The sequence below is a fragment of the Mesorhizobium sp. WSM4844 genome (assembly GCF_055811775.1).
The window spans coordinates 1-56,819 of record NZ_JBVVQB010000006.1; the positions used below are offsets into that span (position 1 = coordinate 1).

The 56,819-nt window shown below is 62.0% G+C and carries 53 protein-coding genes and 1 pseudogene (1 of these 54 running past the window's edge); 18 read left to right on the top strand and 36 right to left on the bottom strand.

All coding sequences use genetic code 11. The features are described from left to right. Positions 1–139 precede the first annotated feature (139 nt). The 12 genes from AC0L2A_RS07315 to AC0L2A_RS07370 form a co-directional block, all read right to left on the bottom strand. The gene (locus AC0L2A_RS07315) at positions 140–424 is read right to left on the bottom strand and encodes a copper-binding protein (RefSeq protein WP_091593895.1); all 285 of its coding nucleotides are present in this window, start codon (positions 422–424) and stop codon (positions 140–142) included. Between the two features lie 25 nt (positions 425–449). Then, on the bottom strand, positions 450–938 hold the full coding sequence (locus AC0L2A_RS07320) for a cupredoxin domain-containing protein (RefSeq protein WP_473608142.1): 489 nt from the start codon (positions 936–938) through the stop codon (positions 450–452). Positions 939–980: 42 nt separating this feature from the next. Continuing rightward, positions 981–2,339 (bottom strand): multicopper oxidase family protein, encoded by a 1,359-nt coding sequence (locus tag AC0L2A_RS07325; protein WP_473608143.1) that lies wholly within the window; start codon positions 2,337–2,339, stop codon positions 981–983. A 17-nt stretch (positions 2,340–2,356) separates the two neighbouring features. Continuing rightward, complete coding sequence (locus tag AC0L2A_RS07330) at positions 2,357–3,814, bottom strand: TolC family protein (protein WP_473608145.1); 1,458 nt, start codon at positions 3,812–3,814, stop codon at positions 2,357–2,359. Then, a complete protein-coding gene (locus AC0L2A_RS07335; RefSeq protein WP_473608146.1) occupies positions 3,811–4,044 on the bottom strand; it encodes a hypothetical protein in 234 nt (77 codons plus the stop codon). The genes AC0L2A_RS07330 and AC0L2A_RS07335 overlap by 4 nt, the downstream gene beginning before the upstream one ends. Before the next feature lie 81 nt (positions 4,045–4,125). Beyond that, positions 4,126–4,497, bottom strand: coding sequence for a hypothetical protein (locus AC0L2A_RS07340; RefSeq protein WP_473608147.1), 372 nt, complete (start codon positions 4,495–4,497; stop codon positions 4,126–4,128). 165 nt (positions 4,498–4,662) lie between these two features. Beyond that, the gene (locus AC0L2A_RS07345) at positions 4,663–5,100 is read right to left on the bottom strand and encodes a YqaA family protein (RefSeq protein ID WP_091593883.1); all 438 of its coding nucleotides are present in this window, start codon (positions 5,098–5,100) and stop codon (positions 4,663–4,665) included. A 26-nt stretch (positions 5,101–5,126) separates the two neighbouring features. Beyond that, a complete protein-coding gene (locus tag AC0L2A_RS07350) occupies positions 5,127–7,130 on the bottom strand; it encodes a multicopper oxidase domain-containing protein (protein ID WP_473608149.1) in 2,004 nt (667 codons plus the stop codon). 66 nt (positions 7,131–7,196) lie between these two features. After that, positions 7,197–7,757, bottom strand: coding sequence for a cytochrome c (locus tag AC0L2A_RS07355; protein WP_473608150.1), 561 nt, complete (start codon positions 7,755–7,757; stop codon positions 7,197–7,199). Next, a complete protein-coding gene (gene cueR, locus AC0L2A_RS07360; RefSeq protein ID WP_236373914.1) occupies positions 7,754–8,152 on the bottom strand; it encodes a Cu(I)-responsive transcriptional regulator in 399 nt (132 codons plus the stop codon). Before cueR ends, AC0L2A_RS07355 begins: the two co-directional genes overlap by 4 nt. A gap of 9 nt (positions 8,153–8,161) precedes the next feature. Further along, entirely contained in the window at positions 8,162–10,672 is a 2,511-nt protein-coding gene (locus AC0L2A_RS07365) for a heavy metal translocating P-type ATPase (protein ID WP_473608152.1), read from the bottom strand. Between the two features lie 228 nt (positions 10,673–10,900). Further along, positions 10,901–12,067 carry an FAD-dependent monooxygenase gene (locus AC0L2A_RS07370; RefSeq protein ID WP_473608153.1) on the bottom strand — a complete coding sequence of 389 codons (1,167 nt, stop codon included), beginning with the start codon at positions 12,065–12,067 and terminating at the stop codon, positions 10,901–10,903. Positions 12,068–12,275: 208 nt separating this feature from the next. Here AC0L2A_RS07370 and AC0L2A_RS07375 point away from each other — a divergent pair, with 208 nt between their 5' ends. Then, complete coding sequence (locus tag AC0L2A_RS07375; protein WP_473608154.1) at positions 12,276–12,938, top strand: adenylate/guanylate cyclase domain-containing protein; 663 nt, start codon at positions 12,276–12,278, stop codon at positions 12,936–12,938. A gap of 90 nt (positions 12,939–13,028) precedes the next feature. Here the strand turns inward: AC0L2A_RS07375 and AC0L2A_RS07380 are convergent, their stop codons facing one another. Together AC0L2A_RS07380 and AC0L2A_RS07385 are read right to left on the bottom strand one after the other, a co-directional pair. Next, complete coding sequence (locus tag AC0L2A_RS07380) at positions 13,029–13,160, bottom strand: hypothetical protein (protein ID WP_473608156.1); 132 nt, start codon at positions 13,158–13,160, stop codon at positions 13,029–13,031. A 312-nt stretch (positions 13,161–13,472) separates the two neighbouring features. Beyond that, positions 13,473–14,207 (bottom strand): hypothetical protein, encoded by a 735-nt coding sequence (locus tag AC0L2A_RS07385; RefSeq protein ID WP_473608157.1) that lies wholly within the window; start codon positions 14,205–14,207, stop codon positions 13,473–13,475. 169 nt (positions 14,208–14,376) lie between these two features. Between AC0L2A_RS07385 and gntF the strand changes: the two genes are divergently transcribed. The 6 genes from gntF to AC0L2A_RS07415 all read left to right on the top strand — a co-directional run bounded on the left by gntF (position 14,377) and on the right by AC0L2A_RS07415 (position 20,760). Continuing rightward, positions 14,377–15,735, top strand: a complete 1,359-nt coding sequence (gene gntF / locus AC0L2A_RS07390) for a guanitoxin biosynthesis pre-guanitoxin forming N-methyltransferase GntF (RefSeq protein WP_473608158.1) — start codon at positions 14,377–14,379, stop codon at positions 15,733–15,735. Positions 15,736–15,897: 162 nt separating this feature from the next. After that, positions 15,898–16,617 (top strand): FadR/GntR family transcriptional regulator, encoded by a 720-nt coding sequence (locus tag AC0L2A_RS07395; RefSeq protein WP_473608159.1) that lies wholly within the window; start codon positions 15,898–15,900, stop codon positions 16,615–16,617. Between the two features lie 60 nt (positions 16,618–16,677). Then, positions 16,678–17,652 carry a sialic acid TRAP transporter substrate-binding protein SiaP gene (locus tag AC0L2A_RS07400; protein ID WP_027151856.1) on the top strand — a complete coding sequence of 325 codons (975 nt, stop codon included), beginning with the start codon at positions 16,678–16,680 and terminating at the stop codon, positions 17,650–17,652. Positions 17,653–17,731: 79 nt separating this feature from the next. Continuing rightward, positions 17,732–18,304 carry a TRAP transporter small permease gene (locus tag AC0L2A_RS07405; RefSeq protein WP_023798555.1) on the top strand — a complete coding sequence of 191 codons (573 nt, stop codon included), beginning with the start codon at positions 17,732–17,734 and terminating at the stop codon, positions 18,302–18,304. Positions 18,305–18,307: 3 nt separating this feature from the next. Next, positions 18,308–19,714 carry a TRAP transporter large permease gene (locus AC0L2A_RS07410; protein ID WP_473490153.1) on the top strand — a complete coding sequence of 469 codons (1,407 nt, stop codon included), beginning with the start codon at positions 18,308–18,310 and terminating at the stop codon, positions 19,712–19,714. Further along, positions 19,711–20,760, top strand: a complete 1,050-nt coding sequence (locus AC0L2A_RS07415; RefSeq protein WP_473608160.1) for an L-idonate 5-dehydrogenase — start codon at positions 19,711–19,713, stop codon at positions 20,758–20,760. Before AC0L2A_RS07410 ends, AC0L2A_RS07415 begins: the two co-directional genes overlap by 4 nt. Before the next feature lie 242 nt (positions 20,761–21,002). Here the strand turns inward: AC0L2A_RS07415 and AC0L2A_RS07420 are convergent, their stop codons facing one another. The 3 genes from AC0L2A_RS07420 to AC0L2A_RS07430 all read right to left on the bottom strand — a co-directional run bounded on the left by AC0L2A_RS07420 (position 21,003) and on the right by AC0L2A_RS07430 (position 25,263). After that, complete coding sequence (locus tag AC0L2A_RS07420) at positions 21,003–21,299, bottom strand: hypothetical protein (RefSeq protein WP_473608161.1); 297 nt, start codon at positions 21,297–21,299, stop codon at positions 21,003–21,005. Between the two features lie 304 nt (positions 21,300–21,603). Continuing rightward, on the bottom strand, positions 21,604–24,207 hold the full coding sequence (locus tag AC0L2A_RS07425; RefSeq protein ID WP_473608163.1) for a TRAP transporter permease: 2,604 nt from the start codon (positions 24,205–24,207) through the stop codon (positions 21,604–21,606). Between the two features lie 72 nt (positions 24,208–24,279). Continuing rightward, positions 24,280–25,263 carry a TAXI family TRAP transporter solute-binding subunit gene (locus AC0L2A_RS07430; protein WP_473608164.1) on the bottom strand — a complete coding sequence of 328 codons (984 nt, stop codon included), beginning with the start codon at positions 25,261–25,263 and terminating at the stop codon, positions 24,280–24,282. Positions 25,264–25,380: 117 nt separating this feature from the next. Here AC0L2A_RS07430 and AC0L2A_RS07435 point away from each other — a divergent pair, with 117 nt between their 5' ends. Beyond that, positions 25,381–26,253 carry a MurR/RpiR family transcriptional regulator gene (locus AC0L2A_RS07435; protein ID WP_198032801.1) on the top strand — a complete coding sequence of 291 codons (873 nt, stop codon included), beginning with the start codon at positions 25,381–25,383 and terminating at the stop codon, positions 26,251–26,253. A gap of 12 nt (positions 26,254–26,265) precedes the next feature. Here the strand turns inward: AC0L2A_RS07435 and AC0L2A_RS07440 are convergent, their stop codons facing one another. Beyond that, complete coding sequence (locus tag AC0L2A_RS07440) at positions 26,266–27,588, bottom strand: aspartate aminotransferase family protein (RefSeq protein WP_473608166.1); 1,323 nt, start codon at positions 27,586–27,588, stop codon at positions 26,266–26,268. Between the two features lie 94 nt (positions 27,589–27,682). Between AC0L2A_RS07440 and AC0L2A_RS07445 the strand changes: the two genes are divergently transcribed. Together AC0L2A_RS07445 and AC0L2A_RS07450 are read left to right on the top strand one after the other, a co-directional pair. After that, positions 27,683–28,540, top strand: a complete 858-nt coding sequence (locus AC0L2A_RS07445; RefSeq protein WP_473608167.1) for a beta-keto acid cleavage family enzyme — start codon at positions 27,683–27,685, stop codon at positions 28,538–28,540. A gap of 112 nt (positions 28,541–28,652) precedes the next feature. Beyond that, positions 28,653–28,928: a hypothetical protein gene (locus AC0L2A_RS07450; RefSeq protein WP_198032602.1), complete on the top strand. Its 276-nt coding sequence runs from the start codon at positions 28,653–28,655 to the stop codon at positions 28,926–28,928. A gap of 84 nt (positions 28,929–29,012) precedes the next feature. On the opposite strand, the gene AC0L2A_RS07455 is transcribed toward AC0L2A_RS07450, so the two are convergent. Further along, positions 29,013–29,699: a N5-glutamine methyltransferase family protein gene (locus tag AC0L2A_RS07455; RefSeq protein ID WP_473608168.1), complete on the bottom strand. Its 687-nt coding sequence runs from the start codon at positions 29,697–29,699 to the stop codon at positions 29,013–29,015. A 371-nt stretch (positions 29,700–30,070) separates the two neighbouring features. Here AC0L2A_RS07455 and AC0L2A_RS07460 point away from each other — a divergent pair, with 371 nt between their 5' ends. Next, positions 30,071–30,745: a LuxR C-terminal-related transcriptional regulator gene (locus AC0L2A_RS07460; RefSeq protein ID WP_091593852.1), complete on the top strand. Its 675-nt coding sequence runs from the start codon at positions 30,071–30,073 to the stop codon at positions 30,743–30,745. A 67-nt stretch (positions 30,746–30,812) separates the two neighbouring features. Here AC0L2A_RS07460 and AC0L2A_RS07465 read toward each other — a convergent pair whose 3' ends face one another. Continuing rightward, positions 30,813–32,564: a PAS domain S-box protein gene (locus AC0L2A_RS07465; RefSeq protein ID WP_473608169.1), complete on the bottom strand. Its 1,752-nt coding sequence runs from the start codon at positions 32,562–32,564 to the stop codon at positions 30,813–30,815. A 246-nt stretch (positions 32,565–32,810) separates the two neighbouring features. Here AC0L2A_RS07465 and AC0L2A_RS07470 point away from each other — a divergent pair, with 246 nt between their 5' ends. Next, complete coding sequence (locus tag AC0L2A_RS07470) at positions 32,811–33,551, top strand: helix-turn-helix transcriptional regulator (RefSeq protein WP_473508436.1); 741 nt, start codon at positions 32,811–32,813, stop codon at positions 33,549–33,551. 119 nt (positions 33,552–33,670) lie between these two features. On the opposite strand, the gene AC0L2A_RS07475 is transcribed toward AC0L2A_RS07470, so the two are convergent. Further along, the gene (locus AC0L2A_RS07475; protein WP_473608171.1) at positions 33,671–33,973 is read right to left on the bottom strand and encodes a DUF982 domain-containing protein; all 303 of its coding nucleotides are present in this window, start codon (positions 33,971–33,973) and stop codon (positions 33,671–33,673) included. 216 nt (positions 33,974–34,189) lie between these two features. Here AC0L2A_RS07475 and AC0L2A_RS07480 point away from each other — a divergent pair, with 216 nt between their 5' ends. The 4 genes from AC0L2A_RS07480 to otsB all read left to right on the top strand — a co-directional run bounded on the left by AC0L2A_RS07480 (position 34,190) and on the right by otsB (position 40,127). Further along, the gene (locus AC0L2A_RS07480) at positions 34,190–35,251 is read left to right on the top strand and encodes a glycosyltransferase family 4 protein (protein ID WP_473608172.1); all 1,062 of its coding nucleotides are present in this window, start codon (positions 34,190–34,192) and stop codon (positions 35,249–35,251) included. A 42-nt stretch (positions 35,252–35,293) separates the two neighbouring features. Further along, positions 35,294–37,456 carry an amylo-alpha-1,6-glucosidase gene (locus tag AC0L2A_RS07485; protein ID WP_473608173.1) on the top strand — a complete coding sequence of 721 codons (2,163 nt, stop codon included), beginning with the start codon at positions 35,294–35,296 and terminating at the stop codon, positions 37,454–37,456. Between the two features lie 152 nt (positions 37,457–37,608). Continuing rightward, on the top strand, positions 37,609–39,369 hold the full coding sequence (locus AC0L2A_RS07490) for an alpha,alpha-trehalose-phosphate synthase (UDP-forming) (protein ID WP_473608174.1): 1,761 nt from the start codon (positions 37,609–37,611) through the stop codon (positions 39,367–39,369). After that, on the top strand, positions 39,366–40,127 hold the full coding sequence (gene otsB, locus AC0L2A_RS07495; protein WP_473608175.1) for a trehalose-phosphatase: 762 nt from the start codon (positions 39,366–39,368) through the stop codon (positions 40,125–40,127). The genes AC0L2A_RS07490 and otsB overlap by 4 nt, the downstream gene beginning before the upstream one ends. 69 nt (positions 40,128–40,196) lie before the next feature. Here otsB and AC0L2A_RS07500 read toward each other — a convergent pair whose 3' ends face one another. The 3 genes and pseudogenes from AC0L2A_RS07500 to AC0L2A_RS07510 form a co-directional block, all read right to left on the bottom strand. Continuing rightward, the gene (locus AC0L2A_RS07500) at positions 40,197–40,868 is read right to left on the bottom strand and encodes an ABC transporter ATP-binding protein (RefSeq protein WP_473608177.1); all 672 of its coding nucleotides are present in this window, start codon (positions 40,866–40,868) and stop codon (positions 40,197–40,199) included. Further along, entirely contained in the window at positions 40,865–42,106 is a 1,242-nt protein-coding gene (locus tag AC0L2A_RS07505; protein WP_473608178.1) for an ABC transporter permease, read from the bottom strand. The genes AC0L2A_RS07500 and AC0L2A_RS07505 overlap by 4 nt, the downstream gene beginning before the upstream one ends. Positions 42,107–42,112: 6 nt before the next feature. Beyond that, a pseudogene (locus AC0L2A_RS07510) lies at positions 42,113–43,136 on the bottom strand (efflux RND transporter periplasmic adaptor subunit). Between the two features lie 130 nt (positions 43,137–43,266). On the opposite strand from AC0L2A_RS07510, the gene AC0L2A_RS07515 reads away from it, so the two are divergent. After that, positions 43,267–43,950 (top strand): TetR/AcrR family transcriptional regulator, encoded by a 684-nt coding sequence (locus tag AC0L2A_RS07515; RefSeq protein ID WP_473608313.1) that lies wholly within the window; start codon positions 43,267–43,269, stop codon positions 43,948–43,950. A gap of 32 nt (positions 43,951–43,982) precedes the next feature. Here the strand turns inward: AC0L2A_RS07515 and AC0L2A_RS07520 are convergent, their stop codons facing one another. From AC0L2A_RS07520 to AC0L2A_RS07535, 4 genes are all read right to left on the bottom strand, one after another. Next, positions 43,983–44,858, bottom strand: a complete 876-nt coding sequence (locus AC0L2A_RS07520; RefSeq protein WP_473608179.1) for a class I SAM-dependent methyltransferase — start codon at positions 44,856–44,858, stop codon at positions 43,983–43,985. A gap of 231 nt (positions 44,859–45,089) precedes the next feature. After that, positions 45,090–45,596 (bottom strand): c-type cytochrome, encoded by a 507-nt coding sequence (locus tag AC0L2A_RS07525; RefSeq protein ID WP_473608181.1) that lies wholly within the window; start codon positions 45,594–45,596, stop codon positions 45,090–45,092. A gap of 148 nt (positions 45,597–45,744) precedes the next feature. Continuing rightward, positions 45,745–48,267 carry a two-component system VirA-like sensor kinase gene (locus AC0L2A_RS07530; RefSeq protein WP_473608182.1) on the bottom strand — a complete coding sequence of 841 codons (2,523 nt, stop codon included), beginning with the start codon at positions 48,265–48,267 and terminating at the stop codon, positions 45,745–45,747. After that, positions 48,264–49,286: a cytochrome-c peroxidase gene (locus AC0L2A_RS07535; protein ID WP_473608183.1), complete on the bottom strand. Its 1,023-nt coding sequence runs from the start codon at positions 49,284–49,286 to the stop codon at positions 48,264–48,266. Before AC0L2A_RS07535 ends, AC0L2A_RS07530 begins: the two co-directional genes overlap by 4 nt. A 125-nt stretch (positions 49,287–49,411) precedes the next feature. On the opposite strand from AC0L2A_RS07535, the gene AC0L2A_RS07540 reads away from it, so the two are divergent. Beyond that, positions 49,412–50,194, top strand: coding sequence for a response regulator (locus AC0L2A_RS07540; protein ID WP_473608185.1), 783 nt, complete (start codon positions 49,412–49,414; stop codon positions 50,192–50,194). Positions 50,195–50,252: 58 nt separating this feature from the next. Here the strand turns inward: AC0L2A_RS07540 and AC0L2A_RS07545 are convergent, their stop codons facing one another. From AC0L2A_RS07545 to tpiA, 8 genes are all read right to left on the bottom strand, one after another. After that, a complete protein-coding gene (locus AC0L2A_RS07545; protein ID WP_473608186.1) occupies positions 50,253–50,717 on the bottom strand; it encodes a DUF982 domain-containing protein in 465 nt (154 codons plus the stop codon). A 94-nt stretch (positions 50,718–50,811) separates the two neighbouring features. Then, complete coding sequence (locus AC0L2A_RS07550; protein WP_473608187.1) at positions 50,812–51,246, bottom strand: PIN domain-containing protein; 435 nt, start codon at positions 51,244–51,246, stop codon at positions 50,812–50,814. Further along, the gene (locus tag AC0L2A_RS07555; protein ID WP_473608189.1) at positions 51,243–51,494 is read right to left on the bottom strand and encodes a type II toxin-antitoxin system Phd/YefM family antitoxin; all 252 of its coding nucleotides are present in this window, start codon (positions 51,492–51,494) and stop codon (positions 51,243–51,245) included. The genes AC0L2A_RS07550 and AC0L2A_RS07555 overlap by 4 nt, the downstream gene beginning before the upstream one ends. Before the next feature lie 383 nt (positions 51,495–51,877). Then, complete coding sequence (locus AC0L2A_RS07560; protein ID WP_473608190.1) at positions 51,878–52,417, bottom strand: DUF1697 domain-containing protein; 540 nt, start codon at positions 52,415–52,417, stop codon at positions 51,878–51,880. Positions 52,418–52,450: 33 nt separating this feature from the next. After that, a complete protein-coding gene (locus AC0L2A_RS07565) occupies positions 52,451–54,088 on the bottom strand; it encodes a CTP synthase (protein WP_084833810.1) in 1,638 nt (545 codons plus the stop codon). Between the two features lie 136 nt (positions 54,089–54,224). Continuing rightward, positions 54,225–55,343, bottom strand: a complete 1,119-nt coding sequence (locus tag AC0L2A_RS07570; RefSeq protein ID WP_473608315.1) for a L,D-transpeptidase — start codon at positions 55,341–55,343, stop codon at positions 54,225–54,227. Between the two features lie 211 nt (positions 55,344–55,554). Beyond that, entirely contained in the window at positions 55,555–56,013 is a 459-nt protein-coding gene (secG, locus tag AC0L2A_RS07575; RefSeq protein WP_023801242.1) for a preprotein translocase subunit SecG, read from the bottom strand. 318 nt (positions 56,014–56,331) lie between these two features. Continuing rightward, a protein-coding gene (gene tpiA / locus AC0L2A_RS07580; protein ID WP_473608191.1) for a triose-phosphate isomerase crosses the window boundary here: on the bottom strand, positions 56,332–56,819 show its 3' portion. The gene runs 280 nt beyond the window's last position; 488 of the gene's 768 nt are visible here — the last part of the coding sequence; its start codon lies off the right edge, out of view — the gene reads right to left on this strand; the stop codon is at positions 56,332–56,334.

Consider the following 56,819-nt stretch of genomic DNA (forward strand, 5'->3'; position numbering starts at 1 on the left):
TATACGCGGTTCCGCTGCTGACTTTTGTAATGTCAATCTGTGTATAACATTCTGCGCGGCCCCCTCGAAATCACGCTAATTTTTGCCTTTTCGGTGGGCGGCGGGGGGTTTTTTTCCACCCCGGGGCGCTAGTCGTGGATCACTTGATATCGGTGACCGTGATGCGCCCGTTGACGCGGTCGGCTGCAAACTCGATTGCCTGACCCGCCTTGACCTTCTCGATCATGCCGTCCTCCGCGACGACGAACACCATCGTCATCGCTGGCATGTCGAGATTGGTCAGCGGCTCATGCTTGATCGTCAGCTTTTTCTGCTTGGCGTCGACTTTGACGACTTCGCCTTTCACGTATTCCTGTGCGAACGCGCTCCCGCCGATGGCGAGCGCGAGCGCGAGGGTCGAGAATGCTCTTATCAATATCTTCATGACTGCTTCCTTTGCGATTTGGGGGTTAGTGGGCGACGGTGATATCGCCCTTCATGCCGGAATCGTAGTGACCCGGGATCAGGCAGGCGAAGCCGAATTCGCCGGCGTTGGCGAACGTCCAGATGATCTCGCCTCTGGCGCCGGGCGCCAGCCGGATCGAATTGGGATCGGCGTGCTCCATCTCGGGGAATTTCTCCATCAGCGCCTTGTGCTCCATGATCCCGTCATGGACGTCCATGACGAATTCGTGGTCGACTTGGCCCTTGTTGACGAACTCCAGGCGAACGGTCTCGCCCTTCTTCACCTTGAGCACGGCCGGCTGGAACAACATTTTTCCGTCGTCCTTCTCCGACATTGAGATGTTGATGGTCCGCTTTGCCTTGCCAGCCTCGCCAAGGCTGCCGATCGGCATCGTGGCGGCTTTGTCGCCATGGCCTCCAGCGTGGGTTCCACCGGCAAGAGCTGCTCCCGAACTGACCGCCATCAAAACGGTCGCTGCGATTATATGTTTCATGCTGCACTTTCTCTCATGGTTGAGGTTGAGGGGTTTCGGTTCTCATCCCTGTTTGCCGTGACCGCCGTGCGCTGCCGGGGCCATCGTTTTTGCGTCGCCTGATTTCGTCGGAGCGGGGACATCCCCCTTCCACTCATAAGCCACGGTTCCCTCCGGGTGCTGGTACCAGCCCGGATCGGCATAATCGTTCGAGGCGAGGCCCTCGCGAACCTTCACGACCGAGAACATGCCGCCCATCTCGATGGCGCCGAATTGGCCCCAGCCGGTCATCATCGGGATCGTGTTGTCGGGAAGCGGCATCTCCATCTCGCCCATGTCGGCCATGCCGCGGTCACCCATGGCCATGTAATCGGGCTGGACCCGGCGGATTTTGTCGGTGACTTTTGAGTTGTCGACGCCGATGTACGTGGGCACGTCGTGGCCCATCGCGTTCATTGTGTGGTGCGACTTATGGCAATGGATTGCCCAGTCGCCCTCATATTTGGCTTCGAACTCATATGCCCGCATGGCGCCGACGGGGATGTCGATCGACACCTCCGGCCACCGCGCCTCCGGCCGGACCCAGCCGCCATCGGTGCAGGTCACCTCGAAATCGTAGCCATGCATGTGGATCGGATGATTGGTCATGGTCAGGTTGCCCACCCGGACCCTGACCCGGTCGTTTTTCGCCACTGGAAGATGGCTGATCCCCGGAAAGACGCGGCTGTTCCATGCCCAGAGGTTGAAATCCGTCATCTCCATGATGCGCGGGACGTACGACCCCGGTTCGATGTCGAAGGCGTTCAGCAGGAACACGAAATCGCGGTCCACGCGCATGAATTTCGGATCTTTGGGATGAATGACGAAGAAGCCCATCATGCCCATGGCCATCTGGACCATTTCGTCGGCGTGCGGGTGATACATGAATGTGCCGCTCTTCACGAGGTCGAACTCGTAGACGAAGGTCTTGCCGGGCGGGATGCCGGGCTGGGTAAGACCTGTCACGCCGTCCATGCCGTTGGGCAGGATCATGCCGTGCCAGTGGATCGTCGTGTGCTCCGGCAGGTTGTTTGTTACAAAGATACGGACTCGATCGCCCTCGACCGCCTCTATGGTCGGGCCGGGAGATTGGCCGTTGTAGCCCCAGAGATAGGCAGTCATGCCGGGCGACATCTCGCGCTCGACCGGCTCGGCCACGAGATGGAACTCCTTCACGCCGTTGTTCATGCGATGCGGAAGGGTCCAGCCGTTGAGCGTCACGACCGGCTGGTAGTCCGGTCCGCTCGTCGGGAAGATCGGAGGCTGCATGTCGGGGGACTCCATGATTGGAGCGTCGGGCAGCCCCATCGCCGACGTTTTGGTCCATGCGGTGGCGCCGGCGAGCAGGGCTCCCGCGCCTAGCAACTGACGTCTTGAAAGCATTTTCTTCTCCTTGAGGTTCAGTGGCCTTCGGCGCCCGCTTCGGCTGCTGCCGGTGCGTCGCCGCCGCCGGGCGAGCCTGCGCCGCCACCGTGGATGGCGGTCCCGAGATTGACGTCGGCCAGCCAGAAGTTGCGCTTGGCGTTGAGGGAAAGCATGATCGAGCTGATTTTCGCGCGTGTGTCCGCCAGCAGCTCGAACGTGTTGGTGATCATACCGTTGTAGGTGAGGAGCGACTCCGCCTCGATCTTTGTTCGCAGCGGCACGACATTGTTCCGATAGTGCCGGGCAATGTCATAAGTCGAACGGTAGGCGTCATAGGCGGATCTGGCCTCCGACCGGATGTTGACCGCCTTTTCGGCCATCCGATTTGCGGCTTGCATGTAACCAAGCTCGGCCTTGCGCATGCGTGCCTCGCCGGTGTCAAAAATCGGAATGACGAACTCGAGCTCGAGAGTGGGTGAGACACTCGTTTCCGTCACACCCTCCTCCGACTCCTCGCGTTCCACCTCCACACCGGAAAGTAACTCCAGATCGCTGACGTAGCGCGTCGCCTCGGTCAGACCGTAGGATTTCGCCAGCGCTTCCAGCTCTAGTTTCGCGATCTCAAGGTCGACGCGATTTCTTAGCGCCTCCGCCTCGATTGCGCGTTTGGCCTTGGCGCCTTTGGGCAAGGCTGGAAGCATGTTGGGGACTGAGTAATCGACGTCCGGTCCCCATAGACCCATCAGCCGGGTGAGCTCTTCCTTGGCGGTGCGGGCGGCGAGCCGCGCCTCCGCCGCCTGACCGGTGATCTCGGCATAGAAGACGTGTTCGCGGGCTTGGCCGGTCTTTGTGAAGGCGCCCGTCTCTCCAAGTTTTTGAGCGAGTTCGGAGGCAGAATCGGCGGCGGCTTGCGCCTTGATCAGATAGGAAACGCTCTCCCAGGCCGAGACGGCGTTGATCCAGGCCCGCCGCGTGTCCGCGGCCAGTCGTAACGTTTCTTCGGCGGCGCGGAGCTGGGCCTGACGAAAACGTGCATCCGCGACTGCGATGCGCCGCCTGTGAGTCGCCAGCGCAAGGATGTTGCTGACCACCGCTCCTTCAATCGTCCGCACAGGATCGACGCCGATCATGCCGATCGAGATCGTCGGATTGACGAGCATCGATTCCTGCCACATGTCGGCCGCCGACAGGCCGATCTCGGCGTAGGCGGCCTGCAGGCCCTTGTTGTTGAGCAAGGCGACCTGCACCGCGGTGTCTGGACCGATTGTTTTCTTCTGGACGAGGCTTTTCACGCGCTCTGAAACCGTCCGCGCTTCCTCGCTGGATTGCACCCAGACGGTTTTCTTGCCGGTCACGGATTCGGCACGTGCCGCGACTGTCGTGAAACCAGCCATGGGGGCTGAGATGCCATCAAGGGGCCCGCTTGTCGTGCATCCGGCAGCGATCAGCGGGATGGTTACCACCGCAGCCATGGTGAGGAGCCGGCGCTTCATGATCCGGCTCCCGGGTTCGCAGGGGAGCGTTTTTCATTGAGACGCCGCCAATTCTGCGGATCCACTGGCTCCCGGTGGCGATAGTCGACGACGACCGGATGGTAGTGCGCATCACGGACGCCCATTGCCGGATCGGCCGGATTGAAGGCGGGAAGGATGTCCGGGGGCGTGGTCGCCGCACATCCGGCAACTAACAGCGATGCGAGCATCGCGGAGCTTGCGATTTTCATTGTAGACCTGAAGCATGACGTATGCGTTTGGCCGCGCGGGAACGGATTCCCGACGCTGCGCGAACACCCCGAAAGGGCGCGTCAGTTCAGATGTTTGGGGGGCCTTATGAGCGCAGTGTATTCGCCAAGCGGTAAGGTGACGTCAACGCCGGGCGCAAAGCAGCGGGAGACAACATGCTCCAAGTCAGGGCAGTCGACCGGCACCGCATTTGCCGGCGCGCAATGGACTTCACAGCTCTTGTCGGTGGATTGCTTGGCGCCGTCGTGATGATGGTCCGACGTATCCGCGTCGTCCGCCGTGGCGCCGTGATGGCCCATGTCGTGTGCAGATGTCTCGTCTTGGAGATGCATCCCGGGCTGAAGATCCGTCCCAGCGTGAAAACCCGTGGCGTTGGCGGTGGCAAACAGACCAGGCTGAAGAGCCGACATGACCAGGAATACGACCGCCAGCATTGCTCGGAGCGGTATGTTTCCCAAGATCGAGATTCGACCAACATTCGTCATCGTGCCCTTGGGACAATCGTTCGTCTGATTTGTCAAGTTCGCGTGCGTAAGGTTTGTTGCAACGCAACCAAAAGTGAACGCCACTGCCTGCTGCGACGCGTCTGCATTTCGATTTCACATCAGACTCAGCACCGTTCCGGCGACAACCAGATAACGCGAAACCTTCGCCAGGGCGACGATCGCGACGAAGCTCCATAGCGGCTCGCGCAAAGCTCCAGCGACCACGGTCAGTGGGTCACCGACGATCGGCATCCAGCTTAACAAGAGCGACCATCTTCCATAGCGGTGATACCAGTTCGTGGCGCGGTTGAGCGTCGCGGGACGCAGCGGAAACCAGGGCCTGTCCCGGAAGCGTTCGATCCCTCGACCAAGACCCCAGTTCACCACAGAGCCCAGGACGTTGCCCAGGCTGGCGACAAGAACCAGCATTGCGGGCGAGAAGGAATCCATGGCGAGGAGCCCTGCAAGGGCGGCCTCCGACTGCGCCGGGAGGATGGTCGCCGCAGCGAAGGCAATAGCAAACAGGCCGCCGTAGATGGCAAGGATATCCATCTACGTTTCGCCTTGCGGAGCGGGCTTCAGGGTTGCACATCGATTACGACCATCAGTCCGCCACCGCCCTTCTCTTCGACATTGTTGTTGGTCGTATGATGCCCGATATGGCAATGGATCAGCCATTTGCCGGGCCGACGTGCCTGCCAGACGACATCGTAGCGTTGCCCTGGTCCGACGTTGACTGTGTCGGCAAGGAATCGTGCCGACTCCGGGATAGTCTCGCCGTCGCGGGCGACAATTTCGAATGGACCGCCGTGAATGTGCATCGGGTGGATAAACCCATTATTGGTGCCGATGAAGCGCACTTTCAGAGTTTCGCCGACCTTCATCCTGATCGTGTCCGTCGAAGGATAGGAGCGGCCGTTGATGGTGAAATAATTCGGCTGCCCGCCGTCCATCGGCATCGACGGAAAAGTCAGGCCCTCCCGCATCAGCCATTCCTGAAGCTGGATAACATAGTCGTAGTCTGCCCCAATCTCGTCCTGGGGATTGGCGGGATCGATGATGAGTGCGCCGTAGAGTCCGAGCGCCTGCTGGCGATCGACATGGTCATGCGAGTGATAGAAGTGGGTTCCCGATTGGCCTGCCGTAAATTCGTATCGGTAGCTGCCGCCGGGCGGGATCGGCTCCTGCGTGATCTCGGCCGGGCCGTCCATTTCGTTCGGCAGGATCAACCCGTGCCAATGGATGGTCGTACTCTCCGGCAGCCGGTTCGTCACATTGATGCGCACCCGGTCGCCTTGCCGGATATGCAGCCGCGGGCCGGGGACCTGCCCGTTGATCGCATAGGCGTCGACTTTCACGTCCGCCAGGATCGCCCAGCGGATGACCGAGGTTTCCAGGTCGAACACCTTTACCCCGTTCTCCATCCTGGCTTCCAGTTCCCGGTCGCCGCGAACTTCCAGGCCATGGCTGGCCGTGATCAGGCGAGGATGCACGGCGGCCATGTCCAGCATCGCTGCAGCCGGCGTGTCGCGGTCCATGATCATGCCGGGCGGCATAATGGCGCCGCCTACGTCTCGCGCGCTGAGGGCGAGGTTCACCCAATTGGCTGGAGCGATCATACCGAGCGCCAGCGCGAGTACGGACACGCCGCCGAAGGCCGCGAGTTGCGGCACAGTTGCATCCGGTTCCATACCGTCGTGACCGCCATGCGAACCACGCGACCCTCCTCCCCCATCGCCATGGGAGGAGCCATGGCCGGATCCATGATGGCCAGGCCCGGGATTGCCGCCTGGGTTGGCATGTCTGGGCTTGGCATGTTCATCGAGGCGCGCGTAAGCGTGGTGCCCCACCATCCCGGCTTTCGCGCCGCTATGTGCGTGCTCGCGCCTGCCTTCCCTTGCCTTGTCGAACTCCGGTTCGCGTTCGGTCATCAGCCCGTGCTTCAGTCCACGGGCCACCATCCATACGTTGGCGGGATATGCGGTGACGAATCCAACGATCACGCCGAACGACATCACGCCCCAGAACAGGAGCTCGGTCGGTTCCATGGCCCGCATGTCGCTGCCCATCATCAGGAAGCTCATGATCGGCGCCATGCCCGCCATCATGAAATTCATGCTGATGAATTCCGGCATGAAGCTCTTGCGGACATTCTCCCAGTAGGTGCCGCCCATCATCGATTTCATGAACAGCGACTGGAAGATGAATAGGCCGAATGCGAAACCGGCAACGTACTCGACAACAAGATCGATCCACATCGGCAGCCCGAGAGCGGCGGTGATTGCCGCAGCAAGGATGATGCCGGTGGCGTCTCCGGCGACGCAGTGGATCGTCGAGCCGACGCCTTGCTTCCAGAGCGGTTTGGTGAACGCCTCATGTTCGCCTGGCCGAGGCTCCTTGTCGGCCAGCACGTAGATCAGCATCCCCAGCGGCCCCATATAAAGCGTGACCAGGATGAAACCCCATTTCATCACCACGGGTTCGGGGTTGTTGCTGAACTGGTCCCACGCAACATAGGCCGTGCTCAGGCCCGCCAGAACGAACCAGACTGCGAGGAAGTAGTCGACGGGCTGTACGAACATTGCAGGATTCCTGTCGATTGTCGTCAATGTCACCTAGTCCGGCATCGGGTGAAGTCGATGCCTTGCCTACTGCCGTTTCTCCCTGAACTTGGCGTGGCAGTTCGTGCAGTTCTGCAGCATCAGATGGAATACGTGTTCGGCTGGGATCTTCGAAGCATCGGAATCGGCCGCGCCGCCAGCCCGTTTTCCGAGCAGGGTGCTGCCCATTGCCATTCCGGGTTTCATCCTCATGGCTTCCGTAATGCCTTCGGGCGCATCGTCAGCCGCATCTGACAGCGCCGCAGCCAGGCTTTCGAGATGACGAGCGAGCGCGGCGAATTCTTCTTGGGACTGACCGATATCCGCCTTAGCGGCCGAGGGTTCACCAAGCGAGTCCGCTGGAAATGCGTCTACCATGGCACTTCCGGACCGGCGGCGAATGGTTTCGGTTGCCGCCTTGAAGGCTGCGGCATCGTAGGCCACCTTGCCGGCAAAAATCTCGGAGATGGTCTTGGCGGCGCTCGCCATCGCCTTCATCGACGCTTGGCGCTCGGCGACGACTGGGGCGACGGCTGTCTTCGGGAGCGCCGTCCCGGCGGCGATCCCGGCGATGACAAGGACTGCTGCAATGATGGGGACGCGCCTCACTGAACCGTGCCGCGTCCAGCAAGCCCGTCGATGATCGGGCAATCAGGTCGGTCATCGCCGTTGCAATGGTCGGCCAGATGCCGAAGCATGTCCCGCAGCCCGGCGAGTTCCGCAAGTTTCCGGTCGATTTCGGCGAGCTTGGCTTCTGCTATGGCCTTCACATCCGCGCTTTCGCGCTCCTTGTCGCCGTAGAGCGAAAGGAGCTGCCGGCATTCCTCGACCGAGAAGCCTAGGCTGCGTGATCGCTGCAGGAAGCGCAGGCGATGCACGTCGGCCATCGAATAGTCCCTGTACCCGTTGTCGGCGCGATCAGGCCTGAGAAGACCGATGTCTTCGTAGTATCGGATGGTCTTTGGCGGCAGGCCGGACTGTTCTGCAGCAGTTCCTATGTTCATGGTCTGACCTCAAAGCTTCAAAGAACGAAGTCGCAGCGCGTTTCCGATCACGGAAACGGACGAAAGGCTCATTGCCGCTGCCGCGATCATCGGTGACAGCAGGGTGCCGAAGATCGGGTAGAGGATGCCCGCCGCTACCGGCACGCCGAGTGCGTTGTAGACGAAGGCGAAGAACAGGTTCTGCTTGATGTTACGGATCGTCGCCTGCGACAGCCGCCGCGCCCGGACGATGCCGTTGAGGTCGCCCTTGACCAGCGTGATGCCGGCGCTCTCGACCGCCACGTCGGCGCCGGTTCCCATGGCGATGCCGACATCTGCCGCCGCCAGCGCCGGTGCGTCGTTGACGCCGTCGCCGGCCATCGCGACGCCCGCGCCCTTCGCATGCAGTTCGTCGATCAGCGCCTTCTTGCTCTCCGGCAGCATGTCGGCGCGCACCTCGTCGATGCCGAGCTTCGCCGCCACCGCTTTCGCTGTGCGCTCGTTGTCGCCCGTCGCCATGATGATCCTGAGTCCGCTGTCATGCAGGGCGCGGATCGCTTCCACCGTCGTCACCTTGATCGGATCGGCCACGGCGACGAAACCGGCAAGCCTGCCGTCGGTCGCAACGAACATCACGGTCTTGCCGTCGGACCGCAGCGCATCGGCACGTTCCTTCGCCACCTCCAGGCCGATGCCCAGATCGTCCATAAGCAGCGCGTTGCCGAGCGCGACAGCGCGGCCCTTGACGGCCCCTCGGACTCCCTTGCCGGTGATGGCCTCGAAGTCGCCGGCCTCGCCGATTTCTGCGCCGCGCTCCCGCGCGCCATCGACGATCGCCTCGGCAAGCGGGTGCTCCGAACCCTTCTCGAGGCTGGCGGCGAGGCCGAGAAGTTCGGCCTCGTCAAAGCCATCGAACCCGACGACGTCGGTCAACTTGGGCTTGCCCTCGGTCAGCGTGCCGGTCTTGTCGACGATCAGCGTGTCGACCTTGGAGAAGCGCTCCAGCGCTTCGGCCTCCTTGATCAGCACGCCAGCCTGCGCGCCGCGTCCCGTGGCGGTCATAATCGACATTGGCGTCGCCAACCCAAGCGCGCAGGGACAGGCGATGATCAGCACCGAGACGGCCGAAACGATGGCGAAGACCATGCTCGGCTGAGGCCCATAGATGGCCCAGACGATGAAGGCGACGATGGCGACCAGAACGACAGTAGGCACGAAGTAATAGGAGACGCGGTCGGCAAGTCCCTGGATGGGCGCTCTGCTGCGCTGCGCCTTGGCAACCATTTCGACGATGCGCGACAGCATCGTATCGGCGCCGACCTTTTCGGCGCGCATGACCAGCGTTCCGTTCTTGTTGAGCGTGCCGCCGGTCACAAAGTCGCCTTGCGTCTTCTCGACGGGGACAGGTTCGCCGCTCAGCATCGATTCGTCGACCGAGGAGCGGCCTTCGAGCACGGTGCCGTCGACCGGCACACTGTCGCCGGGCCGCACGCGGAGCCGCTCGCCGGCCTGCACTTCCTCGAGCGGCACATCCGTCTCAGAACCGTCCGCCCCGATCCGCCGTGCCGTCTTCGGCGCCAGGTCGAGCAGTGCGCGGATGGCGGAGCCAGTGCGCTCCCTTGCCTTCAGTTCCAGCACCTGGCCGAGAAAGACCAGCGCGACGATTACTGCGGCTGCCTCGAAATAGACCGGAACCGTGCCACCGTGGCCGCGAAACTGGTGCGGGAAGATATCCGGGAACAACGTCGCCACGACGCTGTAGACATAGGCGGTGCCGACGCCGATCGAGATCAGCGTCCACATGTTCGGACTGCGGTTGACGATCGACTCCCAGCCGCGATGGAAGAAGGGGATCGCCGCCCAGAGCACCACCGGGGTCGCCAGCGCCAACTCAATCCAGGCTGCCGGACGTTCGCCGAGCCAGTCGCGGAACGGCAGGCCCAGCATCGGTCCCATGGTGATCAGAAGCAGCGGGATCGACAGGACGGCACTTACCCAAAAGCGGCGGGTGAAGTCGACGAGTTCCGGATTGGGACCTTCGTCGCCGGTCGGCACGCCCATCGGCTCCAGCGCCATGCCGCAGATCGGGCAGGAGCCGGGCTTGTCGCGGACAATCTCGGGATGCATCGGACAAGTATATTGCGTGCCCTTCGGCTCCGGCGCTGGCTGGCCGCTCAGATATTTCTGAGGATCGGCCTCGAACTTGGCTTTGCACCCGGCGGAGCAGAAGTAAAAACCCTTGCCCTCATGCCGCACGAAATGCTTCGCCGTGGCGCGCTCGACTTTCATCCCGCAAACCGGATCGGTCGCATTCAGAAAGGCTTCTGGCTCCTTCTGGAACTTGGTCCGGCAGCCTTCCGAACAGAAATGATAGCTGTGGCCGCCCAAGGTCGCTGACGGCTTTCCCGCCGCTGGATCGACTGTCATGCCGCACACTGGATCGCGAGTGACGACAATTGAGGCAGCGGCCGGCGCGTGCGAGGAACAGCACGAGCCATGCGATGCGTCGGTGTGGGTGGCATCATCGTGACGGTCGGTCATGGGGCACTCCTAAATGGGCAACTCCCCTTCCACCTACGGTTTCCAGTTACTGGAAGGTCAAGTGGCTTCTGCAAAATGATCGCTTACTTCCGCCGCGATATGGCCAGCGTGTCCCCCTGTGGGCTGCCGCAGGATGAGATGGGCGCCCCTTCACCTGCCGCCAGGGCCTTGGCCACTATGCCGCCGACAAGAAAAATTGGACGATTGGTGTGCGTTTAATCGCCGGCGCTAGGCGGCGTTCCTGATAGGCTCGAAGTCTATATCGAGAACCGCCTCGAGCTGCCGGTCCATCAAACGCTCCGGTATGCTCTTTACCAGAAAGTTGCGTAGCGGGACGACAAGCGGGTTCTTCGATTGCGCCACTTTCGCATAGAGGCGCGATTCAGCCGCGACCCTATGTGCCCTGTCGAGACGGCGCTTGTCATACTCGCGGATGGCCCGGTCGGCCGGAAGTCGCCCGAACAACGCAGCAAGAACGGCCGCGTCTTCCATGGCAAGTCCGGCGCCTTGTCCCAGATCGGGGGTCACGGCATGCGCGGCGTCGCCAAGCAAAACCGCTCGTCCGCGCGTGAACGAGGGCATTGGATCGAGATCAAAAATGTCCGTCCAGATCAGCGAGTCCTCCGCGGTCCGATCAAGGACCTCCGGGACTGGCTCGTGAAATCCGGAAAACATCGCCTGCACTTCTGCAAGATCGGCCCGAGCCAGCCTGGGGTCGTCCCGTTGGTCTGCGCCACAGCAGGCAAACCAGTAGACCCTTTCGCCGGGGATCGCGGCCAGACCGATGCGTTTTCCGGCCCCCCAGCTTTCGGTAAGACGCGCCGGGTCCATTCCTTGCAGGAAACCGGGCGCGATCGCGCGCCAGCAAGCGTAGCGAGCGAAATGCTCGCGCGATTGGGGAAACAACGCTCTACGAACTGCGGAGTGAATGCCATCGCAAGCGAGCACCAGCTCGCTTTCCACGATCTCCCCATTCGCAAAGCCCAGGGCGATGTTGTCGCCAACCTGCCGAGCATCCACGCATTCCATTTCGGTGCGGATGATAGAACGTGGTAGTTCCGAAAGAAGGGCCTTGTGGAGATCGCCACGATGCAGCACGGCCATGCTGAGGTGACCATATTTCTGACTGAAGCGCTGAAAATCCGTGGATTGGAGAACTTGTCCCTTGTCGTCGAGAAGATCGAGCCCGTGTATTGGCTGCGCCTCGGCCACAACCGCTTCGTAGAGCCCGAGCGTACGAAGGGCACGAAGCGCATTGGCGCTGAGACTGAGACCCGCACCCAGAGGTTTCAGTTCGCTCGCCTGCTCGTAAATCTCGGTCTCCCATCCGAGGAGTCGCAGGCCCTTGGCAACTGCAAGTCCGGCGATGCCTGCACCAATGATGACTGCGCGCATGTTCACGCTCCCTTTCGCCTTTGCCACGCGGCAAAACACTTTGCGAGACCAAAGTGTTCCCGAGGAAACCGGCGGCTAACGCCTTCTCCAATTTCACTCGAAGGGAGGTCTGAGGTGTGGCGTACCGACGCCCTGGAGCTCTGACGATCGCGTCCGAGATTCGCGAAACCGTGTGACAGGCATTAAATAACTTCGCATGGACAGGGATATGAGCCAGACGCAGAGTTCCGTCGGCGCTTCGGCTACGGTGGCATTCATCGATCTTGCGGGCTTTAGCGCCATCGCGGACGTTTATGGAGATGCAGCGGCAATCGATGTGCTCGAGATCTTCGAGAGCATGGTCCGCGAGGCGCTTAGTGGTTATGGACCTCCGATTAAATGGATCGGTGACGAGGCAATGCTGTCGTTTCCCGAGCCGGAAGTCGCCATCCAGGGACTTGGAGCGTTGTTGCAAGCGTGCAGAAAAGAACCGCGTCTGCCGCTCACTCGGGCAGCGCTGAACCATGGGCCGGTCGTCCGCAGGGCAAATGACATCTTTGGATCGACCGTCAATATAGCGGCACGCATTGCTGCGCTTGCGTCCCCCGGCCAATTGCTGGCAACTCAACCCATTGCCGACGCCGCTGCCGCCAAAGGCATCCTGGTGAAGGATCTCGGAAAGGTGGCGCTGCGGTCGGTCGCTGACGAAATCCCTCTTTACGAGATCGAGCTTGCCCCCTCGCCTGACCCGGCCTGGATCGATCCCGTGTGCAAGATGCATGCTCCTTATGCGTCCTATCAACGGGCTGCCCCGGAAGGACCTTGGTTTTGTTCGCCGCGCTGCGAAGTGGCATATCGGAAGTCGCCGCAGACCTATCCACTGGCTCGGTGACGCGGCTGCCCTGGCGGCCTCTTCTCAGTCTATGACATATGCCACGGTGCCGAAATCGCCGCAGCATGATCGGCCGCCACGAGTGGCACATTACGACAGCCGCTCCGATCGCGCTTTCACATCATTGCTCAGCTGCCGCACGATGTTGGCGGTCTCGCGGATATCGGCTTCGCTGAGAGCGACGCCCATGGTCGAGGCGATCGCCAGGAGCCGGGTATTCATCTCGCGGTAGCCCGCGTCGCCTTTGCGCGTCAGCCGGACGAGCTTGGAGCGCCGGTGCCTCGGATTCTCGATGAATTCACGAGCCCCTCGGCCGCAAGCTCATCCGCCAGCCGCTGCATGCGCTGACGGCCGGTGGGCCGCATCTGGGCGATCTGCGGTACGGTAAGCGGACCAAGCAGCGCGGGGCTTCGCATGAAGCCGAGCACCGCCGCACCAACTGGTGATGAGCCCTGTCTTCTGGCCGAGAGCTCGTATTCTGAAGAAGCACTGGTCGGCTGCGGCAGGGATAGGCTCATTTGAGCGGCTCGATTTTCAATCGGCGCGTGGCCTGGTCGCGCCGCGCCACAGCATCCGCCCAGCGCGCCGCAGCGCCGCAGAGACAGGTTCCGACGGGTCGCTCGGGTGGTTGAGGGTCAAACACTGGTTGAGCCATATACCCTCGATCAGACTTGCGGTCGCGCTCGCCAGGTCCAGAACCGTCATCCCCTCCCCCATCGCCAAGTCAAAATGATCGAGGGCGTCAGCGAAGACGTCCTTGAGTTGAGTTACCCATTGGCGGTATTCTGCAAGACCCGTTCGGGATATCTCCTCGCTCCATAGCCCATATGGTACGGTGCTCAGCCATAGCGCCCACAAGAAAGCATAGTTTACGGTTGGCTCCGCGCCGTGCTGCGGACCGCGGTCCGACTGGCCGGAAAAGAACGCGTCAACCCATTCGTCAGCAGTGTCGAAGTCATCCGGCGATGGATACTCGATCTGCTCGATCCAGGCGATCGCACTGAGCGCCAACGCCATCGTCTCCGTCTGATAGGCGGCCTGACTGCCAAACAGATTGGTAACAGCGCCGCGCGTCTTGCCATCGTGCGCGGCGGCCGCACTGGCATCAAGTCGCGCAAATGGTCCGATCGCGATCGCGCGATCGTCCAGCTTTGCGGAATCGTCCTGGATTTGCTTCAGAACGACGAGTTCACCGATTTCGACGTATCGTTTGCGCGCATCTGCCTTTGACAGCGGCGAGCGTCCGTTGATCACTTCCACGATATCCATTCTTGCCTCTTCGATACGTGCGTACGGTACGTACTCTTAGCTTGACAGGCGGAACGTTGGCAAGCATAGTGTAGATACATACCGTACGTATTAGCAAAGAATGCGATAGCTATGGCCGAGGACGGCAGCAAGCAATGGGAGACGGCGCGCAATCGCGTCGTCGGCGCCGGTGGCTGATCTCGCCGAAACGTTCCGCTCGGCCACGCGGATCAAGAAGTGGTCGGCGACGATCGTCGCGAATGCGGTTTCGACCTACGCGCTCGACACGGTTGCCACTGCTGCGGGGGTGTTGCTCGTAGCGTCCGGCCAGCTTTCTGGCATAGGCATCCACGCCGCCGCCATCGTGCTGGGCGCCTCATACGTACTTTGGGCGTGCGGCCTTTCGTCCAGCCTGGCTGCGAACTGGCGGCTGCTGGAAATGACAGGAACCAGCAGCAGTATTCTATCCAAGTTGGCCTATGATCTCACAGGACGCAGAACCATGCGCGTCGGAATTCGCCGGTTTCTGAGCGCAGCAGGATACGTCGTCTTCGAACTTGCCAAGGAAACGCCCTACTACATCGGCGCTTTCGGTCTCGCCCTCGCCAGCGACGCTGTTTCCGGAGAAGAGGCACTGGTTTTCCTGGCCGGCGCCAATGCCGGTGCGGCGGCTTATGAATACGGGCTCGGCTGGTCGACCCGCGTGCTTCTTCAAAAGGCAGTACCCTACACGTCGTTCGAAAATGCATGGTCCCCAGCGGAATACCTCGCCGACTATTACAGTGCTGTCGAAGTCGACGAGCAACATACGATCGCCTTTTTTGCTGAGGCCGCGCAACGGATACCAGTCGGTGAATCGGTGCTCGTTTTCGGTGTCGGTCCGACGCTTCACCACGTCTTCCCGATTACGACGCAGGTCTCCGAAATTCATCTCGGAGACTATCTTCGATGCAATCTCGACGAAATCTCCCGCTGGGTAGAACAAGACGAAGGTGCGCACGACTGGAAGCCTTTCGTCAGCTACACTCTTCAATGCGAGGGCATGGCGGATCCCACCTGGGAAGATATTCTTGATCGTGAACGCCTTACGCGCAACAGGATCACAACCCTGCTGGAGGTCGATATTCGTAACAATAGGCCGCTGGCGGATGCGCAACGGCTCTATACGACCGTTCTGAGCGCCTACTGCGCAGATTCGGCCACGGCCGATCTCGAAGAGTGGCAACTATACATGAGGCGGATCATTGAATTGGTGCGGCCTGGCGGCACGCTTCTTGTTGCCGCTCTCGGCAAGACGCACAGCTATCTGGTGGGCGGCAGGGCGTTCCCAAGCCCCATGCTCGATGCGGTCGACATGGAAAGTATGCTACGGGACTGTTTTCCGGAAGGGGCATTGACGATCAGAACTGTGCATGTGCCGGAATGCGCTCAACACGGCTATTCAAGCATCATTCTCGTGGCCGGCCATCGTCGAAAACCGACGGCGACAAATGATGCGGCTTGCTCATCGACCGGCGAGCAGGTCCGCTTTGGACGAAAGTCTCCGTAATTGCCGGACAGGGCGGCGGGTGGAGACCGAGAATGGGTTCCATCGGCGTTCTCTGCTGCTTGACTCCTTGCCTTTTTCGCGGCAGGTTTCGATCAATAGGTCAGACCAATTTACCGATCCGGGATCAGCCAGATGATTCCGTTGAAGTAGAACTGGGAAACAATGCCGATCCAGGCCGTTGAACCGCGTCGACTTTACCGACAGATCGCCGATCAGCTCAGGCAGTTGATCGACGCGGGCGAGTTCGCAGTCGGCGATCGGCTGCCGACCGAGCGCGAGCTGGCCGATCAGCTTGGCATCTCCCGCCCGACCGTCCGTGAAGCGCTGATCGCGCTCGAGGTCGAGGGGCGCATACGCATTCGCGTCGGCTCGGGCATCTACGTCACCGAACCGCCGCGTGCCGAAATTTTGACGGCGGAAATGGATGAAGGCCCGTTCGAGCTGTTGCGGGCACGCGAGTTCATCGAAGGCGCGATCGCCGCCGAAGCTGCCCTCCATGCTCGGCCTATCGACATCGAACATATGGACGACGTGCTGCACCGCATGGAGGACATACCTCGCCCGACCAAAATGACGATCGCGCTCGACCGCGAGTTCCATACGATGGTGGCGGGCATTCTCGGAAACGCCGTTCTGGTGCGCTGCATCGGCGAGCTCTTCGATCAGCGCATGAACCCATATTTCGAACGCCTGTCGAGCTATTTCGAGAACAGGGAGTCCTGGCGGGCCGCCGCGGAGGAGCATCGCGCGGTGCGCGACGCGATCGCGGCGCGCGAGCCTGAACGGGCCAAAGCCGCGATGCAGGAACATCTGCGTCAGTCGCAACTGAGATTCTCACGCAATTTCGGTGAGAAATCCGCGGCCAAGGAGGCCGCGGGATAGGAGTCTGCCGACCGGGAGGATCCTGTCGGCACCGTCAATCCATTCACAGGGAGGAATATGATGTTGAGGAAATACGCCGTTCTGCTCGGCACGATCGCCGCAATCGCTCTGCCCATGGCTTCGGCCTCTGCACAAACCGCGCTGAAATGGGCCCATGTCTACGAAACGTCCGAACCCTTCCACACCGAGTCGGTGTGGGCGGCAGAAGAGATCAAGAAGCGCACCGACGGCCGCTATACGATCGATGTCTTCCCGGCTTCGCAACTCGGCAAGGAAGCCGACATCAACCAGGGGCTGACGCTCGGCACGGTCGACATCATCATCTCCGGATCGAGCTTCGCCGCCCGCGAATACCCGCCGATCGGCGTGACCTACTTCCCGTTCACTTTCCGCGACGCGGATCACCTGCTCGCTTACACCAAGAGCGACAAATACAAGGAGTTGACCGCCGGCTTCGAAGAGGCCTCCGGCCATCACATCACGGCGACCACCTACTACGGCACGCGTCACACGACCTCCAACCGGCCCATCGAGAAATGCGCCGACATGCAGGGCCTGAAGATCCGCGTGCCTGATGTGCCGGCCTATCTCGCCATGCCGCGCGCCTGCGGCGCCAACACCGCGCCGATCGCCTTCGCCGAGGTCTATCTCGCCTTGCAGCAGGGCACGGTGGAAGCGCAGGAAAACCCACTGACGACGATCGACGCCAAGAAGTTCTACGAAGTGCAAAAGCACATTATCCTGACCGGGCACATCGTCGATCATCTCAACACGATCGTGTCGCAATCGCGCTGGTCGCAATTGTCGGACGAGGACAAGGCGATCTTCACCGAGGTGATGCAGGAAGCCGCCGCGCGAGCGACAAAGATCATCGTCGATCGCGAGAAAGCCCTGGTTGAAACCTTCAAGGAGCGCGGTCTCACCGTCACCGAAGTCGATCGCGCCGATTTCGAAAAGAACGTGATGGAGAAGGTGACGTTCGACGAGTTCGGCTACCGCAAGGAGGATTGGGAGGCGATCCGCGCCGTCAAGTAACCCGCATCGATCCGGGCCTGGCGCGACAAGCGCGTCGGGTCTGTCGAGCCCGCTGTCCAACAGTGCCCGGAGCTTGCCGATGACCCAAGAGGTCCACACCCAGGTTACCGCAGAAGAACTGGCGCATGCCTTCGAGGAAGAAGCGCCGCCCATCGATCTGTCGCGATACGCGGTGGAGGACTGGGTCACGCTCGCCGTGTTCTGGGGCATGTCGTTCTGCGTGTTCCTGCAGTTCTTCACGCGCTACGTCATGAACAACAGTTTTGCCTGGACCGAGGAGATCGCCATCAACTGCCTCGTCGTCGTGGTCTTCCTGGGCTCGGTGATGTGCACGCGCACCACGCGCCACATCCATGTCGACGTGCTCTATCACTATCTCCCCGCTGGGGCGGGGCGCTACCTGGCGCTCGCGGTCAATGTGATTACCATTTGCTTCTTCGCCTACATGTCCTGGCTCCTCTGGCGCTATGTTGGGATCGTCCACCGCGAGCGGATGGTCACCATCAACCTGCCGCGCAACGTCGTCTTCTACGCCGTCTTCGCCGGTTTCGTGCTGATGATGCTGCGCGCCATCCAGGTCTTCATCGGCAACATTCGCCGCGGCTATTCGGCGCTGGAGCGCCCCGCCGCGTTCGACGGATTGGGGGAATAGGCCATGCTGCTTCTGATCGGAGCCTTTCTCGTCCTGATGCTGATCGGCGTGCCCGTCGCTGTGTCGATGGCGGTGTCGTCGCTGCTCTATCTCGTCTTCTATGGCGTGGCGCCCGACATCATCGCCGCGCAGCGCATGATCGCCGGTGTCGAGAGCTTTCCGCTGCTTGCCGTGCCGTTCTTCATCTTCGCCGGCAATCTCATGAACATCGCCGGTGTCACCGGGCGGATCTATTCCTTCGCGCTGGCGCTTGTCGGCTGGATGAAGGGCGGCCTCGCGCAGGTGAACATCATCGGATCGGTGGTCTTCGCCGGCATGTCGGGGGCTGCCCTTGCCGACGCCGCCGGCATCGGCACCATCGAGATCAAGGCGATGAAGGACCACGGCTATCCCGTCGAGGCGGCGGTCGGCGTCACCGCCGCCTCCTCGACGCTCGGCCCGATCTTCCCGCCGTCGCTGCCCTTCGTCATCTACGGCATGATGGCCAACGTCTCGATCGGGGCGCTGTTCATGGCCGGCATCCTGCCCGGCGTCGTCATGACAGCGCTGATGATGGTGACGGTCGCGATCTTCGCCCACCGCCGGGGCTGGGGTTCGGACACGCCGTTCAAACTGAACCGGCTCGCCGCCGCCTCGATCGAGGTTGCCGTCGTGTGCTGCTTTCCGCTGGCCGTTTATGTCCTTGTCCAGACGGGACTGTCGCTCAACATTGCTGTTGGCATCGTGCTCGTCATCCTGATCGCCTGCGACTGGTATTTCGACTTTTCCGCCGTCATGGCGCTGATGACACCGATCATCCTGATCGGCGGCATGACCATGGGCTGGTTCACCCCGACCGAAGCGGCCATGGCCGCCGTCATCTGGTCGTTGTTTCTCGGGCTCGTGCGCTATCGGACGATGACACTCGCAGCCCTCGCCAAGGCCAGTTTCGACACGATCGAGACGACCGCGTCGGTCCTCTTCATCGTCACCGCGGCATCGATCTTCGCCTGGTTGCTCACGGTCAGCCAGGCGGCGCAGCTGTTCTCGGTCTTCATCACATCGCTGACCGAAAACAAATGGGTGTTCCTGATCCTGGTCAACATCCTGATGCTGGTCGTCGGTTGTTTTCTCGACACGATCGCCGCCATCACGATCCTTGTGCCGATCCTCTTGCCGATCGTGGTTCTCTACGGCATCGATCCGGTGCATTTCGGTCTGATCATGACGCTCAACCTGATGATCGGTCTGCTCCATCCGCCGCTCGGCATGGTGCTGTTCGTCCTCTCGCGGGTCGCAAAACTGTCGGTCGAGCGTACGACCATGGCAATTCTGCCCTGGCTCGTGCCGCTGATCGTCGCGCTGATCCTGATCACCTTCGTCCCCGCCATCACGCTGTGGCTGCCGACGCAAATGGGGCTGATCCGTTGATCGACAGTGCAATCGCAGCGACGCTGTTTGGCCCCGAGGATCTGCGCGTCGTCGAGCACCCGCTCGGCCTCCTCGCGCCCGGAATGGTGCGCGTGCGCTTCGGCGCCGGCGGCATCTGCGGTTCCGACCTGCACTATTTCCGCCATGCGCGGACCGGCGATTTTGTCGTCACATCGCCGCTCGTGCTCGGTCACGAGGTCGCCGGAGAGATCGTCGAAATCAACGCGGACGCGCCAGGACTTGCCGTCGGTGATCGCGTGGCGGTCAACCCGTCGCGCTGGTGCGGACAATGCGCCCGATGCGCGGAGGGCCGCGCCAATCTCTGTGAAAACATCTATTTCATGGGCTCGGCGTCGAAAACGCCGCACATGCAAGGCGGTTTTGCCAGCCTGTTCGATGCCACGCCGGCGCAATGTGTCAAGGTTCCGCATGCTGTCGCCTACAAGGCGGCGGCGCTCGCCGAACCGCTCGCCGTCAGCCTGCATGCCGTGGCGCGGGCCGGCGACATTGCCGGCCGCAACGTCATCCTGATCGGCGCCGGCCCCATCGGGCTCCTGACCATGCTCGCCGCCAGGCTCAAGGGTTGTGGCGAGCTCACCGTCGCCGACATAGCCGAGGCGCCGCTCGCCTTCGCCAGCAAACTTGGAGCAAACAGGACGATCAACCTGTTCGGCGGCGACGACGAACTTAAGGCGCTCGCGGCCGACAAGATGATCGATGTCGCGTTCGAGATTTCAGGCACCGCCGCCGGTCTCGCAGCTGCGATCGCCAGCGTCCGGCGCGGCGGCACCGTCGTTCAGGTCGGCAATCTGCCGGGTGGTCAGATCCCGGTGACCGCCAATGCGGTGATGGCCAAGGAAATCAATCTGAACGGCACGTTTCGTTTCGGCGCGGAATTCAACGAGGCGGTCGACCTCATCGTCAGCGGGGATATCGATGTCCTGAAGCTGGTGACCGCCGAACGGCCCCTCGCCTCAGCCCGCGATGCGTTTGCCCTGGCCGCCGACCGCTCGCAGAGCGTCAAGGTCGTGCTGACCGCCGATTGAGGCGTTTTCCCGGCGCCTCCCCATCAGGGGTCGGTTCCGGTAGGGCGAAATGGCCCTCTAAGCGTTCTGCTCCTTCGGCCACGAAGTAAGCGATGTGCTGCTCACACAAGGGCGGAATATTTCCATCGCTCGGTATCAACTACCATCAGCGGCAGAGCGCTATGACAACTGTGCCGACACCGGACTGTCTACTTGGCCGAAAGTGGCTACTCCGCAATGTCCCTTTGCATCGACATCTCGATCTATTGCCACGACTCCAGTTCGGTATTGTGTAGCTCAATCAAGCGCTCGCACCCGCCAAGCTCCTTCGATGTGCTCATGGCCCAATCTTTCGCCTGCTGCTCAGTTAGAGACAGGCTTGGGTCTCCGCTCTGCGCCAACAGCGACAAGTTGGCCCCCTCCAACCTACCGATCGACATTTCGACATCCTGATAAATCTCTGTCTCAGGGCCGCAGCCTTGCCTCTTCAAATAGCCGAGAAACTTCGGCCTCATCGGGGCAGGTTCGGCACCACAGTATTTTTCGGCAAGCGCATACATTGCTAGCGCGTAGCAACCGACACCGATAAACAAGACAAAGCGATCGCGCTAATAATGCGAAACATGCAATCTCCTCAAAGAAGAGCAAATTACGCTAAACCCCGAGGTGTCCGCAATCGGCCGTCGGGGTCTTCTCGGACGACAGCAATAAGTCGATGCCGTCTACTAGGTGCCCGTCCAATCAACGTTGTACGGCGGAAACCGGCCATATCCCCGTCGTGTGAACGTTGCCATGGCGCTTGGCGCGTCATTCGCCCCCCTACCGGAATCGACCCCCCACCAACTGTTGTCAACCGCTCCAGTCTCAGCCGGCCGGCCCGGTTTCCTTCCTGTCGGCCTGCTTGCGCGCCCGCGCAAACTGCAGCCCGGCGACGCCGGCCGTCGCAGCGAGCGCCAGGCCGATCGGAATGAGGCTCGATGGCTGGTCGGCCTTTCTGAGCACCGCCACCACGTCATACCCGACATCCAGCCCGATGCGCTTGGCGTAGGATCCGAAATCGACATTGCTGATCATCAGCGCGTCGCCCGCTTGCGTGATGGTCAGGCCGATGCCGCGCAGCCGCTCCAGCGGCTCACCCGGATCGCCGAGCGGCACATTGACGGTCTTGCGGACATCTTCGCCCATGAGGTCGACGCCCTCGACAACGAAATTGATGCGGCCATCGGCCGGCGTCTGCGCCACCGCCGACAGGAACTCGCTCGCCGGCAGTTCCTCGTAAGGCGGCGACACCTGGTTGAGCCACCAGTCCGGCCGAAACAGCGTGAAGCAGATGAGCAGCAGCGCCGCACTTTCCCAAAGCCGGCTTCTGGTCACGAACCAGTTCATGGTCGCGGCCGAAAACAGCAATATTGCGATCAGCGACACCGTCGCCACCCAGATCGTCTGCGGCCAGGTGTCGACTCCGATCAGCAGCATCGCCGGATTGAAGATGAAAACGAACGGCAGGATCGCAGTGCGCAGCGAATAGAGCGCGCCCTGGAAACCGGTGGCGATCGGATCCTCCTTGGAAATCGCCGCCGCCGCGAACGCTGCCAGCCCGACGGGCGGGGTGATGTCGGCCATGATGCCGAAGTAAAAGACGAACAGGTGGACCGCGATCAGCGGGATTGGCAGTCCGGCCTGCGCGCCGAGATCGACCACGACCGGGGCCATCAGCGTGGCGACCAGAATGTAGTTTGCGGTGGTCGGGATGCCCATGCCGAGCACAAGGCTGATCGCGGCGATGAGGATCAGCATCAGGATGACATTGCCGCCGGAGATGAACTCGACGAGTTCCGTCATCATCAGGCCGAGACCGGTCAGCGTGATCGTGCCGACGACGATGCCGGCGGTGGCCGTGGCGATACCGATGCCGATCATGTTGCGGGCGCCGAGCGCCAGCCCGTCGATCAGATCGTCCCAGGCAGCCCGCACTGAGGCGGCGAGATTTTCTTTACGGAACACCGCCATCAGCGGCCTGCGGGTAGCGACGATACCGAGGATTGAAACGGTCGCCCAGAACGCCGAAAGACCGGGCGACATCTGCTCGACCATCAGGCACCACAGAAGCACCGCGATCGGGATGAGGAAGTCGAGCCCGGTCCGCGTGACGTCCCAGGCGCGCGGCAGTTCCAGGATTGGCGCGTTCGGATCGTCGAGCGCGAGATCCGGATAGCGCGAGGAATACCAGACCGAGGCGACGTAGAGAGCGACGCCGGCGATTGCGAGCACCGGCGGCGCGGCCCCACCGAAGACAGCCTGGATAGCAACAATGCCGTAATAGACGATACAGACGGCGAGAACGCTGCCCGACAGTCCCAGTCCCATCCGCAGCATCCGTTCTCTTGCCGGCGTCGGACGCTGCGGGATCGTCTTCAGGCCCATCTTTATCGCTTCGAGATGAACCATGTAGAGCAGCGCGATATAGGAGAAGACCGCCGGCAGCAGCGCGTGCTTGACGATCTCCGCATAGGGAATGCCGACATATTCGACCATCAGGAAGGCGGCCGCGCCCATGACCGGCGGCATGATCTGGCCGTTGATCGAGGCTGAAGCCTCGATGGCGCCCGCCTTGACGCCGGAAAGGCCGGTGCGCTTCATCAGCGGGATGGTGAAGATGCCGCCTGAAACCACGTTGGAGACGGACGAGCCGGACACGACGCCGTTGAGAGCCGATGAGACCACGGCGACTTTCGCCGGGCCGCCGCGCAGGTGGCCGAGCAGCGCGATGGAAATCTGCATCATCCAGTTGCCGGCGCCTGCCTTTTCCAGAAGCGTGCCGAACAGGACGAACAGAAAGACGAAACTCGTCGACACGCCAAGTGCAATCCCGAAGACGCCTTCGGTCGTCAGCCATTGATGGTTGAGAAACTTGGTGAGCGATGCGCCGCGATGCTGAATCACGTCCGGCATGTACTGGCCGGCAAAGGTGTAGAAGATGAAGACACACGCCACGACCACCATCGGAAGGCCGAGCGCACGGCGCGTCGCCTCGAGCAGCAACAGGATGCCAACGGTGCCGGTCACCAGATCGAGCGTGGTCGGCTGGCCCGGCCGTCCGGAAAGCACGACGTAAAAGAGAAAGAGGTAGGCGCCGGCAAATCCGCCGGCCACGGCCAGCACCCAGTCGAGCAGCGGCACGCGATCGCGGGGCGAGGATCTAAGCGCCGGATAGGCGAGAAAGGTCAAGAACAGCGCGAAGCCGAGATGGATAGCGCGCGCTTCCGTGTCGTTTAGAATGCCGAAGCCGAACACGAACGGCAAAGGCGAAGCGTACCAGAGCTGGAAAAGCGACCACGCGACTGCAACCCAGAGCAGGATTCGCCCGACCGTGCCAACCGGATGCCGGCCACCCGTGTCGGCCTCCGCGACAAGTTGTTCGAGCTCTTCGAGATCGACGCCGGCCGGTTGTGCCTTCACTTCGCTCATGACGTCGTCTCCTGTTGCGGATGGCCCCGGCGGATCAGCTGGACCCGCCGGCCCGTCGTCAGGTCACGAAGCCTACTTCAACCAGCCCTTCTCCTTGAAGTATTTTTCGGCGCCCGGATGCAGCGGCGCGGAATTTCCTTCCGCCACCATCTTGGCGGGATCGAGATTGGCGAAGGCCGGATGCAGCGACTTGAACTCGTCGAAGTTCTCGAACACCGCCCTGGTCAGCTGGTAGACGCTCTCATCGGGAACCTTGGCCGAAGTGACCAGCGTGGCGAGCACGCCGAAAGTCCCGGTATCGTCGGGATTGTTGGCGTAGAGCCCGCCCGGGATCACCGCCTTGGCGTAGTAGGGATTTTCTGCAACCAGCTTGTCCACGACCTCTCCAGTCAGCGGCACCAGCTTCGCGCCGCAGGTTGTCGTCGGATCCTGGATGTTGGCTGAAGGATGGCCGACGCCGTAGAAGAACCCGTCGATCTTGCCGTCGCAGAGCGCCGGCCCGTGCTCGTCGGCCTTCAGCTCCGATGCGAGCGAAAAGTCGGCCAACGTCCAGCCCATCGCACCGAGCAGACGCTCCATGGAAGCGCGCGTCCCGGAACCGGGATTGCCGACGTTGAAACGCTTGCCCTTGAAATCCTCGAACTTCGTCACGCCGGCATTGGGATGCGCCAGCACCGTGAACGGCTCCGGATGGATCGAGAAAACCGCGCGCAGATCGGTATGGGCGCCACCGTCCTTGAACGATTCCAGCCCCTTGTAGGCGTTATACTGGACGTCCGACTGGGCCATGCCGAAGTCGAGTTCGCCTTCCTTGATCGTGTTCACGTTGAATGCCGATCCGCCGGTCGATTCGACCGAGCAGCGGATGCCGTGTGTCTTGCGATCCTTGTTGAGCAACCGGCAGATAGCGCCGCCGGCGGCATAGTAGACGCCGGTGACGCCACCGGTCCCGATGGTAACGAAATTCTGCTGCGCCATTGCGCTGGCCGAAAACAGCAGCGCCGCCGACAAGGCGGCGATCTGCGCTCCGAGGCGTGCAGTCCGGGCATGTTTCATCTGGTTCTCCCTTGGTACTTTGCGTGCCGTCGCGGCCGTCCGGTGTTTTGGTGTCAAGGCACGTCGATGCATGCTACGATTGTTGCGCTTTATCAATCAAGGGAAATGCTTGTTACAATGGACAGTCGGGAGATGGGTTTCGACGCGCTTTTGGCGCGCATACTGACCGAACTCCCAAAATTGAGCTCGGAACTGCGCAAGGCGGCGCGTTTCCTGGTCGATCATCCCGACGAGGTGGCGCTGGTTTCCATGCGGGTGCTGGCGTCGAGATCAGAGGTGACACCGACGACCTTCGTGCGACTGGCGCGGCGACTGGGTTTTGGCGACTGGGCGGCGCTGCGCAAGCCGTTCGAAGACCGGCTGCGCTCCGGCAAGGCGCCTTTCGCGGCAAGGGCCGATGCGCTTGTCAGGCGCAGGTCGGAGACGATCTTCGCCGAATCGCTGAGGACGACGGTGGCCAATCTGGCGACGGCCGAAGCCGTCAACGGCAGCGAAGAAATCGCAAGGGCCTGCGCGATACTGGAGAAGGCTCAGCGCATACGTGTCGCCGGGTTCCGAAGCTGCCGCGCGCCCGCCCACGCGCTTGTCTATCTCTGCCGGATGTTTCGGCGCGAGATCACGCTGCTCGGCGGCGACGGCGGTGCGATCGAGGCGGAACTCGCAGCGCTCGGAAAGAAGGAAGCGGTCGTCGCGATCGGCTTTTCGCCCTATTCGCGAGAACTCGGGCCCGTGGTGGAGGCTGCGCAACGACACAGCGTTCCGATTGTCGCGATCGTCGACAGCATGGCTGCTCCGATCGCGCGGCATGCGCAGGTTGTCTTGCGATTCTCTACCGACAGCCCGTCCTTCTTCCCGTCGGTAGCCGCAGCCATGGCTATCGTGGAAGCGCTGGCCGCAACGATGCTGGCGCGCAGCGGGCCGGCAGCCGCGGCTCGTGTCAGGGAGACGGAATTGGAGCTACAGGCGTTCGGGGCCTATCTGCCGGAATGAAGAGCGCTGGCGCTATGCCACTGCAGCGTCTATCGCGTCGCCGAGCCGTTCAACAACCGCGTCGATTGCCACGGCGTCTATGATGAAGGGCGGCGCCAGCAACACATGATCGCCGCGCACGCCGTCGATCGTGCCCCCTGCGGGATAGACCAACAGGCCGCGCGCCATCGCCTCGCGCTTGATCTTCGCATTGAGCTTCCGCTTCGGTTCGAAGGGCGCCTTGGTCGAGCGATCCTCGACCAGCTCTACACCCATGAAAAGGCCACGGCCGCGAATGTCGCCGATATGGGCATGGTTGCCGAACCGTTCGCCCAGTCGCCGCGAAAGATGCGCTCCCATCGCCCGGACATTGGCAAGCAGATCGTCGCGAGCGATCACCTCCTGGACGGCGAGCGCCGCCGCGCAGGCCATCGGATGGCACATATAGGTGTGGCCGTGCTGGAAGAAGCCGGAGCCTTCGGCGAACGCGTCGAAGATGCGGCGCGAAAGCAGCACCGCACCGATGGGCTGGTAGCCTCCGCCGAGGCCTTTGGCGATCGTCATCAGGTCGGGCGCGACGCCGTCCTGCTCGCAGGCGTGCAGCGTGCCGGTGCGGCCCATGCCGCACATCACCTCGTCGAGGATGAGAAGCACACCGTAGCGGTCGCAGATTTCGCGAACGCGTCTGAAATAGCCGGGAACCGCGGGCACTGCTCCTGCTGTCGCGCCGACCACAGGTTCCGCGACGAAGGCCATGACACTGTCCGGACCGAGTTCGAGGATTTTATCCTCGAGCGCCTGGGCGGCGCGCAGTCCGTAGGCCGCCTCGCTCTCACCGGCTTTCTGGTAGCGGTAGGCATAGCACGGGTCGATGTGATGCGTGTCGATCAGCAAAGGGCGGAATTGGGCGCGGCGCCACTCATTGCCCCCGGCAGCGAGAGCGCCGAGCGTGTTGCCGTGATAGCTCTGGCGGCGGGCGATGACGTTTCGCCGTTCTGGCCTGCCGGTCTCGACGAAAAACTGCCGTGCCATCTTGAGCGCCGCCTCCACCGCTTCGGAGCCGCCGGACACGAAGTAGGCGTGGCTGATACCTTGTGGCGCGCCGGCGACGAGCTTGTCGGCCAATGTCTCGGCCGGCTCGTTGGTGAAGAAGCTGGTGTGGGCATAGGCGAGCTTGTCGGCCTGCGCATGGAGCGCGGCTGTCACCTCGGGATGGCCGTGGCCGAGGCAGGAAACCGCCGCACCGCCTGACGCGTCGATATAGGCACGGCCATCGCGGTCGAACAGTTCGATGCCCTTGCCGCCCGCCGCGACGGGCAGGCTCGCATGGATCTGGCGGTGCAGGATGTATGTCATGCCTTCCCCGATTGACGATGGCGCGATTTGCAGCGAACCTATCATGCAACATATGTTACACACTGCGCAATACTGAAACAATTGGACTGAGCTTATGACCGCCAACAGGGACGTGACCGGCTCCGGACTTATCGCACCGACGGCAATCGCCGTTGCGCCGAATGGTGGACGGCGTGGCAAGCAAGACCACCCTGCCCTGCCGATCGGCCCCTGGGAATTGGCCCGGACCGCCGCCGCCTGCCTCGAGGCGGGCGCCGCCATGATCCATACCCATGTCCGCGACCGCGACGGCGGCCATTTGCTCGACGCGCACGCTTATCGCGAGACGACGAAAGCGATACGTGATGCGGTGGGCGAGCGGCTGATCATCCAGATCACCAGCGAAGCGATCGGCCGCTACGAGCCGGCCGAGCAGATGGCGGTGGTGCGCGCTGCCCGCCCTGAGGCGGTTTCGCTGGCGCTGCGTGAACTGGTGCCGGACGCTGCCCATGAGACCGATTTCGCGCAGTTCCTGGCGTGGTTGAAAAGCGAGCGGATCGCCCCCCAAATCATCCTTTACGCGCCCGAAGAGGCGTCGGCCCTGGCCGCCATGCAGCAGCGAGGTCTGGTGCCTTTCGACGACATCCCGGTGCTCTATGTGCTCGGCCGCTACACGCCGGGACAGGTTTCGCGACCGGCCGATCTGCTGCCCTTCCTTGCGCAGGACCGGCCGCGCTTCGCGCATTGGATGGTCTGCGCCTTCGGTCGGCAGGAAACCGCTTGCGTTACGGCCGCTGCGCTGCTGGGCGGTCATGCCCGCGTCGGCTTCGAGAACAATTTTACCCTGGCCGACGGCACGACTGCCAAGGACAATGCCGCGCTCGTAACAGCGACCAAAGGCGCTCTGACTGCTTGCGGCGTCAGGATCGCCCAAGCCGACGACCTGCGCGCTGCTTGGTCGATCCGGGGCTAACCCTCGCCCGCGCGCCTCGTCGGTTCGTCACATTTGTCGAAAATCTCTTTGCTACGCTGCAACCGAACTTTTTGGCTGACGTTAAGGTTGCAACGGCGCTGGGGAGGCCTTTATGCAGACGTATCTCGTCGAACAAATGGAGGGCGATGACGTGATTACGGTGCGTGTCATCAACGCGCCGAGCCCGTTCAAAGCCGCCGCCATGTCGACAGATCGACATGTTACGCTGCGAAGGTGGGAAAAGGATTGGATCCGAGTAACCGACGAGAACCGGGGACACATCTTTGCATACAGCTTTGTCTCCGACGCAAACCCAGACAACAGCGGGCTTGTAATAGCACCGAATAAATCAAGAAAAGCCCAAAAAGCTGATCAGGGACGCGAGTAAGCGCCACCTTTTTTGCTTTTTGCTGGAGCGCGCCAGAAGCGTGAACACCGCGAATTGAGCCAGCCGTTGCGGCATGGCTGACGCTCACGGCGTAGTATGTCCCACAACCACCCTTCCCTCGCCGGCTTCGTTCGTGATGCCCCGGATCCCCTCGAAGGACTTGGAGCGCTCCAGCAAACGCATGACCTGCCGATCCTGGCCGAGACCGACCTCGAAGAGCAGGATGCCTCCGCGCCGCAAGTAGCGCGGCGCGTCCTTGATCACCCGCATATGGATGCTCAGGCCGTAGGGACCGGCTGCAAACGCTTCACGCGGCTCGAGCTCGGTCAGATGCGCGCGGTCGCCCTCGAGCCGCTTTTCCGAAATGTATGGCGGGTTGCAGACGATCACGTCGATCGTGCTGTCGAGCTCCAAGCCCGAGAAAGCACTGAACAAGTCACCCCTCAGCACCGACACGCGATCTGCCATGTCGTGATGGGCGACGTTGCGGCGCGCGACCTCGACGCATCCATCGGTGAGATCGCTCGCCCAGACTTGCGCGGCAGGAGCGTAATGCGCGATGGCGCAGGCCAGATTGCCGGCTCCGCAGCACATGTCGACAACCCGCGGCGTCGACAGGTTCATTTGCCGCAGAACATCAAGTGCTGTCGTGCCGAGCAACTCCGTCTCCGGCCGGGGAACGAGCGCACCGGGCGCGATGAGCAACTCCAGCCCCATGAAGATGGTGCGGCCTTTGCGGTAGGCTTCGGCGACACTGATCTCTTCGCTCACGACAGCTCCCTCCCTGTCTTGCCGGTCGCAGTGCCGACAATTGAGTGGAAGTTAAATCACTAAGTTCCCGATCGACAATCGAAAAACACGCCTCGCCATGGGCATTGGCGATCGCGAGCTATCGGCATCGTCTCAAGGCGTTGGCACATGGTCCTGGAGAATAGGAGCGGAAGATTCGACGTGTTCAGCGCCTCTCGTTGACAGGGTTCAAAAAAAGAGGAGCCTTACCTGCCTTTTAGGATTATATTAGCAAGCTGGGCTTGCGGTGTTGGGGCACCGCTGGCGTTGACTGGATGAATTGACGAGTGATTGGCCACGACTCCAAAGGCCGGTGACCGTTCAATCCATGCAGGTTTCGTTGGGGTAGTTCAATGTATCGAATCGTCATCGCCGACGATCACGGCCTGTATCGTCGTGGCCTGCGCTTGGCTCTGAGCGCAGGCATTCCAGGTGTGGAGATATTTGAGGCGTCGTGTTTCGACGCCGCGCTCAGTCTGCTGGCCGAGCAGGAGTCCGTTGATCTTGCGATCCTGGACCTGAACATGCCGGGATTGTTCAATCAGGAAGTGCTCAGCGGCATTCTATCGGCTTATCCGGATACGCGATTTGCCATCGTTTCCGGAAACGATTCACGCTCGGAGATACTCACGGCTCTGTCGATCGGTCTCCACGGCTATATCGTAAAGTCGCAAAAAGACGAGGAGGTCGTCATGGCCGTCAACGAAATCCTCTCGGGCCGCATCTACGTCCCTGCACTTCTGTCGCGCCCCGGTGCTGCGCAAACAACTCACGTACCTGCTCCCGCCGAGCCTGTCCCGCAGCGACGTACCACCACCGGCAATCTTGGCAGGCTGACCTCGAGGCAAAAGGAGGTCCTCAAGCTGATGGCGGAAGGCTATTCGAACAAGGAAATCGCGCGCGATCTGGAGATCGCCGAAGCGACGACGAAAATCCATGCCGCTGCGGTTTTGCGTGAGCTTGGGGTGCGGAATCGGACGGAGGCTGCCGTTATGCTGAAGACATGGTTAACGAGGGATATCAATTAATTAGAGCGCTACGTTCTTTTGATACGCAAGGGGCGTTGTTAACGCTTCCGATCTTGGCCCGCTGGCGTCAAGGGCCGATTTCCTTGCGCGACAGCCGCAGCGAATAGCGCAGCCCGTGATCCGTCATTTCCAGCTTGGGGGAGTGACCGACAAGCGGCGCCCCATCCACTCCGATTATCATTGAACCGAAACCATGGCGGATAACTTTTAAAGGCGGCCGCCGCCGCCCTGATTCCACCCAATCGAACACGATGTCACCGCCCGCATCTTCCGATGCGAACGTCCAATTTACCTCGACCCGGCCCTTTGAATCGCCAAGCGCTCCATGTTTCAAGGAATTGGTCGCAAGCTCGTGAACAATCATCGCAAAGCTCTCGGCGGCGCCTCCCGACATCGTAACCGAGGGACCGCTGACAGATATTTCGCGTGTCCCCATATACGGTTGCAACTCCTGGGCAACGAGATCGTGAAGCATCCCCGACCCGCTGCTGTTGCCCGAAAGCAGCAGATGCGTTGCCTCGAGCGAACGAATCCTGTCGATCAGCGTCTCCTTGTACCTGGCGACATTGTTCTCGGGAGCATTGACCATGTTCACCAGTGCCGTGATCACCGGGAACAGGTTGATGAACCTGTGGCGTTGCTCGAGCATGATGCGCTCCCGCTTCTTTGCCGCGGCACGCAGCAGCGTGGTTTGCCGTCGCTCGGTCAGGTCGGCGGCCACGCCGAGCCGCTGTAGACGATCATCGTATTTCTCTTCCCTTCCGCGCAGAGCAACCCAGCGGATATGTCCGTCCGGTCGTCGGACGCGAATCTCGACGTCGTAGTTCATGACCGATGCGAGCTTTCTCGATACAGCCAGCTTTGGCCAGTCCGCCGGATGAACGACGGCCGACAGTTCCTCCAACCGGCGGCTGCCGGCGGGGGGCAGTCCGAGAATGTCCCAGAATGCGCCCGAACCGGTGACGATGCCGTCTTTAAGGTCGATCCGCCACGTGGCCAGGCGTCCAGCAGACAAAGCCAGATCCAGCCACTCCTTCTGAGCCCGAAGCGCTTCGTGCACGGCTCGTCGTCCCGAGATATCGTCGACCACAACGAAAATAGTCTCTGAGAGAACCCCGTCGGGCACGGACAAAGACAGCGTTAGCCGCGCCCAGAATGCCGAACCGTTCTTTCTTGACAGACGCACCTCCGAAGCGAACGAAGCAGAGTCTTTGCCCAGGCCAGCCAGCAATTGCGCCAAGGCATCACGGTCGTCCGGATGGACGAGTGTCTCCAGCTGCAATTGGGCAAGCTCCTCCTCCTCGTAGCCTGTCATCTCGCTGAGCCGTCTGTTGGATTGCAGCAGCTCACCTTTGTCGTTGATGTTTGCGAACCCCATGGCGGCGCGCTCGAAAGCCCAGCGATAGCGGCTTTCGGTTGCTTCGACGGCAGCGAGCCTGGCTTCGGCTACCTCCAGCAGCTCACGCACGTCCTGCCGCAGCCGATGGAATGTCATGGCAATCACGCCACCGGAAATCAGAAGCAGAATGGCGCGCGCCCAATCTTCGCCGGAGATCTGACCATGCAGGGTGCTTCGTGTCCACAAGCCGGCAGCCACCATCAGGACCGTTGCCGCAAGCGCAGGACCACGGTCTTCAAGGTAGGAAATGATAATAATAGCTGGAATAAATCCCAGGAAACTCGACCCTTCTCCGATGTATGCTGACGCTTTTGTTTCAAATATCAGCGTAGCAGCCAGCACCGATGCGGAGGCAATGTGAGTTAGCAGTCTGCCCGTTGGGTTCAAATCCGACCTGCGCGACTGCCAGTTCATCGACATAGACTACTACCTTATGACTAGGCCATCGAGACTAGAGCAAAAAACGTACAACCTAGTCCGACTGCGGGATTGCCATACCACTATCACAGCGCGCATTTTATCAAACAGGGGCGAACAGAACTCATCAGAATATAACGAGTTTCAAGACAGTAGGGAGCGCATTTTTTGCGAGCCCTGCGCAAGAAGACTGTTCGTAAATCCCGGGCGAGTTACTACGGGCTGATGGACCTTTGGGGAGGTTGGAAAATGGCTATGATCGATAGATACAGTGATGCCGTTGTGGGCGACCGGTACATCACGACAGGAACCAAGTATAACCCTGACGCGCAGGTGACGCGCCCCTCCTATGCTTATCCTTCAGCTCGTGCATCAGATCGGCCGGAGACAGGGGGCGACGAACCAAGGAGACGCAGCCTGGAATCCGTCACCGGCATGCTTGATCGCCTTGGCTGTGGTTATCTCGTACTAGACCGCGACAGAAAAGTAATCGAATGGAACGCGGCCGCTCTAACCACGCTGGAGCGCCCCACACCGGAGCGCCCCACTCTGGAGCACAAAGGCGAAGCGGCTGATACAGCCAGTGCGCTTTCGGCAGCCCTAAGGCGGCTGGTCGCAAATGTTCCGGCGCCTTTCCTGCCGGGCTCCCTTTCCTGGGTGGTGATCCGCAGCACAGGTGACAGGCCGGTGGTACTGAAAGAGAACGGTCTTATCGCCCCCGACGGAACCAGCATCGTGGCATTGCTTGGCCGTGTGAACAGGTCGGGGCCAAATCCTCAGACACTGCAAAGGATGTTTGGCTTGACGAGCGCGGAAACGCATCTGGCTCTGCGTTTGGCTCAGGGCGATGCGCCTTTGGAGATCGCCCGCAGCTGGCGGCTCAGTCGCACCACGATCCGCTCACAGCTTGCCTCGCTGTTCGCCAAGACCGAAACGAGACGTCAGGCGGAACTGGTGGCTCTTCTGGGGCGCATTTCGGTCTTGCCATAAATTTGGGGTCGGCCCAGGCGCCCGGGCATCCTGCGCACCGACGCAGATCGCCGCTGTCGCGGTGATGCTGCTCGCCAACTGGGCCCGGTCGGCAAACTGGCACCTGGGAGCGCTGGCGTCTATCGCCGAGGCGTGTATGCGCTGTCCATCTTTTCGCCGCGTATCGGCAGCGCTATGTCATCATCCAGGAGCCGGGTGATCCGGGCAAAGCCCTTAAAAGCCTTTCTTGCTTCCTCGGCAGACATCTGACCTGCCAGTGCCGCAGCGCAGCAATTCAGCGCGCATTGATACACCGGGCCGCGCCTACCTTTCGGCCAGTGGCGCAAAAACGTCATCGCTTCGCTGACATTGTCGATTTCTTCCACAGGTTCTCCGTGCCCGCGCGCAATTCGCACCGGCGTAAAGAATTCCAGGCGATTCATCTTTTCCTCCCGTCGATCGCGATGCGTTCGATCGAACCTAGTTAAATTCACGGCCAGCCAATTGGTTCCCGGCAAAAACGCCCACGGCCTTGATAACTGGCAGCGGGCCGGCTGGGTGAATCGCCAGTCATCGCCCGACTTCATGCCGTTGCGGGAACGTTCGGGAGAGTGGTGCATTTCGACATCAGCGATGGTCTTTCCGGGAAATGCCGGTCTATGAAACTAGCCCATGTGGCGCCGCTCCACGAATCCGTGCCGCCTCGGCTCTATGGAGGCACGGAGCGTATTGTCTCCTATCTGACCGAAGGGTTGGTCGAGCTAGGCCACGACGTAACTTTGTTCGCCAGTGGCGATACAAAGACCTCGGCAAAATTGGTGCCGTGTCGCGAGCGTGCGCTGCGTCTTGACCCAAGCCCGCTGAAATCCGAGACGGCCGCGCACCTTTCGATGCTTTCCGAGGTGAGGAAACGCGCTCAAGAATTTGATATCATTCACTTCCACCTCAGCCATTTCCTGCATTTTTCCTTCTTCGAGCACATCCATGAGCGGACGGTGACGACGCCGCATGGCAGGCTCGACTATGTCGATCTGGCACCGGCCTATAAGCGTTTTCCGCGCTTTCCGATGATCTCCGTGTCCGGCAGCCAAAGGACGGGGCTGGCCGACGCCAACTGGCTGGCGACGATCCACCACGGACTGCCGACCGAACTCTACAAGCCGGTTATCGAGCCGAGCCCAGGGGAGCGCTACCTCGCCTTCCTTGGCCGGATGTCGCGCGACAAGCGTCCGGATCGTGCCATTGAGATCGCGCTGCGCTCGGGGCTGAAACTGAAGCTTGCAGCAAAGATCGGCGACGACGACCGGGCTTATTTCCGCAAAATGGTCGAGCCGCTGGTCGATGGTGATCGTGTCGACTATGTTGGCGAGATCGAGGAAGACAAGAAGGCGGAATTCCTCGGCAAGGCGGCCGGCCTCGTATTCCCGATCGACTGGCCGGAGCCGTTCGGTCTTGCCGTCATAGAAGCGATGGCCTGCGGCACGCCGGTGATTGGCTGGAACTGCGGCGCCTTGCCGGAAATCGTCGATCAAGGCGTGACCGGTTTTATCGTGGATTCCATGCAAGGCGCGGTTGCCTCGGTGCCCGATTTGCTGCGGCTCGACAGGCGGAGGGTGCGAGCTGTCTTCGAAAGGCGGTTTTCTGCCAAAAGAATGACCCGCGACTATGTTTCCGCCTATGCGCGCCTGATCGGCGCCTCGGCCGAGGCAAGAGCGTCGTGAGCGGCATTACCTCGGGGGCGAAACGAGAGGGATATGTAGAGAATGGCCCAACTTGACGAGCGCCAGCTTGATCCCGCGGTAGCGCTTGCGTCCCTGGACGCAACCGCACCTCGAGAGCCGCATCGGCTGTTCGCCCTCAAGCAAGGCGATTGTTTTGCCGTGTCCGACGCCTACGGCGATATCCGCGGCGCCGGCGACGGTTTCTTCCGTGACGACACGCGAGTGCTTTCCGAATTCCGGCTGACCGTCGGCGACCGGCAGACATCGCTGCTCGGTGCGTCGCTCAGCCAGGACAATGTGCACTTCACCGCCAACCTGACCAATCTGCCGATGCAGAGCGTCCGCGGCCGGGACATTCCGCAGGGCGCGATCCATATCGAACGCGTCAGGCTGCTTTGGCAGGACCGGCTGTTTGAACGCGTCACCCTTTCCAACTACAGCCAGGAACATTCCACCATCCGCGTTTCGCTGCATTTTGCCGCCGATTTCCGCGACATGTTCGAAGTGCGCGGCTCGACGAGACTGAAGCGCGGCATGGCCCATGCTGCCAAGACGGATGCGACCTGCGTGCTGCTTCGCTACGACGGGTTGGACGGGCTGGCGCGGATGTCGGCGATATCGTTCTCGCTGGCGCCAGACCATCTGACGGGCGATCGAGCGGACTTCCTGATTGCCGTGACGAGGCGCAGCAGCAAGGTGCTGTATGTCGAAGTCGGTCCCGAAATGGCGGAAACGCCGAACCGCGATCGCTTCCGCGCCGCCGCGGCCCGGGCTCACTTCGGCATGCGGGCCAAGCGCCGCCATGGTGCTACGGTGCACAGTTCCGGACGCGTCTTCAACGATTGGGTCGAGCGCGCCCGCGCGGATGTGGCGCTGCTGACCACCGAACTTACGACCGGACCCTACCCCTATGCCGGCATCCCCTGGTTTTCGACGGCTTTCGGCCGCGACGGCGTGATCTCCGCCTTGCAGATGCTGTGGCTCAACCCGGGCTTGGCGCGAGGCGTGCTGGCGTTCCTTGCCCAGCACCAGGCGACGGAGACATCGCCGTTCAGTGATTCGCAGCCGGGCAAGATCATGCACGAGACCCGCAAAGGCGAAATGGCGGCGTTGCGGGAGCTCCCCTTCGGCCGCTACTATGGCGGTGTCGACACGACGCCACTCTACATCCATCTCGCCTGCGCCTATGCGGACCGTACCGGTGACATGGCGTTCGTCGACGGCCTGTGGCCGTCGCTCTGCGCTGCGGCTGAATGGATCGAGGAGGCGAGCCGACCGACCGGCTTCGTCACCTATCAGCGTGCCGCCGAGACCGGCCTCACCAACCAGGGATGGAAGGACAGCGGCGATTCCGTGTTCCATGCCGACGGCCGAATCCCGAAGGGACCGATCGCCCTGGTGGAGGTGCAAGGCTATGCCTTTGCGGCGTTCCGGGGATTGGCGGCGCTCGCCCGCCGCCGCGGCGAAATCGACAGGGCCGATCATTGGGAGAGCAGCGCCGAGGCCATGCGCGCCGCTGTCGAACGCCATTTCTGGCTGGACGATCTCGGCTTCTATGCCTTGGCGATCGACGGCGCCGGCGAGCCCTGCAAGGTGCGGACGTCTAATGTCGGGCACCTTCTCTATGTCGGCCTCCCCGCGCCGGCACGGGCGCAGATGGTCGCCGACCAACTGCTTTCGGCGTCCTTCCATTCCGGCTGGGGGCTGAGGACGCTCGCTGACGATGCTGTGTTCTTCAACCCGATGTCATACCACAACGGCTCGATCTGGCCGCATGACACCGCAATATGCGGCGCCGGTCTGGCACGCTTTGGCGAGCGCGAAAGCGTGATCCGGCTGATGAGCAGCACCTTCGAATCGGCTGTCCATTTCAACATGCGGCTGCCCGAACTGTTCTGCGGCTTTACCCGCGCGCCGGGCGAAGCGCCCATCGCCTATCCCGTCGCCTGCCTGCCGCAGGCGTGGTCGGCCGGGTCTGCCTTCATGCTGATGCAGGCCTGCCTCGGCCTCGAGATCGACGGCTGGGACGGCGAAATCCACGTCACCCGTCCCAGGCTGCCGATTGGTATCGACACGCTCACGCTGAGGCATCTTGGGGTTGGCACCAGGAAGGTGGATCTGACATTCCAGCGTGTCGGCGACAGGGTCGTCGCCTTTCTCGCCGAACGGCATGAGGGGTTGGTGCCACTCGTCGTGCGGACCTAGCTTGGCTTTTCGCATGGAACCAACCGCGGGGCTGCAATTAGCGGAACCGATGGCCCGTCCGAGCGTTCCGACGCACGGCAGCTGATTGGCGGCCGCCAATTCGAAAAACAAATAAAATGGCCACCGACCGGCCGGAGAAGATCGTTGTTCCCATGTCAGACTTTGGCATAGAGGTACTCTGGGTTCTAATCATTGCAAGCCTTGGCCTTTCCGCTGTTGCCCTGGTGTTCTCGATATCCCGCTGGCGCCACATACCAGCGGCCGCATCCTCCGCAGGCGATGACTTGGCTTCGGAAGCGGGTCGCACCGTGCTGCGGGAGTTTGAAAAGAATGGCCACTCGGCCGATGCAGCGCTGATCACATGGTCGCCCGACACGTTGCGCAAGATCCTGGCCGACGATCTGCCGGAGACGCAGGTGATCGTCGTATCCAACCGCGAGCCCTACATCCACAACACCAGGGATGATGGCATCGAGCTCCTGGTGCCGGCCAGCGGGCTGGTTTCGGCACTTGAGCCGATCACCCGCGCCTGTGCCGGCACCTGGATTGCGTATGGCGGCGGAACAGCGGACCGTCTCACCGTCGACGAGAACGACCGGGTCGAGGTGCCGCCCGGGAATCCGTCCTACACGCTGCGCAGGGTCTGGCTGACCGAGGAAGAATACCAGGCCTATTATCTAGGCTTCGCCAATGAAGGCCTGTGGCCGCTTTGTCATATCGCCTTCACCCGCCCGATTTTTCGCGCCTCGGACTGGCAGGTCTATGAGGCCGTCAACCGGAAGTTCGCCGATACGGTGGTTGCCGAAGCGCGCAACAAGCGGCCGATCGTGCTGGTTCAGGACTACCACTTCGCGCTCTTGCCGCGCATGATCCGTGAGCGCCTGCCCGAGGCGATCATCATTACTTTCTGGCATATCCCATGGCCCAACTCCGAAGTGTACAGCATCTGCCCATGGCGTGAACGGATCCTGGAAGGTTTGCTCGGCAGCTCCATCATCGGCTTCCATACGCAGTTTCATGCCAATAATTTCACCGAGAGCGTCGATCGCATCCTGGAAAGCCGGATAGAACGGGCGGACGCGGCGATCTCCTATGGTGGGCATCCGACTCTGGTCCACGCTTACCCCATTTCCATAGAATGGCCGGCCGAACTGCTTGCAAGATTGCCGGCTGTCGAGGAATGCCGTGCCCGTGTCCGCGAAAGATTCGGGCTGCCGGCGAACGTCAAACTGTGCGTCGGCGTTGAACGCCTCGACTACACCAAAGGCATTCCCGATCGCTTTCAGGCCTTGGATGAATTGTTTACGCGATATCCCGAACGGGTAGGCAAAGTGGTTTTCCTGCAGGTTGCGGCGCCCAGCCGCGGCACATTGCCGGCCTACCAGCAACTTCATGACGAATGCCTTCGCTATGCCGAAGAGCTCAACCAGCGCTACGGCGGCGAGAACTACAGTCCCGTCCTGTTGCTCGCCGAACATCATTCACAGGAGCAGGTCTACGAGATCTATCGCGCCGCCGACATATGCATGGTCACCAGCCTGCATGACGGCATGAACCTGGTCGCCAAGGAATTCGTCGCGGCGCGCGACGACGAACAGGGCGTGCTGCTGCTCAGCACCTTTGCCGGCGCTTCGCGCGAACTCCTGGAGGCACTGATCGTCAATCCCTATGATGCGACCATGATGAGCGAGGCGCTGCTACAGGCGTTGACCATGACGCCGGACGAGCAGCGCGAGCGCATGCGGCCCATGCGCGAGATGATCCGCGACAATAACGTCTATCGCTGGGCCGGCAGCATGCTGCTGGACGCTGCGCGCCTTCGCAAACGCGGGGTGACCGGCAACGGCGAGCGGCCATCCAACAGCAACAACGTCGTTTCCATCTTCGAGCGGGCGCGAAAGGCCGCGTCGTGACGGACCTTCGACTGCCGCTGGCCCCCGACCTGCCGGAAGGGCAATGGGCGCTTTTTCTCGATATCGACGGCACCTTGCTGGAACATGCCGCTCATCCCGACGCTGTCTTCGTCGGTGACGAACTGCGTCAGCTTCTCGGAAATATCGAGCGAAGGCTGGGCGGCGCCCTCGCCTTCATCACCGGACGTTCGGTCGCTGCCGTGGACAGACTGTTTCATCCCCTGAAGCTGCGCGTTGCAGGGCTGTACGGGCTCGAGCATCGGTTGACGGCGGACGGTCAAGTCGACATTGCCGACGCTCCGGCGGATATCGCGGCTCTTGCCGACGAGATTGAAGCCGAACTGGGTGGACGCAAGGTCTACATCGAGCGCAAGGGACCGGTCTTGGCCATCCATACCCGCGCTGCGCCGCAACTGCTTGCCCGGGCAACGCAGCTTGTCGAACAGGCACTGACGCAACTTCCGCCTGGGTACCGCGTGATTGCGGGAAACGCGGGCGTGGAACTCATGCCGCTGGAAGCCGTCAAAGGAGCTGCCATCCGGCGTTTCATGGAAATCCAGCCCTTTGCCGGCCGGCGCCCCGTATTCCTCGGAGATGACACCTCGGACGAAAACGGTTTCGAGGCAATAAACGAGGCCATCGGCATCTCTATCCGCGTGAAGCCGCGCGGGCCTACGGTTGCAAGCTTTGGTCTCGACGACGTGACCGAGGCAATAGCCTGGCTCGATGCCAATTTCGGCGCGGCGCGGGTGTCCTGATCGCGACCCCGATGATCATTGGACAGGCTCGCGCCATGCCTGATCCCATGAACGCCGATTGGTTCCGGTTCAGCCGATCTTCCCGTCCACGATGTGAATGCGGCGATCCATGCGCGCCGCCATTTCGAGGTCATGCGTAACTGCCACGACGGTCTTGCCGCCCTCGCGCACCAGGTTCTCCAGGATTGCGAAGACCTGCTCGGAGCTCTTGCTGTCGAGGCTCCCCGTCGGCTCATCGGCGAGGATAAGCGGCGGGTCGTTGGCGAGCGAGCGTGCTACCGCGACGCGCTGACGCTGGCCGCCCGAGAGTTGGTCAGGCCGCTTGTCGAGATGTTCGCCGAGTCCCAGGGATGAGAGCAGCTCACCGGCCCGTTCGCGCATCTGAGGACGCGCCAGCCGGCCAAGCTTGCGCATTGGGATTTCGACATTTTCGCGCGCCGTGAACTCCGGCAGCAGAAAGTGGAACTGGAACACGAAGCCGAGCATCGAAAGCCTGGTCCGCGCGCGCTCCCTTTCATTCATCGGCTCGGCGTCGCGGCCGCCTATTGTCAACGTCCCGGCGGTCGGCCGGTCGAGCAGCCCGAGCAGATAGAGCAATGACGATTTTCCGGAGCCGGAGGGACCGGTGACGGCGACGAATTCCCTTTCGTTGATCGCCAGCGTGATGTCCTTGACCAGCGTGACCGGAACTGTCTCGGGCAACACGCGGGTCAGTTTCTTGGTCTCGATGAGTGCGCTCATGACGCGCCTCTGATGATCTCGACGGGGTTCAGGCGCGCCGCACGACGCGCCGGCAGGTAGCCGGCCACTGCCGCCGAGCCCAGCGCGAAAGCCGACGCGATGACGTAGTGCATCAAGCTCCAGGCGATCGGCAGGCGGGTCATCTCCTGGCCGGTCGCGGCGATCTCGAAACGCACCAGCGACAGCGCATAGGTCATGGAGACGCCGAGCAGCCCGCCGAGCACGGAGCCGGCAGCGCCGATCGCGACGCCTTCCAGCAGAAAGAGCCGGCGCATGTCGGATTCCGGGAAGCCAAGCGACTTCATGATGGCGATGTCGCGCGCCTTTTCGTGCGTGATGGTGGAGATGATGTTGTAGATGCCGAAGCCAGCGACCAGCATGATCGCGCCGACAACGGTGTACATGATGACGTTGCGTACGACGAGCGCTTCGAGGATCGATTCATTGGCCTCCTGCCACGCCACCGCCTTGTAGCCCAGTTCGGCCTCGGCACGCTGCGCCACCGCCGGAGCGCGGTCAGGATCGTCAAGCTTGATGCGGATCTCGTTGATGGCGTTCGGACGCGCCGAGAGGATCTGCGCGTTTTTCAGAAGCACATAGGCCTCGCCTTCGTCGCGCGCGGTGGTGCCGGTGTGGAACAGACCGGCGATCTTGAAGTTGCGCGACAGTCCCTCGGCAGAAACCGCCGTTATCGTGTCACCGAACCCGGCGCCGAGCCGGCTCGCCATCGTGTCGCCGATGAGCACGTTGTTGCCGCCCGCGGCAAGCGCCGAAAAGCTGCCTTCGACGAAGTTTCCGACAATCGGCGACACGCCGGACTCGCGCCCCGGTTCGATGCCAATGATCGCCGCGCCGACTTCGCGGCTGGAAAAGCGGATCACACCCTGCGTTTTGAGGCTTGCCGCGAACCGACCGGGAATCCAGCTCTCCAGCCAGGAGGTCGCGGCGGTCGGATTGATGATGCCGCGTCGATCGTCACGCGGCCTGAGCCCGGAAATCGCGACAGTCGCAAAAGCATCCTCGGCCGGTTGACGGCGGGCTGTGCGTTGCTCGTCGGTGATGTCGACATGCGGCATCGTGTCGACGAGCTGCCTGACGAAATCGTCCTGCCCACCCTGCATCAGCGCCGCCATGGCGATGGAGAATCCGACACCGACCGCAACGCCGATCACGGCAACCAGCGTCTGGCGACCGCGGCCGGCAATGTGCGTGAGGGCGATGTCGAAGATGAGCGGCATCGTGCTTCATCGCTCCTGGGCGCCGATGATGCTCACACGCGCGCCGTCGGTGAGGTCGGCGGGATAGGGCGAGACGACGCGAGCCCTATCATCGAACCCCGACAGAACCTCGATGCCATTGGTGCCGCGAATGCCGGTTCGGATTTCATGTCGTCGGGCCTTGTCGGCTTCGACGACGAACACCTTATTCCCGTCCACAGCAACGGGCGGGATCAACAGCGCATTTTTCGAAACGCGGATGACGATGTTCACGTCGGTCGACATCCCGATACGAAGCGGCGTATCGTCCGGCAGGCGGAACCGGACGCGATAGGTCTTCGTCACCGGATCGCTTGGGTGTGATGCTGTCGACCACGGCTTCCAGGTTCTGCCTGGGGAACGCGTCGGATTTAAGCAGCGCGCGCTGGCCGACCTCGACCCGGGGTATGTCCTCCTCGTTGACCTCGGCGACGACGAGGAGCGGCTTCGGCTCGCCGACCCAGAACAACACCGTGCCGAGTTCGGCGACCTCACCCACCTCGCCGTCCTGCCTGAGCACGACGCCGGCGCTCGGCGCGCGTAACACGTAGGAGTCAAGTCGCGCTTTCTGTCCGGCGACCAGCGCTTCGATCTGGCCGAGCTCGCTCTGCGCACGATCGAGAGCCTGCTGGCTCGCCGCACGCCTTTCGGCAAGCACCGTCAGCCGCCGGAGCTCTTCCTGGGCAAGCGCTTGACGCGCTTCGAGTTCGCCAAGCACGGCCCGGGCCTCGCTGTCGTCGAGCCTGGCGAGCACGTCGCCTTGTGCAACCCTCGATCCCTCGCAATTGCATTGCTCGACGATCCTTTCGCGAACCACCGGAGTCACCTTGGCCCAGGTTTGCGGCTCGACGGAGCCACTCGCGTAAACGATTTCCGCCGCGTCGCCGCGTTGTGGCGTCACCACCGAAACCTTGGCCGGTTGCCAAAGATACCAGGCGCCGAAAGCAGCCGCGGCTGCGACAACAACGATGCTGGCCGTCGAGCGTATCCGTCGCAAGGGACTCTCCTTCATGATCGAATCCGAATGTCCTGCGGTGACAGATAATAGCACTAGACCGACCGTCGGTCTATAAAGTTGCATAAAGCTCCGGTTCGTGCTCCTCTTGCTCCACCTGCACTTTGTGAGGTTCGATTTGCCCCGAGTGATAAAGCCGCCGGAGATACGATCCGCCGAGCTCCTCGACTGCGCCCAGCGGCTTTTCTTCGAGCGCGGCTACGACAACACGACAGTGAACGACATCATCCGCGAGGCCGGCCTGTCGAAGGGCGCGTTCTACCACTATTTCGCATCGAAAGAGGCCCTGCTGGAGGCGCTCGCCACACGTCTCGCCCGCGACAGCTTCAGCGAGTTGCAGCCCGTGCTCAACGATCCCTCACTCGATGGGCTTGGCCGGCTCAATGCCCTGTTTGCCGGCTCGCGGCGGCTGAACGTCGAGCTTGCCCCGCAAATGCGCAAGACATTTTTCGTCCTGTTCCGGCCCGAGAACCTTGCCCTCTTCCATCGGGTCGACCAGGCGGCCAGGGAATTGGCCTTGCCGATAATCACCGATCTGCTCAGGAAAGGCAGCGACGAAGGCATCTTCGACGTGCCCGACCCGGAAGCCTTCGCCGAGATGTTCTTGCAGCTGCGGCTGATCTTTCGGGATGTAATGCACCGCGCCCTGCTGAAGGCCGAGCAGGGCAATATCGACGAAGCGGCGCGGCTGCTCGACGATCGGCTGCGGCTCTACGGCATCGCGATCGACCGGCTTTTGAAGCTGCCCGATGGAACGATAGAAGCCGCACAACCCGGGTTTGCCCGGGCTTTCCTCGAAGCAGGCCCGTGAGCCACCAAGGCAGGCCGCGGCGCAGCGATTCGTCATCCCTGCGTATTTGCCCATGCGCCGACAAGGGGCGGCAGCATAATGCACATCTGCTGTTCGACGGCCTCGCTGCGCAGTCGCTCGGCGAGCGTATCAACCCTCATTTCGGTGGCGGTCGCGGCGCCGACCGCCTCGGCCATCGGCATCAGGCTGCGCAAGGTCTCGGCAACATAGTCGTAGACCGGCGAGTCGGGCCCGCTACCGGCGAGGCCGGCGGAATTCATCTGCGGCGCCGGCAGCCCTGCGCCGGCGAAGACCATCGGTAGCCTGCCACCCATGTCGACCTCGAAACCTGCCCGCTCGATCGTCTCGATTATCCAGCCGCGGCATTTGCTGAACAGCGGCGCCTCCGGAAAACTGCGGGTGAGCGGCATCGCCATTTCCTGGAAGGCGACGATGCCGCCCGGCCGAAGAAACCCGACAAGCCTGCGCAGGGTTGCGGCCGGATCGGGCAGATACATCAGGACGAGCCTGCCGATCACCGCATCGAAAGTCTCGTCGGGTGAGAATGTATCAAGCTCGCCTGTGGTAAAGCGTGTCCAGTAACACTGGCCGGATTCGGTGGCGCGCCGCTCGGCAATGTCCACTGCCCCCGCCGAGCGATCGATGCCGAGCACTCTTCCCGAGGGCCCGACTAGCTTCCCGGCCAGCAAGGAGACGTCGCCGACGCCGCAGCCAATGTCGAGCACGCGCATGCCCGGTCCTATACCCGCGCGGCGCAGGAAATCCTCGGTAAGGTCGTGAATGAGCGCTCCCTGCAGTTCCAGGCGCTGGAATTCACGTTCCGTGTAGCCCAAGGCATAGGGACGCGGATCCGCGGTGCCTTGATCTCGGTCGATCTTCGGCGCGTATTGGCCAAGCAGATTGTCCATTATTTGACTCCCTGATCGATTTATCTGTGTTTGACTTTTCCTGATCGCCGGGCAGCCATCTGACCGCCCCCGGTTGGACCATCACGATCGGCGATCAGTGCTACAACGTGATTTCCGGAATCGGGAATTGCGTTACGACTGAAACAGACGGCCGTGTCTGACGTACCGCACAGCCGGAGAACATCCCCCTGCCCCCGGATCTTCGGCGGCGACTACGTCTTTCGGACGCGGCTACGGCTTCGGAGCCTGCGGGACGAACACGATATGCGGTGTCTTCGGCGGACGACCGGGCGGCACATAATCCGGAACCGGCGTATCGTCTGCCGGCAGCGAAAGCACATAGCGGTGGATGGCGCGCAGGTCGGCCTCGGTCATGGCGCGCAGGTTGAACCACGGCATAGGCGGGCGCGTCTCGATTGTACGCGCTGACTTTACCCACTCGTCTTCGCTCATCGTGCGCAAAAGCTGGCGAAGATTCGTCGGGTAGGTCGTGCCCCACGGCCCATTGAAGCCAAGCGAGTCGCCGATCAGCCATCGATCCTCCGGAACGTTGCCGGCCTTCTCCAGATAATTTGGCGTGTGGCAATCGTTGCAGCCACCGATCTTTGCCAGGTATCGACCGCGCTCGATCGAGTCGGTCGCCGCCGCCGCACCCATCTCACTGGGGTCGAGCGTTACGGCGGCGAGCAACCCGCTCAGGCCAAGGGCGGTAATTCCGATGAGAACCCACCGTGTCATCAGCTTCTCCTGCCGGTCCACTTTTCGGGATCATGGTCTTTTCGCGATCACGATCTGGGCGTGAAACATAGAAACGCCCGGCTACAGGTTGATTTCAGCCAGGCGGAATTTTGGTTACGGTTGTAACGAGGAGCCCGGCCGACCGTGATCAGCCTGAATGCAGATGGCGGGCAAGGCATTGTGCAACAGAGGCCGACAGCAGCGGTTTCTTGATGACTTCGCTTATGCCGGCCGCCGCCAGTTGACGCGATCGCAGCGTGCGGCCGTAACCGGTCATCAGGACAATTGGCAGGTCAGACCGGATCTCATGCAACTTGCCGGAGAGTTCGACCCCGGTCATGTCAGGCATGACCTCGTCCGTCAACACCAGGTCGAAGCGCCCCGGATCGGCACGGAAGGCATTGAGAGCCGCGGGGCTGCGGTCGAACCCGACCGGCTCGTAGCCAAGCGCGGCGAGCATCTCCTCGGCAAGTTGCACCAGCGGCGTATCGTCATCGACAACCAGGATCGTCTCGCCGTTGCCATACTCGACCGGAACCTCGGTGGCCTCGCCCTCGCCCTCATCCGCTTGGGCTGAAGCGGGTTCGATCTGCGGAAAATAGACCTCGAAGGTCGTGCCTTGGCCCAGTTGGCTCATCACGTCCACCGCACCCCGATGTGCCGCGACAATGCCGTGCACCGTCGACAGGCCGAGCCCGGTGCCGTGCCCTGCCGGCTTGGTCGTGAAGAACGGCTCGAAGATGCGCTCGAGAGTCGCCTGATCCATGCCGCTGCCGGTGTCCCTGACGGCAAGGCGGATATAACGGCCGGCAGGCAGGTTGCCGTGCGACAGCGCCTGCGCCTCGACGATCTCCGTCATGTCGAGAGCGATCTCCAATACGCCGCGGCTGTTCATCGCCTGCGCCGCGTTGGTGCCGAGATTCATCACCACCTGCTGAAGCTCGGTCGGATCGCCCGTCATCGCGGCATCCGCGGCTGCAAGATGCGTCTCCACTGCAAGCGTGGCGGGGAACGAGGCGCGCAGCAGATCGACCGCCTCCGCAATCACGGGCTGCACCCGCAGCGCGTGATGCTGCCGCTCGCGGCGACGGCTGAAGGCAAGGATCTGCTCCGTGACGTCCTGCGCCCGCCTGCCGGCCTTCATGATCTGCTGGACGTAGCGCCGCGCACGAGACTCCTTCAGCAGCACCACCAGCGCCATCTCGCTATAGCCGAGGACGGCGCTGAGAATGTTGTTGAACTCGTGCGCTATGCCGCCGGCCAGCGTTCCGATTGCTTCCAGCCGCTGCGATTGGTTGAGCCGCGCCTGCAGCGCTTCGCGTTCCCGTTCGTTGTGTTGGCGCGCGATGGCATTGGCGAAGATCTCGGCGGCAGTGCGCAGCAGCGCGATGTCGTCGTCGGTCCAATGCTTTTCGTGCGTTACGCCATCGAGAGCCAGAAAACCCAGCCGCTCTTCGGCATGCCACATCGGTATGCACAGCCACGATCGAATTTGATGCGCCTGCAGGCATGCCTTCTCCCGCCCCTCGGGAAGCTCGCCGACGCGGGGGACGTCGATGCAGCCTTGCCGTTCATGGTCCGCGAGCGTCCAGTGTGAAGCCAGTTCGATCAAATCGTTCGGCAGGCGGGCCGTCGCGCTTCCGCTCGGACGGCGATAGAAATAGCCGCCGGAAAGATCGGCATCGTATGTGCGGCTGACGAAAATCTGGGCGCCGTCGAGCCCGGCATGTTCCACCAGGCGCGCGAGGCCCTTGCTGATCCCGGCCCGGATGCGGTCACGCGGCAGATTGATGAACTGTGTCGAGATTGAAGCGATCAAGCCTTCGAATTCCAGCCGCTCGCGCAGGATCCGTGCATTGTGGCGCAGGCGGGCGAACAGGTAAGCCACATAGCCCACCAGGACCAGCGCCGCGACGTAGAGCAGCGTCTGGAACCGCGCAGCCCGTTCCGCGGCGCGCCCATGCACATCGAGATACAGGTCCTGCAGAGCGCGGGCCCGTTCGCTCGTTGGCGCAGTCTGCAGGCGGGAGACGAGATCGTCGACCGCCGGAAGCCTGGTGACGATAAGCCGGCCGTGGGAGACAAGAGAGAGGACATCGCTTGCAGCCACGGCATCGACGGACGGCCTGGCCAGTCGGTCAAGCGAGGCGGTCACTGCCCTTGCCGCCTCCGGCCGGGGATCGCTGATGAACCGCGACATGGCGATCATCAGAGCTCCGATCTCGACCGCTCGAAGGCCGTCGCCCTCGGTCGTGAGCCGGCCGCTCATATAGTTGAAATAGTTCAAAGAGTTCTGCAGCAGCGCGTTGTCCGACTTGAACGCCTCGACGAGCGTTTCCTCGTCGCGCACCGCGGCGATGACCTCGGCGATCCGCCGGTCGATGTCCGCCCGTGCTTCGCCGCTTGCGACGTCCCCGGCAGCCGGCAGCGTCCGCGTCGCCTCATTCAGGTTCTCGATCGACCGCACAAGCGGATCGTAGCTGCGCAACAGCCCCGCCCGTGCCCGCAACACGTCGCGCTGCAGGGCAGCGTTATAGAGGATGACCGTCCTGAGAGCGTCGAGCGTGCGTTCGTGGCGCGCGGCATCAGGAGCCGCGCCCTGCAGCAGGAGGTAGGTCAGGACGATGAGCAGGCACGCGACGACCGGCGCCAGGATGGGTAGCGACTTCATTGCTGCAGACGATCCGCTGCGCTGGTCAACGGCTGGCCGCGATATTCCCCCGTCAGCGTCGCAAGGAACTTGACGATGAGATCGGTATCGCGCTGGTCGAGTTCCCGGCCGAGTTGGCTCCGCGCCATGATCTTTACTGCGTCTGCGAGCGATGCGGTGCGGCCGTCGTGGAAATACGGCGCCGTCACCGCGACATTGCGCAGGCTGGGAACGCGGAAGACATGGCGGTCGCTCTCGACGCCGGTAATGGCGAAGCGGCCGAGATCCGCCTGGGACAAGGTTTTCTGACCGGCGAAGGGATTCCGAAAGATGCCGAACTTCTGAAACAGATTGCCGCCGACATTGGCGCCCTGATGGCAAGCGATGCAGCCAAACGCCTTGAACAATTGATAGCCATGCTCCTCGTCCGCCGTGATGGCGTCGCGCTCGCCCTTGAGATAGCGGTCGAAACGGGCGTTGGGCGTGATCAGCGAGCGTTGAAAGATGGCCAGGGCATCGAGCACATCCGTCCGGCCGGGAGCCGCGCCGTAGAGCGTCACGAACCGCCGCGAATAGTCCGGGTCGGAGCGCAGTTTCGGCAGCAATTCTTCCCAACTCGTGTTCATCAGCCTGTCATCGAGCAGGACTGCCTCGTTCTGCTCCTCGACAGTGCGGAAATTGCCGCGCCAGTTCAGCCGGAAATTGAGCGCTGCGCTGAAGACGGTCGGCGCATTGAAATCGAGCTGTCCGCCATCCGCCGCCGTGGAACGAGCCCTGCCGTCGTCGCCGCTGAGATCGAGCCTGTGGCAACCGCTGCAGGCGATGACATCGTCATGCGACAGCCGGACATCGTTGAACAGGCTCTCGCCAAGGGCGATCTTCGCCTGTTCGAAAGGACCAGTGCCCGTTATCGGAGCAATCGGCTCGCCGATCGGAGCGGCCGGCTGATTGACCAGGGCCAACGCAAACGGTGCCGCCGCTGCCAGGCAAAGCGGAACCAAAAGCCCCGCCCGAACCTTACCAATCTGGCCATACGCCATCGAGTGAGCCTGTGGTATCCGATCACGAAGATTATCGGTGCTTACCAACAAATCGCCGTTAATCGGCGTTAAGTCTAATAAAGCAACGGCTCGGTCATGGGTTCCATACCTGCGGACGGTCTGAGATGTTAGCCGAACAGAACACGCGCTACGAAGAGCAGCCGAAAGGCACAATCGAACAGGCAGCGGCGGCGAAGCATATTCTTGTCGTCGATGACGACCCCGAAATTCGCGAGATGCTCACCAATTACCTGGAGAGCGAGAATTTTAGGGTTAGCGCTGTTGCCGACAGCCGGGCCATGTCGCGCGTCCTCAATGAAAGACCGGTAGACCTGGTGCTCCTCGACATGCGGCTTGCCGACGAGGACGGGTTTGAAATCATGCGACAACTCGGCAGTCCGCCGGAAGCGCCGCCCATCATTATCATCACCGGCCATAGGCGCGACGAGGTGGATCGCGTCGTCGGCCTGGAACTCGGGGCTGACGACTACATCACTAAGCCCTTCAGCCTCAGGGAACTGCTTGCGCGCGTTCGCGCCGTGCTGCGGCGATCGGGGTCAACACGCCAGCAGTCGCCTGGCAAGAAGCCCAAGCGTTACCGCTTTGCCGGCTGGGAACTCGACATGCGGATGCGGCGCCTGAGGTCGCCCGCCGGCGAAGCGACGCCGTTGACCGCCGGCGAGTTCAACCTGCTGGCAGCCTTCCTGCAATCGCCGCAACAAATCCTGAGCCGCGAGCAGCTTCTCGCTGCCAGCAGGATTCACGACGAAGAGGTGTTTGACCGCAGTATCGATGTGCAGATACTGCGCCTGCGCCGCAAGCTCGAGGTCAGCCCGAGCGAGCCGAAACTCATTGTCACCGAGCGGGGCGCTGGCTACGTCTTCGCTGCCCCGGTCGAGGTGCAGTGACTTTCGAGGTGCTGTGACTTGCCGCGCCCCGTTCCTGGCAGGGGTCAAATAGGAACGTTCATCGCCTCAGCGCATGCACGCTATCAACATTGCCGCCGCCTATCGGTAGAGCCAAGTCGTCGTCGAGCAAGCGCGTGATGCGGGCGAAGCCGGTAAAAGCCTTCCTTGCTTCCTCTGCCGACATCCGGCCCGCCAGAGCCGCGGAGCAGCAATTCACCGCGCATTGGTAGACTGGCCCACGCCGGCCGACTGGCCATCTACGCAAGAACTCCATCGCTTCGGCTACACTATCAATTTCTTCGGCAGGACTTTCCTGCCCGCGCGAAATCCGCACAGGCGTAAAGAATTGCAGGCGATTCATTGTTTCCTCCCGGTCGATCGCCACGTGCCCGATCGAACCTTTTGAACTTACTGCTGACCATGTGGTTTCCGGCAAACAGCACCCGATGGTGAAAAAGTCGGGCCAAAAATGAAGTCTCGCATATCGTTCGACCGAAATCGAATCACCAAACATGACAAACATGTGGCGAGGTCGTGTCCCACCGTGTCGTATAGGTCGGCGGTAGCGAAGCCGGATTTGGCTAGCCGCAGCAGACCCATTTGGGATCTCTTCTCCGTCAAAGCGCCAGCGGATCGAGGCAGGGAACTCCTAAGGGCTGGAAGTGTCTCGGGTTCCCAGTCAGGAGCGTCAAGGAGTTCGCTTTAGCGGTCGCAGCGATGAGAATGTCAGCCAGCCCTGGATGACTCCCTGCGGCTGTGGCGGCGTCTTCCATGAGGCCTGCCGCCAGCGCCACCGCCGCATCGATCGGCAAGATTTCCGCGCTGTAGTCCGTCATGATGCCCTGCAGCCACGCCATTAGCGTCTGAGCCTTCGCCGTGGCTCCCGAGCGGTCGAGCTTGGCGATGCCTCTCCGAAGTTCGTGGAGGGCAAAGGCAGGCACAAACAAGTTGCCCGTCTGCTGCAATAGCCAGGCTGCCGCATTTGGGGGCAGCGGAGGCTTTCCCGGCGCGGTCGCCGACAGCACCGAGGTGTCGAAAAGGTATGAGGTCAAAGGTTAACCTCGCGGCTTTGCTGGGTGCGGTCGCGCTCCGGTTCGAAGCCCGCGGGCCAACCGGGGAACGACAGCAGGTATTCCGCAAGGCTGGGCTTCTCGGGGTAAATCTTCCTCGCTTCGTCGATCGGAACGATAACTGCCACTGGCTTGCCGTGCCTCGTGATCGTGATCGGGTCGCCGGCCTCGGCGGCAGCGACGAGTGCCGTCAAAGTGGCCTTGGCTTCGCGAATATTGATGTGTTTCACTGCTGTTGCCTCCATTGTGGTTGCACGCAACTACACTTAGCAAATCCGTCGTCGATTGCAAGTGGACAGTTCCCGGAAAACAGACCATTCCAAAACTTCGATCACATCTCGAAGGAAGTCGCGGACAGTTTCGACGCCAGGATTTCCAATTTACCTCTCCCAGGGAGAGTGAACGGGGAGAAGGGGGCTGGCGGCAACCTTGGCACCCTTTCCGCAACGCTGGAAATTGGCGGAATCTTTGCGAAGGCGTCTTTCTCCCCGTCGCTGTACGGGGAGAAGGGGCTGGCCGCAACCTTGGCACCCTTTCCGCAACGCTGGAAATTGGCGAAATCTTTTGCGAAGGCGTCTTTCTCCCCGTCGCTATACGGGGAGAAGGGGAAGCCCTATCCGCCGACCATTTCGGCCAATTTGCGCACGGTGTTCCAGTTGCGCGAGGTGCCGATGCCGAGCCGTTTATGACTTATCGCCGCCACAAGACGCGAGCTTGGCGTCTCGCGCGAAAAGAATATCCAGATGTCGCCGCCGACGGCCTGCATCCGCTCATCCTTGCCGATATAGGCCTCCAGCGCCGCGACGGCCTCAGCGGCAACGGGCTTGCGCATCACGCGCACCGCTACCTGATCCGCGGCGGCAGCCGATTCGGCGGGAAACGGATTGCCGGCCGCAAGCTTCAACCAGTCATCTGCGCGGCGCACGATGATGTCGACATGGCGGCCAAAAGTCTTTTGGAACGCCGTCTCCAATCGGCGCTGCAGCACGGCAATCTCTGTTTCTTTCGTCTCGAAAACCAGATTGCCGGTCGCCACCAGCGTGCGCGGGTTGTTCAGGCCCAGGCCTTCTGTCATGGTCCTGAGATCGGACATGACGACACGCCGCCCCTCGCTGAGCACGATGCTGTAAAGCAGAGCGACGTAGGTTTGCATGCTAGCCCGGATATCTCACGATAGCCTGTCGATTTAGACCAAGCGGCTCTGCTCCACCGCTGCCTCGATGAAGCTGGCAAACAGCGGGTGCGGGTCAAGCGGCCGGCTTTTCAGCTCGGGATGATATTGCACGCCGATGAACCAGGGATGGTCGGGATATTCGACCGTTTCCGGCAGCACGCCGTCCGGCGACATGCCGGCAAAAACCAGCCCGCAATCCTCGAGCCGCTCCTTGTAGTCGACATTGACCTCGTAGCGGTGGCGGTGGCGCTCGGAAATCTGCGTGTCGCCATAGATCTCGGCGATCTTCGAGCCCCTGGCGAGGTCCGCCTGATAGGCACCGAGCCGCATGGTGCCGCCGAGATCGCCGGTTTCCCTGCGCTTCTCCAGCATGTTGCCTTTCAGCCATTCCGTCATCAGGCCGACGACCGGTTCCTCGGTCGGACCGAATTCGGTCGACGAGGCATGATTGACGCCGGCCAGCGAACGCGCTGCCTCGATGCAGGCCATCTGCATGCCGAAGCAGATGCCGAAATACGGCACTTTTCGCTCGCGGGCGAACTTCGCCGCAAGGATCTTGCCTTCCGCGCCGCGCTCGCCAAAACCGCCGGGGACCAGAATGCCGTGGACCTTTTCCAGCCACGGCGCCGGGTCTTCTTTCTCGAATATCTCGCTCTCGATCCAGTCGAGCTTGACCTTGACGCGGTTGGCGAGACCGCCATGCGACAGCGCCTCGATCAGCGATTTGTACGCGTCCTTGAGGCCGGTATATTTGCCGACGACGGCGATGGTCACCTCGCCCTCCGGGTTGTGGATGCGTTTGGACACCGCTTGCCACGGCTCCATCCGCGGCTTCGGCGCCGGATCGATGCCGAAAGCGGCGAGCACTTCCGAATCCAGCCCTTCATTGTGATAGGCCATCGGCACGTCGTAGATGTGCGGCACGTCGAGCGCCTGGATGACCGCGCTCTCGCGCACATTGCAGAACAGCGACAGTTTGCGGCGCTCTTCCCTGGGGATGGGGCGGTCGGCGCGGACCAGCAGGATGTCGGGGGCGATGCCGATGCCGCGCAATTCCTTGACCGAATGCTGGGTCGGCTTGGTCTTCAATTCGCCCGCCGTCGGAATATAGGGCATCAGCGTCAGGTGCACGTAGACGGCGTTGTTGCGCGGCAGGTCGTTGCCAAGTTGGCGGATCGCCTCCAGAAACGGCATCGCCTCGATGTCGCCGACGGTGCCGCCGATCTCGCACAGGACGAAGTCATAGTCGTCATTGCCGTTGAGAATGAAATTCTTGATCTCGTCGGTGACGTGCGGAATGACCTGCACGGTGGCGCCAAGATAATCGCCGCGTCGCTCCCGCTCGATGATATTCTTGTAGATGCGGCCCGTGGTGATGTTGTCCTGCTGGTTGGCCGAGCGGCCGGTGAACCGCTCATAATGGCCAAGATCGAGATCGGTCTCGGCGCCGTCATCCGTCACGAAGACTTCGCCATGCTGGTATGGCGACATCGTGCCGGGATCGACATTGAGATAGGGATCAAGCTTCTTGATGCGCGCGCGATAGCCTCGCGCCTGCAAGAGAGCCCCAAGGGCCGCTGCAGCGATGCCTTTTCCGAGTGAGGAAACCACGCCGCCTGTGATGAATACATATCGCGCCATGGGAGTCATCGCTTAACGCGGCCGAATTGATTCCGCCAGAGAAAAAACCGCCGCGAAGGCTTTTTCCCAAGAAGGCGCCCTGATGATGCTCGAACCAAAGCAAAAGGGCCGGCGAGGCCGGCCCTTTTGTTGACCCGTCAAGGCGTCAGATGATGACGACCTTGGTGCCCACTTTCACCCTGCGATAAAGGTCCATGACGTGCTCGTTGATCATGCGGAAACAGCCGTTGGAGGAGCTCGTCCCGATCGACTGCGGCGCAATGGTGCCGTGAATGCGCAGATGGGTGTCCTTCCTGCCGTCGTAGAGATAGATGGCGCGCGCGCCGAGCGGGTTATCGCCGCCGCCGGGCATGCCGTCCTTGTACCGGCCGTAATTCTTCGGCTCACGCTTCTGCATGTCGAGCGTCGGGATCCAGCGGGGCCATTCCTGCTTGTCGCCGACGGCGACCGTGCCCTTGAACTGCAGGCCGTCACGACCGACCGCAATCGCATAACGGCGGGCGGTCCAGGAGGATTCGACGAGATAGAGGCGGCGCGCACTCGTATCGATGACGATGGTGCCGGGGCTATAGCCGGTGAACTCGACCTCTTGCGGCACGAACTCCGGCTTCACCTTGAACTGCTTCCTGGCTTCCTTGCTGGCGAGCGCGGCATCGAGGGCGCGGGTCTCGGGGAGCAGCGACATCGACGGGGACGTGCCGCCGAACAGGCCGGCGAACAGCCCGACGCGCTGCGGCTTCTGCCCGACCGGCTCGCTGCGCAATTCCCCGTTGTTGCCGGTCAGCGCAACGTTCATGGCCGCGGCGGGAATTGCCTCGGCCGACTGGATTGCAGCGATGGGTTGAATCGGTTCGATGATCTTGACCGGCCTGGCATCGGCCAGCCTGGCCTTGCCAGCGGACTTATCCTTCTTGGCGAGGCCCTTCCTGGCAAGAAACGCCTGCCGTTCCGCGTCCGACCTGGCTTTGGCCGCCTCGCGCATCGCCAGCTTCCTTGCCTCGATCGCCTTTACTCGAGCAGCTTGCTTGTCAGCCGCGATCTTGGCCTCGATCCTCCTGATCTGGGCAAGATCTGCCGCGCTCGGGTCTTTTTTCTTCTTGAGCAGCCTTAGTTGCGCCGCATCGCTTTTGGCGGCGACGTTGACGACGTCAGTTGTGACTGCGGATTTAGGGGCCGAATTGCCCGCCGGCATGGCCGCGTAAGCGGGCGCACCAAGGCTGAGCACGGCCCAAAGGCCGGCTAAAATGAAGCTGCGAAGCTGCATGGCGAAGATCCGATCGTTCAATGCTTGTTGCCACGGCGTCGCCCGGCGTCCCCCAAGGACCCCGAATGTGCCGCGCGCAATCTATAATCGATTAATCGGAGACGCCTCAAGCGCCCTGGCGTGCCGCGCCCGGTCGAATCCTAGCGATCGTGCGGCATTTGCCGCGACTGTGTTCAAACAACAACAGATCGCGGCGCCGGACGTCTGCTGATTACTGGTTTGGAACCTGCGGCGTTACTGGCTGGGTGGCGCCGTTTGTGGCCGGCGGCGTGGTCGCTCCCGCCGCTGGCGGTGCAGCGGGGGCCGGGGCTGCGGCATCATTGCCGGAAGGCGGCGTTGGCGCCGTATTGCCGGACGGCGGTGTCGGCGTTGTGGTGCCAGGCAACTGGTTGAGCACGCCGCCCCCGCCGTTCGTCACAGGCACGCGATCGAGAATGTCGATCGGCTTCTCGCCGTAACGGGCGACGATCGACAAGGTCAGCGAGGTGGCGAAGAACGCCGCCGCCAGGATCGCCGTCGCCCGCGTCAGGGCGTTGGCGGCACCGCGCGCGGTCATGAAGCCCGATCCGCCGCCGATGCCGAGGCCGCCGCCTTCGGAGCGCTGCAGCAGCACCACGCCGACAAGAGCGAGCACGACCATGAGGTGGACGACGATCAGTACGGTTTCCATAATTTATCCTGGCAAAGCCTTGCGCGGCCGCAGATACGACCGGTGATTTGGAGGCGGCTCAATACAATGCTTTGACGGCAATTCCAAGCCCGTGGCCGGAATATGGGAAGCAATGCGGCCGTTGCAACATTTTCCCGCTGCGGCACAGTATCCGAAGTGCCCGACAGCCTTTCGATGCTAAAGCATGTCGCGCAAAAGCATGCCCTTGGGCCTGCCCTCGGGCCTGACCAGAGGGTGTGCAGCGGTTTTGCGACAACGACATGCGTAAAAACAACAACCTAAAGCGCGTCGCATTAGGCCGGCCAAACGCGACGCGCTTTAGGAGATATTTCGATAGGCTTCGGCAATGCCGAGAAAATCCGCCGCCTTCAGGCTGGCGCCGCCGACCAGCGCGCCGTCGACATTTTTCACGCCGAGCAGTTCGACCGCGTTCGACGGCTTGACCGAGCCGCCATAGAGGATGCGCATCTTTGCCGCAGCGCTGCCAAGCTTTTCCGACAGTTTTTCGCGAATATGCGCATGCGCCTCAGCAACGTCGGCGGCGGTCGGCGTCAGTCCCGTGCCGATCGCCCATACCGGCTCGTAGGCGATGACGGTATTCGATGCTGTTGCATTCGGCGGCACCGAGCCGGCGACCTGGCGCGACAGCACGTCGAGCGTGGCGCCCGCCTCGCGCTCGGCTCTCGTCTCGCCGATGCAGATGATGGCAACCAGCCCGGCGCGCCACGCGGCGGACGCCTTTGCCTGGACAATGGCGTCGTCCTCATTGTGATCGGCGCGGCGTTCGGAATGGCCGACGATGACGT

Coding starts and splice junctions, on each gene's coding strand:
- AC0L2A_RS07315 (WP_091593895.1), bottom strand. CDS start 424: ATGAAGATATTGATAAGAGCATTCTCGACCCTCGCGCTCGCGCTCGCC.
- AC0L2A_RS07320 (WP_473608142.1), bottom strand. CDS start 938: ATGAAACATATAATCGCAGCGACCGTTTTGATGGCGGTCAGTTCGGGA.
- AC0L2A_RS07325 (WP_473608143.1), bottom strand. CDS start 2,339: ATGCTTTCAAGACGTCAGTTGCTAGGCGCGGGAGCCCTGCTCGCCGGC.
- AC0L2A_RS07330 (WP_473608145.1), bottom strand. CDS start 3,814: ATGAAGCGCCGGCTCCTCACCATGGCTGCGGTGGTAACCATCCCGCTG.
- AC0L2A_RS07335 (WP_473608146.1), bottom strand. CDS start 4,044: ATGAAAATCGCAAGCTCCGCGATGCTCGCATCGCTGTTAGTTGCCGGA.
- AC0L2A_RS07340 (WP_473608147.1), bottom strand. CDS start 4,497: ATGCTGGCGGTCGTATTCCTGGTCATGTCGGCTCTTCAGCCTGGTCTG.
- AC0L2A_RS07345 (WP_091593883.1), bottom strand. CDS start 5,100: ATGGATATCCTTGCCATCTACGGCGGCCTGTTTGCTATTGCCTTCGCT.
- AC0L2A_RS07350 (WP_473608149.1), bottom strand. CDS start 7,130: ATGTTCGTACAGCCCGTCGACTACTTCCTCGCAGTCTGGTTCGTTCTG.
- cueR (WP_236373914.1), bottom strand. CDS start 8,152: ATGAACATAGGAACTGCTGCAGAACAGTCCGGCCTGCCGCCAAAGACC.
- AC0L2A_RS07365 (WP_473608152.1), bottom strand. CDS start 10,672: ATGACCGACCGTCACGATGATGCCACCCACACCGACGCATCGCATGGC.
- AC0L2A_RS07370 (WP_473608153.1), bottom strand. CDS start 12,067: ATGCGCGCAGTCATCATTGGTGCAGGCATCGCCGGACTTGCAGTTGCC.
- AC0L2A_RS07375 (WP_473608154.1), top strand. CDS start 12,276: ATGAGCCAGACGCAGAGTTCCGTCGGCGCTTCGGCTACGGTGGCATTC.
- AC0L2A_RS07380 (WP_473608156.1), bottom strand. CDS start 13,160: ATGAATACCCGGCTCCTGGCGATCGCCTCGACCATGGGCGTCGCTCTC.
- AC0L2A_RS07385 (WP_473608157.1), bottom strand. CDS start 14,207: ATGGATATCGTGGAAGTGATCAACGGACGCTCGCCGCTGTCAAAGGCA.
- AC0L2A_RS07395 (WP_473608159.1), top strand. CDS start 15,898: ATGCCGATCCAGGCCGTTGAACCGCGTCGACTTTACCGACAGATCGCC.
- AC0L2A_RS07400 (WP_027151856.1), top strand. CDS start 16,678: ATGTTGAGGAAATACGCCGTTCTGCTCGGCACGATCGCCGCAATCGCT.
- AC0L2A_RS07405 (WP_023798555.1), top strand. CDS start 17,732: ATGACCCAAGAGGTCCACACCCAGGTTACCGCAGAAGAACTGGCGCAT.
- AC0L2A_RS07410 (WP_473490153.1), top strand. CDS start 18,308: ATGCTGCTTCTGATCGGAGCCTTTCTCGTCCTGATGCTGATCGGCGTG.
- AC0L2A_RS07420 (WP_473608161.1), bottom strand. CDS start 21,299: ATGTATGCGCTTGCCGAAAAATACTGTGGTGCCGAACCTGCCCCGATG.
- AC0L2A_RS07425 (WP_473608163.1), bottom strand. CDS start 24,207: ATGAGCGAAGTGAAGGCACAACCGGCCGGCGTCGATCTCGAAGAGCTC.
- AC0L2A_RS07430 (WP_473608164.1), bottom strand. CDS start 25,263: ATGAAACATGCCCGGACTGCACGCCTCGGAGCGCAGATCGCCGCCTTG.
- AC0L2A_RS07435 (WP_198032801.1), top strand. CDS start 25,381: ATGGACAGTCGGGAGATGGGTTTCGACGCGCTTTTGGCGCGCATACTG.
- AC0L2A_RS07440 (WP_473608166.1), bottom strand. CDS start 27,588: ATGACATACATCCTGCACCGCCAGATCCATGCGAGCCTGCCCGTCGCG.
- AC0L2A_RS07445 (WP_473608167.1), top strand. CDS start 27,683: ATGACCGCCAACAGGGACGTGACCGGCTCCGGACTTATCGCACCGACG.
- AC0L2A_RS07450 (WP_198032602.1), top strand. CDS start 28,653: ATGCAGACGTATCTCGTCGAACAAATGGAGGGCGATGACGTGATTACG.
- AC0L2A_RS07460 (WP_091593852.1), top strand. CDS start 30,071: ATGTATCGAATCGTCATCGCCGACGATCACGGCCTGTATCGTCGTGGC.
- AC0L2A_RS07465 (WP_473608169.1), bottom strand. CDS start 32,564: ATGTCGATGAACTGGCAGTCGCGCAGGTCGGATTTGAACCCAACGGGC.
- AC0L2A_RS07470 (WP_473508436.1), top strand. CDS start 32,811: ATGGCTATGATCGATAGATACAGTGATGCCGTTGTGGGCGACCGGTAC.
- AC0L2A_RS07475 (WP_473608171.1), bottom strand. CDS start 33,973: ATGAATCGCCTGGAATTCTTTACGCCGGTGCGAATTGCGCGCGGGCAC.
- AC0L2A_RS07480 (WP_473608172.1), top strand. CDS start 34,190: ATGAAACTAGCCCATGTGGCGCCGCTCCACGAATCCGTGCCGCCTCGG.
- AC0L2A_RS07485 (WP_473608173.1), top strand. CDS start 35,294: ATGGCCCAACTTGACGAGCGCCAGCTTGATCCCGCGGTAGCGCTTGCG.
- AC0L2A_RS07490 (WP_473608174.1), top strand. CDS start 37,609: ATGTCAGACTTTGGCATAGAGGTACTCTGGGTTCTAATCATTGCAAGC.
- AC0L2A_RS07500 (WP_473608177.1), bottom strand. CDS start 40,868: ATGAGCGCACTCATCGAGACCAAGAAACTGACCCGCGTGTTGCCCGAG.
- AC0L2A_RS07505 (WP_473608178.1), bottom strand. CDS start 42,106: ATGCCGCTCATCTTCGACATCGCCCTCACGCACATTGCCGGCCGCGGT.
- AC0L2A_RS07520 (WP_473608179.1), bottom strand. CDS start 44,858: ATGGACAATCTGCTTGGCCAATACGCGCCGAAGATCGACCGAGATCAA.
- AC0L2A_RS07525 (WP_473608181.1), bottom strand. CDS start 45,596: ATGACACGGTGGGTTCTCATCGGAATTACCGCCCTTGGCCTGAGCGGG.
- AC0L2A_RS07530 (WP_473608182.1), bottom strand. CDS start 48,267: ATGAAGTCGCTACCCATCCTGGCGCCGGTCGTCGCGTGCCTGCTCATC.
- AC0L2A_RS07535 (WP_473608183.1), bottom strand. CDS start 49,286: ATGGCGTATGGCCAGATTGGTAAGGTTCGGGCGGGGCTTTTGGTTCCG.
- AC0L2A_RS07540 (WP_473608185.1), top strand. CDS start 49,412: ATGTTAGCCGAACAGAACACGCGCTACGAAGAGCAGCCGAAAGGCACA.
- AC0L2A_RS07545 (WP_473608186.1), bottom strand. CDS start 50,717: ATGTTTGTCATGTTTGGTGATTCGATTTCGGTCGAACGATATGCGAGA.
- AC0L2A_RS07560 (WP_473608190.1), bottom strand. CDS start 52,417: ATGCAAACCTACGTCGCTCTGCTTTACAGCATCGTGCTCAGCGAGGGG.
- AC0L2A_RS07565 (WP_084833810.1), bottom strand. CDS start 54,088: ATGACTCCCATGGCGCGATATGTATTCATCACAGGCGGCGTGGTTTCC.
- AC0L2A_RS07570 (WP_473608315.1), bottom strand. CDS start 55,343: ATGCAGCTTCGCAGCTTCATTTTAGCCGGCCTTTGGGCCGTGCTCAGC.
- secG (WP_023801242.1), bottom strand. CDS start 56,013: ATGGAAACCGTACTGATCGTCGTCCACCTCATGGTCGTGCTCGCTCTT.